Here is a 55,747-nt window from a genome sequence, read left to right as displayed (position 1 = left end):
GCCGGTCAGCGCGGTGGGCCGGGCGCCCCAGCGGTCGGCCAACCGACCGCCGACCCGCCCGGCCAGCACCATGCCGAGCGGGAAGGCCAGCATGGTCAGCGCGGTCGAGGTGGCGCTCTCGCCGTGCGGGCCGCGCAGGAACTGGACGAGCAGGTACTGGCAGGCGGCGAACCCGGCGGCGAGCGCCAGCACCGAGGCGTTCACCCCGGCGGTACCGGCCGCCCGCAACACCTCGCCCACCGGCCGACCGCCCGGGCGACGCAGCCAGAGCAGCACCAGCGGCGCGGCGGGCAGTGCGAGCAGCAGCCACTGCGGGCCCTTCGGTGCCAGGGTGAGTCCGAGCAGGATGCCGCCGACCGCCGAGCCGATCAGCGCGGCGTCGCCGAGCGAGGCCCGGTCGGGCAGGCGCAGCCCACCGCGCCGCGGGGCGTACCGGCGCACGATCAGTACGGCGGCCAGGCAGACCGGAAGCTTGACCAGGAAGATCGCCCGCCAGCCGAGGTGGTCCAGCAGCAGGCCGCCCAGCACCGGGCCGGTGACGGCGCCGAGCGGCCCCAGCGTCGCGGGCACGCTCATCGCCCGCCCGCGCAGCTCGGGCCGGACGGAGGTCGCGGCCAGCACCGGCATCAGGACGAACAGCACGGCGCCGAAGGCACCTTGCAGCAGTCGGGCGGCGATCAGCCAACTCGCCCACGGGGCAAGGGCGGCGAGCACGCTGCAGGTCGCGAAGCAGCTGACCGCGAGCAGCAGCGCGGACCGGGTGCCGACCTGGTCGAGCCACCGACCGGCGGGCAAGAGCAGGGCGACGAGCGGGAGTTGGTAGCCGAGGACGGCCCACTGGGCGACTCCGGCGGAGACGTGCAGGCCGGCGGATATGTCGGTGAGTGCCAGGTTGACCACGTTCATGTCGAGCATCGCGACGAACGAGAGCAGTCCGGCGGCCACCACCAGGCTCCACCGGTCCGCCGGTTCGACCTGATGGTCCGTCAGGTCGCCTGTGGTGGTTTGATGGTGCGCTCGCATGAAGGTCCTCCGTTCCCCCGTAGCCGTACCGGCACCGCCTCGGCGGCGGTGTCCGGTACAGCAGTCGGGGGCGGGCGGGCTCCAGTTCCGAACACTTGGGGGAATTTTTCCGGGCGGGCGACAGGGAGCGGCTGACAGGTGTCAGGTGACAGCGAGCGGATAACAGATAACGGATGACAGATGATGAAATCTGTCATCCGTTATCTGTTGGCTGTTCTTCGTCAGCCGTCGCCCGCTCGCTGTCCGCCCGCGGGCCGCTCAGCAGGCCGCCGCGAGCTCCCCGGCCTCGGCCGCCCGCAGGCGCGCTATCAGCTCCTCGCGGGCCCGGGCGACCCGGGACCGCACGGTGCCGACCGGGCATCCGGCGACCTCGGCCGCCTCGGCGTAGCTCAGGCCGACCACCTGGGTCAGGACGAAGGCCTCGCGCCGTTGCACGGGGACGCGTTCGAGTAGGTCCCCGAGCGCGATCCCGTCCTCGAAGCCGGCGGCCGGGATCCCGCCCTGTCGTTCCGCCGCCTCCTGCCAGTCCGGCAGTGCCGCGCAACGCGGCCGCGCGGCGGCCATCCGGTACCGGTCGATCACGGTGCGCCGGGCGATCGACAGCAGCCAGGTGCGGGCCGAGGAGCGTCCGGCGAAGGAGGGGAGGCCGCGCAGTGCCCGGAGAAAGGTCTCCTGGGCGAGGTCGTCGGCGGACTGCACGTCGGTGAGGTGGGCGACGAAGCGCCAGACGTCCCGCTGGGTCGCCCGGACGAAGGCCTCGACGTCCGCCGCCCGGCCCGAGCGGGCGGTCAGCGCGAGCGCGGTGAGCTGGTCGTCATCCACGACGGCCCCCGATCCGGCCGGTTCCGGCCGTGCCGATCGCGACTGCGTTGATCCCGGCCGTGCTGATCCCGATGTCGCCGGTCCTGCCCCGGTCGGTCCCGGCTCGGCGGCCGTGCGGGACGATGGTGCTATGAGATGCGCGCAGTTCCGTACCGCTCTGTCCGCCCGGCTCGACGGCGAACCGAGCGGTCTGCCCGGCACCCGGGTGGACCGACACCTGGCGCGCTGCGCCGGCTGCCGGGACTGGCTGGAACGGGCCGAGCGGCTGCGCGCCCGTACGCGGGCGACCGCCGCCGACGGCCCGTCGCCGGAGTGGGCGGCCGGGCTGTGGGCCCGGCTGGGGGCGGACGGCCCGGACGGTCGCGCACCGGAGGGTCCGCGGACCGCAGAGCAGTAGGGCGCCGGCGCCGGCGCACACCGGTGCGCCGTCGTGATGAGGCATGGAAAGGTCCCGAGGGTAAGGCGGGGAGCGGCACCGCGCGCAGCGGCGCCGCAGTCGTCCATGGGCCGGCCGCACGGCGCACCGCACCTCCCGAGGGGGTGTCGGCGGGCACGGCTCCGGACCCGGGCCCCGACGGCACGGCGGCCCGGAGCGCGACGACACGGGACGTGACGGCGCGGGGCGCGGCGGTGCGGCAGGGCGACCTGCCCGACGCGGGGACCCCGAAGGCGGCCGGGTCAGGGCCGGAGGGGGACGGGCGCGGCGGGCGCGTCAGGAAGCGAGGGCGAACGCCGGCGGCCCGCGCCGGACGACGGCATGGGTCAGCAGGACCGACCGGGGCAGCCGGGCCGGCTGGTCGGCGCGGCGGGGCGCGGCCGGCGGCCGGTACCCGAAGGGCCGCACGAACAGTGTCAGCAGCGGGAGCAGCAGCGCCCCGGCGACCACCGTCCCGAGCGCGGCGAGCAGTTCGAAGACCCGGACCAGCGCGGCGTCACCGCGCCAGAGCAGCAGCGCACAGGCGAGTGCCGCCAGCACGTGGGCGAGGGCCATTCCCGCCGACATGCCGTGCGACATGCCGTGGGACATCTGGTGCGACATGCCGTGCGACATCCCCGGTACCGCCGATGCCCCCGACATCCCAGGCATCCCAGGCATGCCCGTCATTCCGGTCAGGCCCGTGTCCACGGCCGTTCCGTCGACCGCCCCCGCTGCCCCGTGGTGGATCCCCGTCATCGGGCGCAGGTGGCCGGTGGCCGGTGGTGCGTCCGGGTCGATGCCCGCCATCCGGGCCAGCTCGACCGGCGAGAGCCCGCCGGGCATCCGGTCCGGGTTGCAGAGCAGCAGGCCGGCCCAGTCCGTGGTGGCGAGCCGGCCGAGACCGCCGCCCCCGCGGCCGAGCGTCCCGGCCTGTTCGAACAGCAGGTGCAGCGCGCTCTGCGCCGCGACCATCCAGACGCTGATCACACCGAGCCCCCGCCGCTTTCCGGCCAGCAGCCAGGTCAGTCCGAGGACCGCCCCGAACGCGCCGAGCAGCACCGGCGGAGAGACTCCGGGCCCGGCCATGGCGACGTGCGCCGTGGCGGCCATCGCCACGCACAGCGCGGCGAAGACCGCGGCGCGCAGCAGGCGGATCCGGTCGGTCATCACGATGGCACTCATCGTCGCACCCGCCATGCCCCGCCCGTACCGCACCCTCCGGTGATGGCCGGTTCCGGTCCGTGAGACCATGCCCGGCTCGTCGGGTCGACCGATCAACGGCTTTTAGCACGGTTTCACGTGGTCGTCGAACCGGCTTGACACCCGCACCTGCCGATCACTAGAAGTGCACACTCAAGCACGGATCGTACGCACCGGAACGAACCCGACCGGAAGCAGGAAGCACGGCCATGGACATTCCGACCGACGTCTCCGCCCCCACGACCTCCCGCCCCACAATCCCGGTCCCCACGACCCCGGTCCCCACGGCCCCGGCCGGCACCACCGCCGTCCCCGACCTGGCCGCCCCCCGGTTCTGGCAGCTGCCCGCCGCCGCCCGCGCCGCCGCCTTCGCCGACCTGCGCCGCCGCCCCGCCCCGGTCTACTTCGGCGACCGCGCGACCGGTCGTGGATTCCACGCCCTGGTCCGGTACGCCGACGTGGTCGAGGCCAGCCGCACCCCGGCGGTCTTCCGGTCCGCCCCCGGCGTGACCACCCCCGAACCGGCCCGCTGGGTCCGGCTGCTGTTCGGCGACTCGATGGTCAACCTCGACGACCCCCGGCACGCCCAGCTGCGCCGGGTCGTCTCCCGGGCCTTCACCCCGCGCCTGCTCGGCCGGGTCGAGGAGGACGTCCGGCGGATCGCCGCCGCCCTGGTGGACGAGGTCGAACGCGGGCGCCCCGGGGACTTCGTCGGCCCGGTCGCCGCCCAGCTCCCGTTCCAGGTGATCTGCACCCTGATGGGCATCCCGGAGGAGCCCCGCCGCAGGATCCTCGACCTGGTCGACCGCAATTCCGCGGACGTCGGCGTGGCCCGGCCGCTGCGCCGCCGGTTCCGGATCCCCGGGCGGGGACTGGCCGCGCTGGCGCGGATGCAGGGCATCGTCGCCGCGATCGGTCGCGAGCGCCGCCGCCGGCCCGCCGAGGACCTCATCTCCGCGCTGGTCACCGCCGACGTGGCCGGTCGCCGGCTGACCGGTCGCGAGCTGGGCGCCTTCTTCAGCCTGCTGCTGGTCGCCGGGGTCGAGACCACCCGCAACGCGCTCGCCCACGGTCTGCACCTGCTGACCGTGCACCCCGAGCAGCGCGCCCTGCTCCTCGCCGACCTGGACGGGCGGCTCGACGGGGCGGTGGACGAGATCCTCCGGCACGCCACACCGATCGTCCAGTTCCGTCGCACCGTCGCCGTCGACCACGAGCTCGGCGGCCCGGGCGGGCCGCTGCTGAGGGCGGGGGAGAAGGTCGCGCTGTACTACGGCTCGGCGAACCGGGACGAGTCCGTCTTCCCCGATCCGGAGGCCTTCGACATCACCCGCGACCCCAACCCCCACCTCGGCTACGGCGGGGGTGGGCCGCACTACTGCCTCGGCGCGCACCTGGCCCGGCAGGAGATGACGGCACTGTTCCGCGAGCTGTTCACCCGGCTGCCCGAGGCCCGGTCGGTCGGCGAGCCGGTGCTCGTCCCGTCCAGCTTCGACCACCGCGTCCGCTCGCTGGGCTTCGCCTTCTGAATCCCCGGACCCGGCGGCGCTAGACGGACGGCGTCCACACCGCGTGGTCGTGGGCGAACACCACCTGGTGCGGCCCGAGCTCCGCGACCCGGTCCAGCCAGGCCCGGTAGCCGGGCAGCGGCGCCGCGACCCCGTCGCGCACCGCCCGCCGGGCCAGCACGGCCTGCCCGTACTCGGAGGCGAAGTCGTACGCCTGCCCGGCCAGCAGCACGGTGTGGCCGTCGCTGCGTTCGACCAGCAGGGACTGGTGGCCGGCGGTGTGTCCGGGGGTGGGGAGCACCCGGAGGCCGGGCCAGATCGCCGTCTCGCCGTCGAGCTCTCGGTGGACGGCGCCGGGGAAGTCGACCAAGGCGTCGATGGTGTAGTCGCCGCGCCGGGCGGTGGCCAGTTCGGTCGACTGGACGAGGACCGGCGTCCCGGCGAACAGCGGATTGCCGCCGCAGTGGTCGAAGTGCAGGTGGCAGTTGACCACCAGGTCGATGTCGGAGACCGCGACCCCGGCCGCGGCGAGCGCCTCCGGCAGCGGGCGGCGCACCGGGCGGTAGTGCGCCTCGGTCTCCGGTGAGCCCGCACCGATCCCGGTGTCGAACAGCAGCAGCCCCTCCGAGCCCCGGACCAGGTACGCGAGCACCGGTTCCACCCGCGGCTCGGGCCCGCCCACCTCCTCGGCCGGCCGGACGATGTAGCCCAGGTCGAGACGGCGGATCGTGTGCATGCGTCCCCCTTGTCACTCAGCCCCCGTGCGTCGGCCGGGACGGCCGCCGTTCGCACCCTACCCGCCGCCCGGAGGGCCCTGCGGGGGCCCGGTCGCGCCCCATCTGCCGCCCGGTCGCGGGCCGGTGACGCACCGTCCGGTCAGAGGCCCGTCGTAGACCTACCGCCGTGCGGCGGGCGGTGGCGTGCGTCACGGCGGACGGACCGGATGCGGAGCACAATGCCCGGCATGATCGATCGTCCGACACCGCCCGAGCACGGGCCCGCCGACCGCCCCACCGCCGACGTCTGGTCCGCCCTCGGCGGAGCGGCCGAACTCCTCGACCGGGTGGCGTTCCACGGCGCCCAGGAGGGCCTGCCCTCCGGCCTGCCGGTGCGGCGGCTGGCCCGGGCCACCGTGGCCGCCTGTTCGTTGGCCGCCGCCGAGCTCGCCGCGCACCGCGGCGGCGGCCCCGTCCCCGCCGTCCGGGTGGACGAGGGCGCGGTCGCCACCTCCTTCGTCAGCGAGCGGCACCTGGAGATCGACGGCCGCAAGCCGGTCGGCTTCGCCCCGCTCTCCGGCTTCTGGCGCACCGCCGACGGCTGGATCCGCACCCACGCCAACTACCCGCACCACCGCGACCGGCTGCTGGACGTCCTCGGCCTCGCCCCCGACGCCGGGCCGGAGCAACTCGCCGAGACGCTGGGCGCGTTGCCGGGGGAGGAGGTGCAGGAGCGCGCGTACGCGGCGGGGGCGCTCGCCGTGGCGGTCGCGCCGGTGAGTGAGGCCGTGCACCCCCTGGTGGAGTGCCGGGAGGTCGGCGACGCGCCGGTCCGCCCGCTCGCAGCGGTCCCGGTGGACCGGCCCGCCGCCGGGATCAGGGTCCTCGACCTCAGCCGGGTGATCTCCGGACCGGTCGCCACCCGTACCCTCGCCCTGCTCGGCGTCGACGTGCTGCGGATCGACTCGCCCCGGCTGCCCGAGGCCGACGACGCCCACACCGACACCGGCTTCGGCAAGCGCTCCACCCGCCTCGACCTCGCCGACCCGGCCGACCGGGCCGTCTTCGAGGGCCTGCTCGACACCGCCGACGTGGTGGTCTCCGCCTACCGCCCCGGCTCCCTCGACGCCTACGGCCTGGCCCCCGAGGCGCTGTTCGCCCGGCGGCCCGACCTGATCCTCGCCCAGATCTCCGCCTGGGGCTGGACCGGTCCGTGGTCCGGCCGCCGGGGCTTCGACAGCCTGGTCCAGGCCGGCGTCGGCATCGCCGCCCACGAGGCCGGGCCCGACGGCCGCCCCGGTGCGCTGCCCGCCCAGGCCCTCGACCACGGCACCGGCTACCTGCTCGCCGCCGCCGTCCTGCGCGCCCTCACCGACCAGCGCACCCGCCGCCCCGGCGGCCGCCACCTGCGCTTCTCCTTCGTCGGTACGGCCTCCTGGCTGCTGCACGGCATCCCGTCCGAGCCGGGCACCGAACCGGGCACCGAGCCGGGCGCCTCGTCGCACTCCGGCACCGAGCCGTACGACCCGGCGCGCCACCTCACCGAGACCGACTCGGCGTACGGACGGCTGCGGCACGCCCTGCCGCCGATCGGCTACGCCGGTGCACCGACCGACTGGGCCCGTCCGCCCGGGCGTTGGGGGACGGACGCCCCGGTCTGGCTCTGAGCGGCCGGTGTCCGAGCGGCTGGTCCGGGACACAGCTCCGGGCACCCGCTCCGGACACCCGGCGGGCGGCATTGTCAGCGCTCCCTGGCACCATCACCACATGACCGCCGCACACGCCACCGACTACACCTGGTTCGAACAGCGCTACCCCGTCCTGGGCGAGGCCTACTGCCTCACCCAGGTCGAGGGCGTCTCCGCCGAGGAACTGCTGCGCCGCTTCGACGCCCTGACCGGCCGGGAGGTGACCGGGCTGGACGCGGTGGTCGCCGCCTGGGAGACCTTCGACGACGGGGAGGACACCGAGGCCGAGGCGCTGCTCGACCCGGACGAGGATCGACTGCTGGTCGCCGTCACCGAGTTGGACGGCTGGGCCCTCGCGGTCGAGCCCTACGGCTACCTCGGCAGCCTGGCCGAGGTCATAACGGGGCTCGGCGAAGGCACCCGGCTGGTCTCGCACTTCCGGAACGTCAACGCGGTGGACCACTTCAACTGGTGGGAGCGGGGCGCCTGCCGCCTGCAGTTCGAACCGCTCTTCGTCGACCAGCGGGACGGTACGGACGCCGATGCCCCCGGCATCCCCGAACTGCTGGCGGCCTGCGGCTTCCAGCTGGACGGGGAGCGCCACGAGCTGCACACCGAGGCCGCGTTCGCGCTCGCCGAGCGGCTGACGGACGTCCGGCTCGGCCCGGAACGACTGGAGGCCGCCACCTTCCGGCTCGGCTACGCGCCCCGGCCGTAGCGGCGGGTCAGACCCCGGACGGGATCCGCTTGGCCCGGCCGCGCACCTGGACGGCGGTCGCGATCTCGACCACGCCCAGGATCACCAGCCAGCACCCGGCCAGTACGGTCAGCGCGGCGATCGAGCCGACCGGCCAGACCATCAGCAGTACGCCGGCCAGGGTGTTGGCCACTCCCGCGAAGGCCTGCCAGCCGCGGGCGGGCATCAGCGGGTCGGAGATCGCGGCGGCGAGCTGGGTGATCCCGCGGAACAGCCAGCCGATCCCGATCCAGAGGGCGAGCAGCAACAGGGACTGGACCGCGCTGCGGAAGCAGAGCAGCCCGAGCAGCACGCTGATCGCACCGCTGATGAAGGCCAGGACCCGCAGTGCGGTGGTGGCGTGGGTGCCGAACGCGGCGACCAGCTGGACGACGCCGATGACCAGCAGGTAGAGGCCGAACAGCACGCCCACCACCAGCAGCGTCTCCCGGGGCCAGACGAAGACGACGATGCCCAGGGCGAGCGAGGCGACCCCGGCGGCCAGCAGGACCTGCCAGGCGGCCTTGGCGAGTGCGCCGAGCGGGCCCTGGACCGGGGTTCCGTCGGGGGTGATGATCGGAGGGGCCACGGCGGCGTACTCCTCGGGTCGGGGGCGGAGGACGAACCCCAGCCTCCGCGCGCCGCCGCCGGACCGCCTGCCGGGTACGTCCGTTCGAGTGATGCTCCGCAGTCTTCGGAACGACACCCTCCGGTCACCCGCCGTCGATATCATCCGTCGGTATGACTTCTGAAGGGTGGGGGACCCCTCCGGTCGAGCCGATCAGCCAGCACTACATCGTCTGCGGGGGAAACGCACTGGCCCACCGGCTGGTCCTGGAACTCGTCGAGCACTACGAAGTCCCGGTCGTCGTCCTGGTCGCCGACCGCACCCGCGACCACGCGCCGCGGATCGAACGGATCACCGGCGTCGCCGCCGTCGTCGAGTACCCGAACATCACCGAGGAAGCACTGCGCGCGGTGTCCATCGACACCGCCCGCGGCCTCGCCCTGGTCGAGGGCAGCGACCAGGAGAACATCCACGCCGCGCTCAGCGCCCAGGGCCACAACCCGAGCATCCGGATCGTCTTCCGGATGTTCAACCAGCGTCTCGGCGAGAACATCGAACGGCTGCTCAGGAACGGTGCCGCGCTCTCCGGCTCCGCCACCGCCGCCCCGGCCTTCGCCGCCGCCGCGCTCGGCCGGCCCAACTCGGTGGAGGTCGGCGGCCGTTACCTGCACATCGCGTTCGACGACGCGATCACCTCGGACCGGCTCTGCGTGGTCGCCGACCGGATCGACCGGCAGGACCTCAGCACGATCCGCCTGCTGCCGGAACAGGAGGGCGACTCGGCCCAGTTCGTCCGGCTCGCGCAGGAGTTCGGCGACGACGGGCCGGTCCGTCCGGGCGGGGTGCGGCGCGAACCCGGTCCCGGAGCGGGACCGGACGCGGACGCGGATGCGGCACCGGCAGCGGAAGTGGAAGTGGAAGCGGAGTCGAGACCCGGGCCCGGGGCCGCGAAGCCGCCGGGCGGGACCGCCGCGCTCCAGGCGATGCGGATGGAGCCCCGGGAGCCGACCAACTGGACCAGGCGCCTGCGCTGGCGGGTGCTCGACGCCATGCGCTTCTTCACCAGCGCCCGGATGCGGCTGGTGCTGCTCACCGCGCTCGCCGCGGTGCTGCTCGCCTTCGCGGTGCTCTGGTACCTCAGCCGGGACTTCGGCTGGACCGTCTACATCTCCCTGCTCGACCTGGCCGGCGCGGCCCAGCCCGACCAGCAGGCCGACATCGCCGCCGGGACCGGGACGGGCGGGGGCTGGCAGCGGGCCGCCCAGGTGGTGATCACCCTCTGCGGGATCACCTTCGCGCCGGTCGCCACCGCCATCGTGGTCGAGGTGCTCGGCTCCGGGCGGCGCGGGCTGCCGCGCAACCCGAGTGCCGGCACCCGGGACCACGTGATCGTGGTCGGACTCGGCAACGTCGGCACCCGGGTCGCCATCCAGCTGCACGAGATGGGGGTGCCGGTGGTCTGCATGGAGCGCGACCCGCAGGCCCGCGGCATCGCGACGGCCCGGGCACTCGGGATCCCGGTGGTCCTGGGCGACGGGCCGTTCGAGGAGCAGCTACGCCGGGCCCGGCTGAAGCATGCCCGGTCCCTGGTCGCGGTCAGTGGGGACGACGCCACCAACCTGGAGGCGGCCCTGGAGGCGCGCCACGGCAACCCGGACGTCCGGGTGACGGTCCGGCTGTTCGACGACAACTTCGCCGGCCACTTCTACAAGACGCTGGACAACGCGGCCTCCCGCTCGGTCTCCTACCTGGCCGCGCCCGCCTTCGCCGCCGCCCTGATGGGCAGTGAGGTGCGCGGGACGCTGTCGGTGTTCCGGCACGTGCTGCTGATCGCCGAGTTGACGGTGGAGGACGGCAGCGGGCTGATCGGGCTCAACCGGCACGACCTGGAGGACCCGGGCGGGGTCCGGGTGATCGCCGTCCGCTTCGCCCGCAGCAACCAGCTGCACTGGGGATTCGCGGACCGCACCCGGCGACTGGCCCCGGGCGACCGCATCGTGGTCGCCGCCACCCGCAGTGGGCTGGCGCGGCTGAACACGGTGCTGGTGGAGGAGGGGTGACGGGGAACAGGTGACGGCGGACGGATGACAGCGAACAGATTTCATCAGCTGAAATCCGTTCGCTGTCATCTGTTGCCTGAAACCTGTTCGCGCGTCGCCGGCCGCCGTCCGCCGCCGTCCGGCCGCAGTCCGCCGTCGTCAGCGGTTCTCGAACTTCGCCGCCCGCTTCTCGGCGAAGGCGGACATGCCCTCCTTCTGGTCCGCGGTGGCGAACACCGAGTGGAACAGGCGGCGTTCGAAGCGGACGCCCTCGGCGAGGGTGGTCTCGAAGGCCCGGTTGACGCTCTCCTTGAGCATGATCGCGGCCGGGGCGGACATCGCCGCGACGGTCTCGGCGGTGGCCAGCGCCTCGGTGAGCAGCTGGTCGGCCGGGACGATCCGGGCGACCAGGCCGGCCCGCTCGGCCTCCTCGGCGCCCATCATCCGGCCGGTCAGGCACAGGTCCATGGCCTTGGCCTTGCCGATGGCCCGGGTCAGCCGCTGCGAGCCGCCGATGCCGGGGAGCACCCCGAGCTTGATCTCCGGCTGCCCGAACTTCGCGGTGTCCGCGGCCAGCAGGATGTCGCACATCATCGCCAGCTCGCAGCCGCCGCCCAGCGCGAAGCCGGCCACCGCGGCGACCACCGGCTTGCGCAGCGCGGCGAAGCGGTCCCACGGGCCCAGCCAGTCGTCCAGGTAGACGTCCGGGAACCGGTTGGTCTGCATCTCCTTGATGTCGGCGCCGGCCGCGAAGGCCTTCTCCGAACCGGTGATCACCAGACAGCCGATCTCCGGGTCCCGGTCGAAGGCGGTGGCGGCCGCCACCACCTCGTTCATCAGCTGGGTGTTCAGCGCGTTGAGCGCCTTGGGCCGGTTGAGCGTGATCAGCCCGACCCGGCCCTTGCGCTCGACCAGGATCGTCTCGTAGGCCTCGGTCTCGACCATCGCCGTCACTCCCATTCCACTGCTCGGCACCGCGCGGGCGCGCCCTGACCACCCAACGATCTACGACGCGCCCGGTCCCGCGCCAGTCTTGGTATGCGAGACGCCGGTCACCAGTCCGACGGTGGCCGGAGCAGCGGAAAGATCAGAACCGGACGCCGTGGCGTTCCGCCGCCCGCCGGACGGTCTCGGCCTTGATCTCGCCCCGGCGGGCCAGTGCGGCCAGCGCGGCGACCGTCACCGACTCGGCGTCCACTCCGAAGTGCCGTCGGGTCGCCGCCCGGCTGTCCGAGAGGCCGAAGCCGTCGGTGCCCAGGGAGGTCCAGTCCTGTTCCACCCAGGGCCGGATCTGGTCCGGCACCGCGCGCATCCAGTCGCTGACCGCCAGCACCGGTCCGGGGGCCCCGGCGAGCGCCCGGGTCACGTACGGGACGCGGGCCGCCGCGCCGGTACCGGCGGCCGCCTCGGCCAGGTTGGCGGCGTCGCAGTCCAGCGCCTCCCGGCGCAGCTCCGTCCAGGACGGCGCCGACCAGACGTCGGCCGCCACGCCCCACTCCTCGCCGAGCAGCCGCTGTGCGGCCAGTGCCCAGTGCACGGCGGTGCCGGAGGCGAGCAGCTGGATCCGCGGGGCGTCGGCGGCGAGCGCGGTGGCGTCGGCCGCGCGGTAACGGTAGAGCCCGTGCAGGATGCCGTCGACGATCCGGTCCCCGGCGGGCAGGGCGGGCTGCGGCAGCGGCTCGTTGTAGACGGTGAGGTAGTAGAACACGTCCTCGCCGTCCGGGTGTTGCGGACTGCTGCCGTACATCCGGCGCAGTCCCTCGCGGACGATCACGGCGACCTCGTAGCCGAAGGCCGGGTCGTAGGAGAGCGCGGCCGGATTGGTCGATGCGATCAACTGCGAGTGGCCGTCGGCGTGTTGCAGTCCCTCGCCGGTCATGGTGGTGCGTCCGGCGGTGGCACCGATCAGGAAGCCGCGGCCCAACTGGTCGGCCATGGCCCACATCTGGTCGGCGGTGCGCTGCCAGCCGAACATCGAGTAGAAGATGTAGAACGGGATGACCGGCTCGCCGTGGGTGGCGTACGCGGTGGCGGCGGCGGTCAGCGAGGCCATCGAACCGGCCTCGGTGATGCCTTCGTTGAGGATCTGTCCGCTCACCGACTCCTTGTAGTGGAGGAGTTGGTCGCGGTCCACCGGGTCGTAGGTCTGGCCGAGCGGGGAGTAGATCCCGGCGGTGGGGAAGAGCGACTCCATGCCGAAGGTGCGCGCCTCGTCCGGGACGATCGGCACCCAGCGGTGGCCGGTGGCCTTGTCCCGGATCAGGTCCTTGACCAGTCGGACGAAGGCCATCGTGGTGGCGATCTCCTGCGTGCCGGAGCCCTTGAGCAGCGTCTCGAAGGGCTTGGCGGGCAGGTCGGGCAGCGGCGTGAAGCGCACCCGGCGGGCCGGGGCGGGGCCGCCCAGCGCGGCCCGGCGCTCGCGCAGGTAGCGGACCTCGGGCGAGTCCGGGCCAGGGTGGGCGTAGGGGACCAGGTCGGCGTCCAGGGCGCTGTCGGGGATGGGGAGTTCGAGCAGGTCGCGCATCGCGCGGAACTCCGCCCCGGAGAGCTTCTTCATCTGGTGGTTGGCGTTGCGGGCCTCGAAGCCGGGGCCGAGGGTCCAGCCCTTGACGGTCTGCACCAGTACCACCGTGGGTGCGCCCCGGTGCTCCAGGGCCGCCCGGTAGGCGGCGTACACCTTGCGCGGTTCGTGGCCGCCGCGGGAGGTGGCGACGATCTCGGACAGTCGCCGGTCGTCCAACCCGTCCGCGAGCGCGCGCAGTTCGGGATCGGCGTGGAACAGGTGGGCGCGGATGTACGCGGCGTCGGAGGCGGCGTAGGTCTGGAACTGTCCGTCCGGCACCTCGCCGAGGCGGCGGACCAGGGCGCCGGTGGTGTCCCGGGCCAGCAGCTCGTCCCAGGCCTCGCCCCACAGCGACTTGACGACGTTCCAGCCGGCCGCGCGGAACTGCCGCTCCAGCTCCTGCACGATCTTGCCGTTGCCGCGCACCGGTCCGTCCAGGCGCTGGAGGTTGCAGTTGATCACGAAGGTCAGGTTGTCCAGGCCCTCGCGGGCGGCCAGGGCGAGGGCCGCGGTGGACTCCGGCTCGTCCATCTCGCCGTCGCCGAGGAAGGCCCAGACGTGCGAGCCGGAGGTGTCCTTGATCCCGCGTGCCGTCAAGTACCGGTTGAACCGGGCCTGGTGGATCGCCGAGAGCGGTCCGAGGCCCATCGAGACGGTGGGGAACTCCCAGAACCAGGGCAGTCGGCGCGGGTGCGGGTAGGAGGGCAGTCCGTCGCCGCCGGCCTCCTGCCGGAACCGGTCCAACTGGGCTTCGGTGAGGCGGCCTTCGAGGAACGCGCGGGCGTAGACGCCGGGGGCGGCGTGGCCCTGGACGTACAGCTGGTCGCCGGAGCCGTCGGCCTCCTTGCCGCGGAAGAAGTGCTGGAAGCCGACCTCGTACAGCCAGGCGGCGGAGGCGTAGGTGGCCATGTGCCCGCCGAGGCCGCCGCGGTGGTTGCCCCTGGTCACCATGGCGGCGGCGTTCCAGCGGTTCCAGGCGGTGATCCGCCGCTCCATCTCCTCGTCGCCCGGGAACGCGGGCTCCGCGGCGGTGGGGATGGTGTTGACGTACGGGGTGTCCAGCAGCGGGGGGACGTCGAGCCGCAGCCGTTGGGCGTGTTCGACGAGGCGTCGCAGCAGGTGGGCGGCGCGGTGGGGCCCGCCGAAGTCGCGGGCGGCGTCGAGCGAGTCGCGCCACTCCGCGATCTCCTCGGGGTCCTGGTCGTGAAGCTGGTCGAGCTGGGACACGGGCGGTTCCCCTTTACCGGTGCGCTTCCAGCACTGATTCCGCGATACGGAATAGTGTTTCTCTTCATGGAACTACTTGGACCGTAAGGACGCGTGGGGTGGCGAGTCAACTCCTACTGGCGAGTAGTTTGAGCGATGATCGATCATCTTTGTGCGAACAAAAGGGGGGGGCGGGTCGGCGACGGGCGAGCCGTGGCGGAGGGAGATCAGGCGGAGCGGTCGGCGTACTCCAGGACGTGCTCCGCGAGCAGTCGCCCGACCTCGGGGTCCCGCCGCCGGAACGCCTCGATCAGCGGACGGTGGTCGGCGGCGTTCTCGTGCAGCTCCGGCCGGACCAGGTGCAGCGACAGCACCGTCCACACCTCGACGCCCAGGCCCTCCCAGGTCCGCAGCAGCGTCCCGTTGCCGGAGGCGGCGACGATCTCCCGGTGGAACGCGACCCCGTGCCGGGCCTGGCCGAGCGTGTCACCGGCCTCGGCGGCCGCCGCCATCGCCTCGGCGTGCCGCTCCAGCGCGCCGGTGTCCCCGGCCAGTCGGACCACGGCCGCCTCGGCGGCCGGCCGCTCCAGCGCCGCCCGCACCTGGTAGACCTCGCGCAGCTCCGCCGGGCCGATCTGGCGCACCCGGACGCCCCGGTTGGGCTCGGTGACCAGCAGTCCCAGGGTCTGCAGGGAGCGCAGCGCCTCGCGCACCGGCGCCTGGCTGACGTTCAACTCGGCTGCCAGGCGCCGCTCGACGATCCGGTCCCCGGGCTGCCAGCGGCCACCGAGCAGGCCCTCCAGCAGCAGCCCGCGCACCTGCTCGCCCAGCGGCACCCGGGACAGCGGGTCGGCCGATCCGCCCGCCGTCAGGGGCGTCGGCGCCGGCGTCGGGTGGTTCATGGCGGTCTCCAGGCTTTCCGGGGGCGGGAGTTCGACGGACGGCCGAGGGCCGGTCAGGCCAGGCCCAGCTCGTCGCCCGGGCGCGGGGCGAGGAAGCGGGCGACCTCGGCCTCTGTCACTCCGGCGAGCGTACCCGGCGACCACTGCGGCCTGCGGTCCTTGTCGATCACCTGGGCGCGGATGCCCTCGGGCAGGTCGGGGCCGTCCAGCGCGGCGCAGGAGACGCGGTACTCCTGGTCGAGCACGGCCTCCAGGGAGGGCAGGGTACGGGCCCGGCGCAGGGCGGCCAGGGCGACCTTGACGGCGGTGGGGGAGTTCCCGAGGATCAGCTCGGCGGTCTCCTTCGCCGCCGGAACGCCGGAGTCGAGCAGCCGCTCGACGATCTCCTCGACGGTGTCGGCCCGGTAGCAGGCGTCGATCCAGGCGCGCTGCCCGTCGAGCTCCGCGGGCGGTGCGGGCTCGGCGTGGGCGGCGACGGTCGCCGCCGGGTCGGTGCCGTGGGCGAGGGCGTCGAGCAGTCCGGGCAGGCGGGCGGACGGGACGTAGTGGTCCGCGAAGCCGCACAGCAGTGCGTCGCCGGGGCCCGTCGAGGCGGAGGTGAGCCCGAGGTGGAGGCCCAACTCGCCCGGCGCGCGGGCCAGTAGGCGACTGCCGCCGACGTCCGGGACCAGTCCGATCCGGGTCTCGGGCATCGCGATCACGGTGTGCTCGGTGACGATCCGCAGTGCGGCGTGCGCGGACAGGCCGATGCCGCCGCCCATGGTGATGCCGTCCATCACCGCGACGAACGGCTTGGGGTAGCGGGCGATCAGCGCGTTCACCCGGTACTCGTCGCGGAAGAAGGCGCGGGTGCCGGCTCCGCCGGCCGTGACGTCGGCGTGCATCGCGCGCAGGTCCGCGCCCGCGCACAGGCCCCGCTCGCCGGCTCCGGTCAGGACGACGGCGCGCACCCGGTCGTCCGCGGCCCAGTCGTCCAGCGTGGCGCGGATGGTGGTGATCATGCTGTGGGTCAGTGAGTTGAGCGCTCGCGGGCGGTTCAGCACGATCCGTCCGAGGCCGCTGCCGCCGGTGTCCAGGACCGTCCGGACCTCCGCCGCCTCTGCGCTCATCGCAACCGCTCCGTCCCCTCGGTGATCCGGCCTTCCGCGATCCACCGTACCGGGGCGGGTGGGACGTTGTGATCACGAGGCCGGGCCGTCGGCCATCGGCCAGTGCGACGCCGACGAACCGCCCGACGGGGGCGGTGGGGCGCGAACGGGGTCGGGCAAACGGATAACAGCCGACAGATTTCAGATGATGAAATCTGTCGGCTGTTATCCGTTATCCGTTACTTGTCAGCTGTCAGCCGTCAGCCGTCAGCCCCGCACCCGACCCGAGACCTCGCCGAACCCGACCACCGCGCCGTCCGGCCCCGGGGCCGTCGCCGTGATGACGACCTCGTCGCCGTCCTCCAGGAAGGTCCGGGTGCTCCCGTCCGGCAGCTTGAGCGGCTCCTCGCCGTTCCAGGTCAGCTCGATCAGCGCGCCCCGGGTGTCCCGCTCCGGCCCGCTGACCGTCCCCGAGGCGAACAGGTCGCCGGTGCGCAGCGAGGCGCCGTTGACGGTCATGTGGGTCAGCTGCTGCTGCGCCGTCCAGTACATGGAGGCGAACGGCGGGCGCGAGACCGGGTGCCCGTTCAGCCGGACCTCCATCGCCAGGTCCAGCCCCCACGGCTCGTTGCCGCGGTCGTCCAGGTAGGGGAGCGGCTCGACGTCGCGCTCCGGCGGGCTGACCCGGGCGTGCTGCAGGGCGTCCAGCGGCACGATCCACGGCGAGATCGACGTCGCGAAGGACTTGCCGAGGAACGGTCCGAGCGGCACGTACTCCCAGGCCTGGATGTCGCGCGCCGACCAGTCGTTGAGCAGGCAGACGCCGAACACGTGCTCGCGGAAGTCGTCCAGCACGACCGGTCGGCCCAGTTCGGACGGCGTGCCGACGACGAAGCCGACCTCGGCCTCGATGTCCAGCCGCCGGGACGGCCCGAAGCTCGGCACCGCGTCGGCGGGCGCCTTGCGCTGCCCGTGCGGACGCACCACCGGCGTGCCGGAGACGACGACCGTGCCCGCCCGCCCGTGGTAACCGATGGGCAGGTGCTTCCAGTTGGGGGTGAGCGGCTCCGAGCCCGGGCGGAAGATCCGGCCCAGGTTGGTGGCGTGGTGCTCGGAGGCGTAGAAGTCGACGTAGTCCGCGACCTCGAACGGCAGGTGCAGCTCGACCTCGTCGGCCGGCAGCAGGGCCGGCGACAGCGCCTCGCGGAACGACTCGTCGGTCAGCCAGCGGGTGAGGTCGGCGCGCACCCGGGTCCAGACCGAACGCCCGGCTGCCATCAGCGGGTTGAGCGAGTCCGCGTCGAGCAGCTCGGACGGCGCGCCGGCCGCGCGGGCGGCGGCCCCGGCGTCCAGCACGAAGGCCCCGACGCGCACGCCGATCCGGCGCCGCCCGGGCCGGTCGGCCGCGGTGAAGACGCCGTACGGCAGGTTGTGCACGCCGAACGGCGAGTCCTGCGCGCTGGTGAGCCAGCTGCGGGGGCTGCTGGGGGTGGTGCTCAACGGTCCTCCCGGACGAGTGGACTGGGCGACAGCAGGCCGAGCGCGGCCAGGTCGTCCAGGGGTTCGGTGATGCTGCAGGTGCCGAACGCGGTGAACGAGTTGCGGATCACCGTAACCTGGTGCCCGCTCAGGGCGTGCGCGGCCTTGGCCAGCACCTGGCCGTCGCGTTCGGCCAACACCTCGGCCGCTGCGGCGGGTTCGGTCTCCTGGGCGGCCAGCAGCACGTTGAGGAAGCCGTGGTGCTCGAAGCCGGTCCCCGGGTCGGTGTGCCGGACGGCGTTGTGCAGTCCGGCCGTGCACTTGTACGGCAGGCCGCGCCGGGCGCAGCCGGTGAGGAAGGCGGCCAGCTCGTCCTCGCCGGGGAACGCCTCGGCGACCACTCCGCCGGTGCGGAACTTCGCCCGGTAGGCGCTGTCGACGAGGGCGTCCAGCACCGCGTCCAGCCCGTCCCCGCGCAGGAGTTCGCGCGGCAGCTCGACGGCGGCGGGCACGTCCGGCGGCAGCAGCCGGTCCAGCTCGGTCACGGCCTCCTGGACGTTTCGGGTGGCGAGCTCGACGCCCGCGAGCTCGAAGGGTGCGGCGGCGGCGAGCGCCGGCCCGAGCTCGGCGCTGCCCCCCGGCAGCACCAGCCCGACCCTGAGCGGCCCGGTGCCCGCCACCGCCGCGGCCAGTTCGCCCAACCGGCCCGCCCCGCACAGGAACGGGCCGACGGCGTCGGCGTACCAGGCCGTGCGGTGGGCGCGGTGCGCGGGCACCGCGTCGACGACCGGCAGGTTCCCCGGGGGGAACACCGCCGCGTCGTCGAAGAGCCCACGGAACAGCTCCGGAATCACCGGGGCCGGGCCCGGGGCAGCGCCGGCGCTCATCGCCCAGGCCCCCGACCCGCCCAGGTCCAGGCGTAGCCGGTGTCCTCGGTGGCCCGCCCACCCTCGCCGAGCTCCAGCGGGCGGAAGGTGTCCACCATGACCGCCAGCTCGTCGAAGAATTCCACGCCGATGCTGCGCTCGTACGCGCCCGGCTGCGGTCCGTGGGTGTGCCCGCCGGGGTGCAGCGAGATCGAGCCCTGGGCGATGCCGGAACCCTTGCGGGCCGCGTAGTCGCCGCCGCAGTAGAACATCACCTCGTCGCTGTCCACGTTGGCGTGGTAGTACGGCACCGGAACCGACAGCGGGTGGTAATCCACCTTGCGGGGAACGAAGTTGCAGATCACGAAGTTGTTGCCCTCGAACACCTGGTGGGCCGGCGGCGGCTGGTGGACCCGCCCGGTGATCGGCTCGAAGTCGCTGATGTTGAAGGCGTACGGGTACAGGCAGCCGTCCCAGCCGACCACGTCGAAGGGGTGGTGCGGCACGGTGTAGCGGGTGCCCGAAACCCCGTTCGGGCCACGGTGCTTGACCAGCACGTCGACGTCCCCGGGGGCGTCGACCACCAGCGGCCCGACCGGCCCGCGGAAGTCCCGCTCGCAGTACGGCGCGTGCTCCAGCAGCTGCCCGTACTTGGAGAGGTAGCGCTTGGCCGGGGTGATGTGGCTGTTCGCCTCGATGCAGTACGCGCGCAGCGGCTCGTCGCCGGTGGGCACCCAGCGGTGGGTGGTTGCGCGCGGGATGATCACGTAGTCGCCCTGGCCGACCTCGATCGAGCCGAAGACCGTCTCGACCGCGCCCGCGCCGGACTCCACGTACACGCACTCGTCGCCGAGCCCGTTGCGGTACAGCTCACTGGGGGCCCCGGCGGCGACGTACGAGATCCGCACGTCGCCGTTGCCGAGGACCAGGCGCCGGCTGTTCACGACGTCCGCGGACTTCCACTCCTGGTCGGCGAACAGCTCGTGCAGCTTGAGGTGGCGGGGGAGCAGGGGATGGTTGGGCACCGTGGACTGGTCGGGCAGCTCCCAGGGCGCCGCGTCGACCACCGCCGAGGGGATGCCCCGGTGGTAGAGCAGCGACGAGTCGGAGGAGAAGCCCTCCTCGCCCATCAACTCCTCGTAGTACAGCCCGCCTTCGGGTGTGCGGTGCTGGGTGTGCCGCTTGGGCGGGATGTTGCCCAGCTGCCGGTAGTACGCCATCTCCGTGCTCCTCCTCGACCGTCCGTCAGGGTGTCCTGTGCAAAGGATCCCTGAGGCTCACAGGTTGCCGCGACGGTCCTGCTCGCGCTCGATGGACTCGAACAGCGCCTTGAAGTTGCCCTTGCCGAAGCCCAGCGAACCGTGCCGCTCGATGAACTCGTAGAAGACGGTGGGGCGGTCGCCGATCGGCTTGGTGAAGATCTGCAGCAGGTAGCCGTCCTCGTCGCGGTCGACCAGGATGCCGCGCTTCTTCAGCTCCTCGATCGGCACCCGGACCTTGCCGATCCGCTCGCGCAGCTCCGGGTCGTCGTAGTACGCGTCGGGGGTGTTGAGGAACTCCACGCCGCGCGCACGCAGCACGTCCACGGTGGTGAGGATGTCGTTGGTGGCGAGCGCCATGTGCTGGCAGCCGGGGCCGGTGTAGAACTCCAGGTACTCGTCGATCTGCGACTTCTTCTTGGCGATGGCCGGCTCGTTGAGCGGGAACTTCACCCGGTGGTTGCCGCTGGCGACGACCTTGGACATCAGCGCGGAGTACTCGGTGGCGATGTCGTCGCCGACGAACTCGGCCATGTTCACGAAGCCCATGACCCGGTTGTAGAACTGGACCCACTCGTCCATCCGGCCGAGCTCGACGTTGCCCACGGCGTGGTCCAGGGCCTGGAACAGGCGCTTGGGCGAGCCCTCCGGGTGGGTGACGGAGCTCTTGGCGACGACGTAGCCCGGCAGGTACGGGCCGTTGTAGCGGGAGCGGTCGATCAGGGTGTGGCGGGTCTCGCCGTAGGTGGCGATGGCCGCGCGGCGCACGGTGCCGTTCTCGTCCGAGACGTCGTTCGGCTCCTCCAGGACGGTGGCGCCGCTGGCGCGGGCGTGCTCGATGCACTTGTCGACGTCCGGGACCTCCAGGGCGAGGTCGACCACGCCGTCGCCGTGGCGGCGGTGGTGGTCCAGCAGCGCGCTGTCGGGCTGGACGCCGCCCTGGATCACGAAGCGGCAGGAGCCGGAGCGCAGCACGTAGGCCTTGCGGTCGCGGCGGCCGGTCTCCGGGCCGGAGTAGGCGACCAGCTCCATGCCGAACACGACCTGGTAGAACTGGGCCGTCTGGGTGGCGTTGCCGACCACGAACACGACCGCGTCCTGGGCGGTGACCGGGAACGGGTCGGAGGCCTGGTCGTGCTCGACGAGGCCGACGAGGCGGCGCAGCTGGTCGGCGTCGAGGCCGGCCTCGCGCTCCTCGGGGGTCAGCTCAAGGGCCTGGGACTGCGGGGTCATCGCTCGTTCCTCCACTCAGGGCCTCGGCGTTGAGGCGTCCGGGGGTGTCCGGGGTTTCCGGGGGCGTGCGGGGGCTCACGGGGGCGTGCGGGCCCTCCGGTCGCGGATCGCGTGGATCGCGGCCGCCGCGCCGCACGGCGAACGGGTGGGCGGTGCGGTTGCGCAGAGCTTGCTCCTGTCGTGAGGGTTGGGCAACAGGTCGATTTTTCACTGCTCAATGTGTACAAGCTGATCAGGAAATCCCGCCTTCGGCTGTGCAGAATGTGCTGCCATCGGGCGGTCCTCGCACGAAATCTGCGCAACCCACCGCTACGGGCCGTCGGCCGCCGCCGGGAGGTGCCGCAGGAACCAGCTCCCGGCCAGCTCAGCGGCCTGGTCGAGGGTGCCGGGCTCCTCGAACAGATGGCTCGCGCGCGGCACCACCGCCAGCTCGCTCTCGCCGCCCAGTGCGGTCCGGGCCCGCCGGTTGAGGTCGAGCACCGTGGCGTCCAGCGCACCCACCACGAGCAGCGTCGGCGCGCCCACCCGGCCCAGCACCGCCGGCCCGGCGAGGTCCGGGCGCCCGCCCCGGGAGACCACGGCGCGCACCGTCGCGCCCAGCTCGGCCGCCGTGTACAACGCGGCCGCGGCGCCGGTACTGGCCCCGAACAGGCCGAGCGGCAGTCCGCGCGCCCCCTCGGTGCGGCCCAGCTCCCGGGCGACGGCGGTCAGCCGCGAGCCGAGCAGGGCGACGTCGAACACCTTGCGCCGGTCCGGCTCCTCGGCCTCGGTGAGCAGGTCGAACAGCAGGGTGCCCAGCCCGGACCGGTTCAGGTGGCAGGCGACCTGCCGGTTGCGCGGGCTGTGCCGGCCGCTGCCGCTGCCGTGCGCGAACACCACCACCCCGCGCGCGCCGGGCGGGACGGTCAGCCGGCCGGCCAGCCGGACCCCGGCGACGGGCAGCAGCAGCTCCCGGTCGGTGCCGACGGCCCCGGACTCCGGCGGCGGTTCGCCCCGGGCCTCGGCCAGCAGCCGCAGCACCTCCGCGTCGCCGGTCTGCGCGAAGTCGTCGTAGAACTCGCCGATCGCGAAGAACGGCGACGGCGTGTCGACGCAGACCAGTTCGTCGGCGACCTCGGACAGCCGGTCCGTCCAGTCCGGGGGCGCCACCGGGACGGCCAGCACCACCCTGGCCGCGCCGCGCGCCCGGACGATCCGGCACGCGGCCTTGGCGGTGGAACCGGTGGCGATGCCGTCGTCCACCACGACCACCGTGCGCCCCCGCAGGTCGGCGGCCGGACGGTCGCCCCGGTACCGGCCCGCCCGGCGCTCCAACTCGGTCCGCTCGCGCCGCTCCACCCGCGCCATCTGCTCCTCGCCCACCCCGGCGAGCCGGATCACCTGCTCGTTCAGCACCCGGACGCCGTCCTCGCCGATCGCCCCCATCCCCAGCTCGGGCTGGTACGGCACGCCGAGCTTGCGGATCACGCAGATGTCCAGCGGCGCGCCGAGCGCGGCCGCCACCTCGGCGGCCACCGGCACCCCGCCGCGGGGCAGGGCGACCACCACGGTGTCGGGGCCGCCGAGGTGGCCGAGCCGGGCGGCCAGCCGACGGCCGGCGTCGGTACGGTCGGTGAAGTGGGCTCCGGTGACGTGCATTTCACGGCCTCCGGCTTCCACCGTACGCCGGTCGCGGCGGGGTGGTGCCGGGCGGCTTTCCGGCTGCACGGTGGGGCCTTCCCGCGGCTGGTGGGAGCTTTCCGGGGGGCCGGGCGGCGCCGAGGTGGCGGCCGCGGGCAGCGCGGTGTTCGGCGGCGAGGTGGCCGGGCGGATCACCGCCCTGCTGGCCGGGGCGAAGATGCGCGAGGCCGGGCAGCTCTTCCCCGACCTCACCGCCCGCGAGGCCGAGGTGCTGGACCTGGTCGCGCGCGGCCACGACAACCGGCGGATCGCCCGGGAACTGGTGGTCGCGGAGAAGACCGTCCGCAACCACGTCACCCACATCTTCGAGAAGCTGCACGTGGCCACCTGGGCCGAAGCGGTCGCCCGGGCCCGCGACATGGGCCTCGGCGACGGCTGAGCCGGCCGCCCGCCCGAGGGTGATCCGGGGGTGCCGGTCCGCCGACCGGCACCCCCGGGGTCCTGCTTGCCGTCCCCGGTCCCTACGGCTGCATCTCGTACGAGCCCGAGAGCGCCTCGACCCGGGCCCACAGCTTCGCGGCGCGCTCGGCGTCCGCCACCGGGCGGCGCACGTTGGCCAGCGCCCAGGCGGCCTGCTCCTCGGTGGCGGAGGCCTTGCCGTGCAGCTCGGTCGCGTGGGCGGAGAAGTCGCGGACCAGCGCGTCGAAGATCTGGTCCAGGACGTCCGCGTCCAGACCGGTCAACTCGGCCTGCTCCAGCACCAGCTGGCCGTAGACGATCAGCGCGAACAGCTGGCCGATCTCCAGCAGGAAGTCCAGGTCCGCCTGCTGCTCCTTGCTCGGCGCGTTCTTGAGCAGCAACTCGCAGAAGCCGTCGGCCTGTTCGCGGAAGCGGGCGACGTTCGGCAGCTGCGCGTGCCGGTCGTAGGCGGTGCGCCAGTCGTGGAAGCGGATCGCGCCGAGGCCGCGGGCCGGGCCCTGGCGGAACAGGAAGGCGTCGTCGGCGGCGTCCAGCCGGGTCGGCACCGGCGCGTAATCGGCGGGCGCGAACAGGTAGTTGCCCATGAACTTGAGGATCAGCGCCAGGTTGACGTGGACGGTGCCCTCCAGCTTCGGCAGGCCGCAGATGTCCTTGGCGGCCTTGTCGAAGTAGGTGTCCGCCTCGAAGCCCTTGGCCGCGATGACGTCCCACATCAGGTCGATGACCTTCTCGCCCTCGGTGGTGACCTTCATCTTGGTCATCGGGTTGAACAGCAGGTAGCGGCGGTCCTCGGGGGAAGCGGTGCGGAAGTAGTCCACGGCCCGCGCGCTGAACAGCTTCATCGCCACCAGGCGGGCGTAGGCGTCGGTCAACTCCCGTCGCACGTGCGGGAAGTCGGTGACCTTCCGACCGTAGAGCACCCGGTTCTGGGCGTGCGTGACGGCCTCGTACATCGCGTGCTCGCAGATGCCGACCGAGGCGGTGCACAGGTTGAACTTGCCGACGTTGACGGTGTTCAGCGCGGCGTCGAAGGCGGCCTGCCCGGTGTGCAGCACGTCCTCGGCCCGCACCGGGTAGTCCTCCAGGCGGAACTCGCTGACGTACATCTGGGCGTTCACCACGTTCTTGACCAGGTGGTACGCCTCGTGGCGGCTGTCGGCGGCGAAGAAGACGTAGCCCTCGGGGCCCTCGACGTCGGAGCGGCGGCCGAAGACCGAGACCAGGCCGGCCACGTTGCCGTTGCCGATGTAGTACTTGGGGCCGGTCGCGGTGAAGCCGCCCTCGCCGTCCGGAGTGAGGATCATGTCGGTGGAGTAGATGTCGGCGCCGTGGGTGCGCTCGGACAGGCCGAAGGCCATCACGTGGCCCTCGGCGAGCAGCTTGGCGGCGCGGGCCCGGACGGCCTCGTTCTCGCTCTGCCAGACCGGGCCGAGACCCAGGATGGTGACCTGCCAGGTGTACCAGTAGCCGAGGCCGTAGAAGCCGAGGATCTCGTTCAGCTCGGCGATCCGTGCGGTGTCCCAGCGCTTGTCGGGGTCGGCCGCGGAGGGGGTCAGGAACTCCGCGAACAGGCCCTCCCGGGCGGCGAATTCGAGGAAGTCGCCGTACCAGGCGCGGTCGATGTAGGTGTCGATGAGCGCCTTCTTGCCGCGGGACTCGAACCAGTCGACGGTCGCGCGCAGCAGCCGGCGGGTCGGCTCGTCGAACTGCGCGGGGTCGTAGGTGCGCGGGTTGAAGAGCATCGGGGGCTCCCAGGGGGTCGAGGGTGTGAGGACTCGGCGGTGCGTGGCGTGACGGAGTCCGGCGAGACGGCGAGACGGCGAGGCAGAGAGATGGCGAGGAGGCAGAACGAAGATCGGCGAACAGCTGTCAGGCGACAGCTTTCAGCTAACAGATGTTGAAATCTGTCGGCTGAAATCTGTTCGCCGTCATCCGTTCTCCGTTCCGTCCCGTCTGCCGTCCCCGTCCCCGTCGCCGCCCCCGTGCCGTCCGTCGTCCGCGAGTCGGCGCAGGGTGGCGAGCACGTCGTCCAGCCAGGCGAGGGTCATCCGCTCGAACTCGATCCCGCCGCGCAGCACCACGTGCTGGAGCTCCTGCCGGGTGTCCAGCGCGGCGAGGTCGGGGAAGTCCCGCTGCTCGCCGTGCAGGTAGCGGGTGAGCAGGGCGGCGTGGCTCTCGCGGTGCCGTTCGACCTCGGAGATCAGCGCGGCCGGGTCGTCGAAGGCGGCGGCCCGGATCTTGACCGCGAGCTCGTGCCGTACGGTCTCCGGCTCGACGGGTTCGCGCAGCCATGCGGCCAGTGCGGCCCGCCCCGGGTCGGCGGCCGAGTACACCTTCTTGTCCGGCCGGCCGTCCTGCGCGACCTCCTCGGCGGCGACCCAGCCGTCCGCCTCCATCCGCCGCAGCACCCGGTAGATCTGCTGGTGGGTGGCGGTCCAGAAGCGTCCGATGGAGCGGTCGAAGCGCCGGGCCAGTTCGTACCCGGAGCCCGGTTGCTCCAGCAGCGAGACGAGGATCGCGTGCTCCAGTGCCATGCCCGCATCCTGCTATGCAACGAGTTGCATAGGCAATGGGCCGTCGGAGTGGTGAGACACAGGTCACCGACGTGATCGGATGGTTATCGGTCATTTCGGATGATCAGGTGCAAAACCATGGAGAAGCGCCAGAATGGGTACGGGGCACGCCCCTTCCATGGTCCGAACCACAGGAGGTGGTATCGGTGGCAACACATCTGCCAACGGGCATGGAGCACCACCCGGACATCGTCGAACTCCGGGAACACTACGAGCGGGTCACCTCGACCCCCCGCGCCCAGGGCGTCGAAGCCCTGGCCATTCTGGCCGGCCTCTTCCTGGCGGCATCGCCCTGGATCGTCGGCTTCACCGCGTTCAGCACCCTGACCGTGACCTGCCTGATCGTGGGTCTGGCCTACACCGCCCTGATGGCCGGCTACGGATCGGCCTACGAGCGCACCCACGCCCGGGCCTGGGCCGCAGCCGCGCTCGGCATCTGGACGATCATCTCCCCCTGGGCCGTCTCCGGGTCCGTCGCACAAGGCAAGAACATCGTCACCTGCGTCATCGTCGGTGCCGTGATGTTCCTGCTCGGACTCGCGGCGATCTCGATGGCCACGATCACGGCGAACGGAGCATCGATGAGGCTCGGCCGGGCCGGCCGCGCCAAGGGCTGACCTTCCCCGCAGCCCGCGTCCGGGGCACGGAGGGCACGCGAGTGTCCGCCGCGCCCCGGCGCACATCCGGGTCTCCCCGGACCGGGGCGCGCGCTACGGGTGCGTCATCCGCAGCACGTCCAGCGCCCGGTCCAACTCCTCCTCGGTGAGCGCGCCCCGCTCGACGTACCCGCGCTCCAGCACCACCTGACGGATGGTCTTCCGCTCGGCCAGCGCCTGCTTGGCGACCTTCGCCGCCTCCTCGTACCCGATGTACCGGTTCAGCGGCGTCACCACCGAGGGCGAGGACTCCGCGTACTCGCGGGCCCGTTCGACGTTCGCGGTGATGCCGTCCACCGTCCGGTCCGCCAGCAGCCGGGCGCTGTTGGCGAGCAGCCGCACCGACTCCAGCACGTTCCGGGCGATCACCGGGAGCATCACGTTCAGCTCGAAGTTGCCGCTCGCGCCGGCCAGTGTCACCGTCGCGTCGTTGCCCACCACCTGGGCGGCGACCATCAGCACCACCTCGGGCAGCACCGGGTTCACCTTACCCGGCATGATGGACGAACCCGGCTGCAGGTCCGGCAGGTTGATCTCGCCCAGGCCGGTGCGCGGGCCCGATCCCATCCACCGCAGGTCGTTCGCGATCTTGGTGAACCCGACCGCCACCGTGCGCAGTTGGCCGCTCAGCTCGACCAGCGCGTCCCGCGCGCCCTGCGCCTCGAAGTGGTCACGGGCCTCGGTCAGCGGCAGCCCGGTGGACCGGGCCACCTCCTCGATCACGGCCGCCGGGAAACCGGGCGGGGTGTTGATGCCGGTGCCCACCGCCGTTCCACCGAGAGGCAGTTCGGCCACCCGCGGGAGCGTGGCCAGCAGCCGCTCCCGGCCGTGCCGCACCTGCGCCGCGTAGCCGCCGAACTCCTGGCCGAGGGTGACGGGCGTGGCGTCCATCAGGTGGGTGCGGCCCGACTTGACCACCTGGGCGAACTCGACCGACTTGCGCTCCAGCGCCTCCGCCAGGTGCTCCAGCGCCGGGATCAGGTCGTGGGTGACGGCGGCGGTGGCGGCGATGTGGATCGAGGACGGGAACACGTCGTTGGACGACTGGCTCGCGTTGACCTGGTCGTTCGGGTGGACCGGCCGCCCCAGCCGCTCGCCGGCCAGGGTGGCGATCACCTCGTTGGCGTTCATGTTGGACGAGGTGCCCGAACCGGTCTGGAAGACGTCCACCGGGAACTGTCCGTCCCAGCGGCCCTCCGCGACCTCCTCGGCCGCCGCCGCGATCGCCTCGGCGGTCTCCTCGTCCAGCACCCCGAGGCGGGCGTTCACCCGCGCCGCCGCCGCCTTGACCCGGGCCAGCGCGGCGATGTGCGCGCGCTCCAGCCGCTGGCCGGACACCGGGAAGTTCTCCACCGCCCGCTGTGTCTGCGCCTGCCACTTCGCGTCGGCCGGCACCCGGACCTCGCCCATCGAGTCGTGCTCGATCCGGTACTCCTGCGGCTTCTCCCGCTCGTCACCCATCGTGCGCTGCACCTCCTGTACGGGCCTGATCCGCACCGGCCCGAGCCGGGTACCGGACCGATCGGTCCGGCACCGGCCCGTGCGGTCCCGTTCGGCCCGGTCACGGTTCTTCCGATCACGACAGCTTCGCGCGGGCCCCGGGTATTTCCGCCCGCGGCCGGAGAGCCTGCCGTCAGGGCGTGTCCGACCCGCCCCGACGCGCCGAGGGGGCCGGTCGGGGCAGGTCGAAGCGCAGCAGGGTGCCCGGTTCGGGTCCGAGCTGGGCGACCACCGTGCCGTCCGGTGCCCAGATGCCGGAGCGGCCCGAGGTCTCCGCGAACTCGCCGCTGGCCCCGGCGCTGGTGGACAGCACGCCCCAGACCCGGTGCGCGGTGGCCCGCTCCCGCAGGTGGCCGTCCAGCCGCTCGGCCTGGGCCTCGCCCGGGCCGTACAGGGTGGAGGCGACGTAGGCGTCGATGCCGAGCGCGGCGGTCTCCGCGGCGTGCGTCGGATCGGCGGCGTCGGCGCAGACCGCCAGGCCGAGCCGCAGGCCGTCCAGTTCCAGCACGAAGGGCTTCTCGCCCGGGGCGAAGCGGTCGGACTCGGCGCCGTGCAGGCGCATCTTCCGGTAGACCACGGTGGCGCCCTCGCCGGTGACCGCCAGGGTGGCGACGGACTCGCGCCCGTCGGCCTCCGCGACCGGTGCGCCGACCAGTGCCAGGGCGCCGGTGGCGGCGCAGGCCTCGACCAGCGGGGCGAGCCGGGGGTCCGCGGGGTCGACGGCGGGGGCGGTCAGGTCGTAGCCGGTCAGGGACAGCTCGGGGAACACCACCAGGCGGGTCCCCGCCTCCCGGACGGCCTCGGCGTGCCGTCCGACGTTGACGGCCACGGTGTCCGGACGGCCGGGGGCGGCGCAGACGGGCTGGGCGATGGCGACGGCGACCGTCGACGGCGCGGACGCGGACGCGAGTACGGACGGGGAAGCGGGCGTGGGCGCCGGCGTGGACGGCGGCATGGCGGGGCCTCCGGGCAGGTGGGGGCGGTGGGCAAGATCAACCTATGCATCGGCCGAGGCGCCGGGCAACACTCCCGGAACCCCGGTCCGGCCGGACCGGGGACAGGGCTGGACGGTCATCGGCTGTTCGCGCCATGATCACTCGAACGAGTGAGATCCCGGCCGGATCGCTTCAAACGGTCGTACGGCACTTCGTACGCTCCTGACCGGGTCGGGCGGAACACCGACCGCCCCGGAGCGCCGCGACCGGCCCGGGGAACCGACGCAGGGGGCGGACCGGATGACCACACCACACCACGGCGATCACGCGACCGACGCCGTGACCGACGATATGACAAGCCGCGGCCTGACCAGGCGGCAACTGCTGGGCGCCTCGGCGGCCCTCGGCGGCGCGGCCTGGCTGCTGCGCGGCACCGTCGGCCCGGACAGCGCCGAGGCCGCCACGCCCGCGCCGCCCGGCCTGCCCGCCGGCACCGAGCTCTACCAGCGGGTCTTCCAGAACTGGTCCGGCGAGATCCGCACCGACCAGCTGTGGACCTGCGCCCCGCGTACCCCCGAGGAGGTCCCGGCCCTCGCCGACTGGGCGCACGCCAACGGCTGGCGGCTGCGCGCCACCGGCTACCGGCACACCTGGGCGCCGCTCACCGTCGCCAACGGGACGCCGGACAGCGCCCGCGTCCTGCTGGTGGACACCAACCGCCACCTCACCGCGATCACCGCCGACTCGCCCGGCACCGTCCGGGTGCAGACCGGCGCCAGCATGGAGGCGCTGCTCGCCCACCTGGCCGACCGGGGCCTCGGCCTGACGGCCTGCCCGGCACCGGGCGACCTCACCGTCGGCGGCGTGCTCGCGATCGGCGGCCACGGCACGGCCGCGCCCGCCGCCGGCGAACTGCGCCCGGACGGGCACGGCTACGGCTCGGTCAGCAACCAGGTGGTCCGGCTGACGGCCGTGGTCCTCGACCCGGCCACCGGCCGCTACACCCTGCGCACCTTCGACCGTGCCGAGGCCGACAGCGCCGCCTTCCTGGTGCACCTGGGCCGCGCCTTCCTTACCGAGGTCGTCCTGCGCGCGGGCGCCGACCTCCCGCTGCGCTGTGTCAGCCGGCTGGACATCCCGGCGAGCGACCTGTTCGCCCGCCCCGGGACCGCCACCGGCGGTGGCGGACTGCTCGGCGGACTGCTGGGTGGCGGCGGTGGCCCGCGCACCCTCGCCGACTTCGTCGAGCGGGACGGCCGGGTCGAGGCGATCTGGTTCGCCTACACGGAGTTCCCGTGGCTCAAGACCTGGACCGTCGCCCCGACCAAGCCGCTCGCCTCCAAGGCCGTCGACCAGCCCTACAACTACCCCTTCTCCGACAACATTCCGGAACCGGTCGCCCGGCTGGCCGGCCAAATCGTCTCCGGCGCCTGGGGATCGGCCCCACTGTTCGGCCAACTCCAGTACCTAGTGGCCAAGTTGGGCCTCACCGGTGACCTCACCGACGTCCTGCTCTCCGGCGGACTGCTGCGCGATCTGCTCACCGGCGACCTGATCACCCACCTGCTGGCCGGCGGCCTGCGCTCCGACCTCTGGGGCCCGTCGCGCGCCCTGCTGCAGTACGTCCGGCCCACCACGTTGCGGGTCACCGCCAACGGCTACGCGATCCTCACCAAGCGCGCCGACCTGCAGTGGGTGGTCAGCGAATTCGCCGCCTACTACCGGCAGTTGCTCGCCGACTACCAGGCCCGGGGCGAGTTCCCGGTGAACGGCGCGGTGGAGATCCGGGTCACCGGCCTGGACGACCCGTCCTACTCCGGCGTCCCCGGCGCCCGGCCCCCGCTGCTGTCCGCGCTGCGGCCGCGGGCGGACCGGCCGGAGTGGGACACCGCGGTCTGGCTCGACGTCCTCGCCTTCCCCGGCACGCCCGGACTGGAGCGCTTCGCCCGGGACCTGGAGCAGTGGCTGCTGCGCACCTTCGACGGCACCCGGGCCGGTATGCGGGTCGAGTGGTCCAAGGGCTGGGCCTACACCACCGCCGCGGCGTGGTCCGACCAGGACCTGATCGGCCGGGCCATCCCGGACAGCCTGCGCGCCGGGGGCGGACCGGGCTGGGACGAGGCGGTCGCCGTCCTGGACCGGTACGACCCGCACCGGGTGTTCGGGAACCCCTTCCTGGACGGGCTGTTGAAGTAGCCCGGGCTGGGCGGGGGTGGCGAACAGGTGCCGACTGACAGGCGACAGCTGACAGTCGACGGATAACAGATAACAGCTGACGGCTGACAGATGATGAAATCTGTCAGCCGTCAGCTGTCTGTCGCCGCTCCGTGGTGGCCGTGGTGGCCGTCGCGGCTGCGGTGCGTCAGATGTACTCCATTACGAGCAGGGCGAGGGTCTTGGGGGCGAGGGCCCGGAACACGTGCGGGGCGTCGGCCGGGTAGGTGATGTAGTCGCCCGGGCCGAGCTCCACCGGGGCCTCGGTCGGGCCGACCAGAGCCCGGCCGGAGCCGATCACGACGTGCTCGACGGTCCCGGGCATGTGCGGGTCCGAGGCCCTGGCCTCGCCGGGCTCGGCCTCGATCCGGTAGATGTCGCGCCGCGCGTTCGGCGGGCAGGAGGCGAGCACGGTGGCCGCGTAGTCGGCCTGCTCGGAGTGGGTCACCGGGCCCTCCCCGGCGCGAAGCACCTTGACGGTCGGGCGCGGTGGGTCGACCAGCCGGCTGAAGGGCACGTTCAGCGCGACTCCGAGGGCCCAGAGCGTCTCCACACTGGGGTTGCCCGCGCCCGACTCCAGCTGCGAGAGCGTGGACTTGGCGATGCCCGCGCGCCGGGCCAGCTCGGTCATCGACAGTCCGCTGCGCTCGCGTTCGCGCCGGATGGACGCGGAGATCTGCCCGATCAGCTCCGTGCCGGTGCCGTTCGCGCCCTCGGTCCGAGGAGTCCCGTCACTCATGCTCGCCACTCACGTTTTCTCCAGGCTCCTTCGGTCGACTTCCCGCTGGTGGTGCCGTTCATGCTGCCACGGCCGCCTCGGGGGGAGTCCGGATGCCGGTCGGTGGTGTTCGGTATACCGGTCTTCCTGTTCGCCTTGACGAACCCCGGGTGCCGGGTTCACTCTGATGGACATGCGTTCGCTACTCCGAACACTCGAACATGCCACCCTTCGCGACATCGCCCTGGTCTCCCTCGCCGACGCGCTGGTCGGCGCCTCCTTCGGCGCGATCAGCGTCTCCGGCGGTCTGCCGCTCTGGGTGCCGACGGCCCTCTCCGTCCTGGTCTTCGCCGGCGGCTCGCAGTTCGCGGCCGTCGGTGTGGTGCTGTCCGGCGGCGGCGCGCTCGCGGCCGTCGCCACCGGACTGGTGCTCAACGCCCGCCTGCTGCCGTTCGGCTTCGCCGTCGCCGACGTGCTCCAAGGCCCCTGGTGGAAAAGGCTGTTCGGGGCGCAGCTGCTCACCGACGAGAGCGCGGCCTTCGTGCTGCGGCAGCACGAACCGCGGCGGCGCCGGGCGGCGTTCTGGGTCTGCGGGATCTCGCTGTTCGTGGTGTGGAACATGGCGGTGCTGCTCGGGGGTCTCGCGGGCGGGCTGATCGGGAATACCGATGCGCTCGGCCTGGACGCGGCCTTCCCCGCCGTCCTGCTGGCGCTGGTCCTGCCGTCGCTCGCGGACCGCGGGACCCGTACGGCGGCGGTGGTGGGTGCGGTGGTGGCCGTCGCGGCCACGCCGTTCGTGCCGGCCGGGCTGCCGGTGCTGCTCGCCCTGGTTGGGCTGCTGTTCGCCGGGCGGCCGGGGGTGCGGGCCGACGCGGAGGCCGCACCGGGGGAGCCGGAGCTCGCCGCAGCGGCCGTGAAGGAGGACGTCCGATGATGCCGCTCTACGCCGTCCTGCTGCTGGCCGCCGGGACGTACGCCTATCGGGTGGTCGGCCCGCTGCTCGGGCACCGGCTCGTGCTCTCGGAGCGGCTGCGGCACCTGCTGGCCGTCGCGGCGGCGGTGCTGCTGGTCGCACTGGTGGCGACCGGTGCGCTGACCCAGGGGCACGGTTTCGCCGGGTGGGCCCGTCCGGCGGGTGTGCTGGTCGCGGGCGTGCTCGCCTGGCGCCGTGCACCGTTCCCGGTGGTGGTCGTGGCCGGCGCGGCAACGGCGGCGGTGCTGCGGCTGTGCGGAGTCGGGTGAGGGTGGGCGGCTGACCGCGGGAGGCGGGCGGTGAGCAGGGGGCGGCGAACGGCGGGCGGCGAACAGCGAACAACAAACAGCGAACAACAAACAGCGAACAACGTTCAGCGAACAGATAACAGATGTCGACAGCTGTTATCTGTTCGCTGAACGTTGTCAGCCGTCAGCCGTCAGCCGTCACCAGCCGGCCCGCTCTCCTCGGCCGTCAACCGCTCCGCCTGCACCTCCGGCCGCTTGCTGTCCCACAGCATCTCCCACACCTTGAACACGCAGTGGTAGTCGCGCATGCTCCCCTGCGAGATCAGCAGGAAGCTGTCGCCGTCCCGCAGCAGCGTCTGCCGCCGGCTGCCCATCGGGTGCTCCGGGGTGTACGTCGGCACGATCCGCCGCAGCTCCTCGACCGCCTCCTCCCGGGTGCCCTCGACCTCGCCGAGCACCTTGCTGCCCCAGGTCCGGTCCCGCCCGATGCCCACCGTCTCCTCGACGACCAGCGCCCAACGCGCCATGCTCCGCCTCCCGTTCCCCGTTTCCCGTTCGCCGTGTCCCGTCCGGGCCGCACCCGACGGTCCCAGCCGTCCCGTCAACGCACCAGCGACTTGAAGAAGATCGTGGTCGGGTGCGCCCGGCCGTGCGGGTCGGTCGCGTAGTCCGGCACCGAGCCGACCCTGCTCCACCCGGCCGCCTGGTACATCCGCTCGGCCGGGCTGTCCGTCTCGGTGTCCAGCACCAGCAGCCGGATCCCCGACTCCGCCGCCCGCTCCTCCAGCGCCGCCAACAGCCGCCCGGCCAGCCGGTGTCCGCGGTCCGCCGGGTGCACCATCAGCTTGGCCACCTCGCCGCGGTGCCGGCCGTTGGCCGTCGTCGCCGGTCGCAGCTGCACCGTCCCGGCGAGCCGCCCGTCGGCCGCCGCCCGGGCGGTCCACAGCACCAGCCGTCCGGCCGCGACCTCGGGCACGAGCGCCCGCCACCACGCCGTGGACTCGCCCGGCTCCAGCGGGGCGAGGAACCCGATCGAGGCGCCACCGTTGACGGTCTCCGACAGCAGTCCGGCGAAGTCCTCGACCGAGCCGTCCAACTCCTCGGCCGTCACCTGCTCGACCACGTACATCGCGCTGGACATGTCGTCTTCCTCACTCGCTCCCGTCGGCCCGAGGCCGGGCGGGTTGCGGAATACTCGCCGGTGTCCCGCCGAGACTACAAGGAGCCTCCATGTCGAAGCCGACCCGGATCGATCCGTCCGACCTGCTCGCGGTCGGCGATCTGCTCTCCGACGAGGAGCGGCTGATCCGCGACACCGTCCGCCGGTTCACCGAGGAGCGGATCCGCCCGCACATCGGCGACTGGTTCGAGCGCGGGGTCTTCCCGGTCCGTGAACTCGCCCCCGAACTCGGTGCCCTCGGCGTGCTCGGCATGCACCTCGACGGTTACGGCTGCGCGGGCGCCGACGCGGTGGCGTACGGGGTCGCCTGCATGGAGCTGGAGGCGGCCGACTCCGGGCTGCGCAGCTTCGTCTCGGTCCAGGGCTCGCTGGCGATGCGCTCGATCCACGCCTTCGGCTCCGAGGAGCAGAAGCAGCGTTGGCTGCCCGGCATGGCGGCCGGTGAGCTGATCGGCTGCTTCGGCCTGACCGAGCCCGACTTCGGCTCGGACCCGGCGAACATGCGCACCCGCGCCGTGCGGAAGGGCGGTGAGGGCGGTGACTGGGTGCTGTCCGGCAGCAAGATGTGGATCACCAACGGCAGCATCTCGGACGTCGCCGTGGTGTGGGCGCAGACCGAGGAGGGCGTGCGCGGCTTCCTGGTCGAGCGCGGCACCCGCGGCCTGACCGCGACCGACGTGCACGGCAAGCTCTCCCTGCGGGCCTCCGTCACCAGCGAGTTGGCCTTCGACGAGGTGGTGCTGCCGGCCGACGCCGTACTGCCCGGCGTGACCGGCCTGCGCGGGCCGCTCTCCTCCCTCAACGAGGCGCGCTACGGCATCCTCTGGGGCACCGTCGGAGCCGCCCGCGACTGCTACACCGCCGCCCTCGACTACGCGAAGAGCCGGATCCAGTTCGACCGCCCGATCGCCGGATTCCAGCTCACCCAGCAGAAGTTGGTCGAGATGATGCTGGAGGTCGAGAAGGCCTACCTGGTGGCCCTGCGGATCGGCCGACTCAAGGAGGAGGGCGCGGCCCGCCCGCCGCACATCAGTTTCGGCAAGCTCAACAACGTCCGCACCGCGCTGGAGATCGCCCGCAGTGCCCGGACCGTGCTGGGCGCCAACGGCATCACCACCGAGTACCCGGTGCTGCGGCACGCCAACAACCTGGAGTCGGTGCTGACCTACGAGGGCACCAGTGAGATCCACACCCTGGTCCTCGGCGAGGCCATCACCGGCGAGTCAGCCTACCGCTGACGGGGGGCTCCGGCTCCCTCCCGGCCCGCGAAATCGGTGGCCGGGCCCGTCCCGGCCCGGCTACCGTCCCCGCCATGACCAGTCAGTCCGTCCAGTCCGTTCGCAGTCCCTCGACCACCACCCTCTGGCGCCCCACCGGCCCGCAGGAGTTGGCCCTGGTCGAGGCCGCCGACTGGCGCGCCTGGCCGCCCCGACTGCCGGAGCAGCCGATCTTCTACCCCGTCCTGAACGAGGACTACGCGATCCGGATCGCCCGGGACTGGAACGTGCCCGCCTCCGGCGTCGGCTACGTCACCCGCTTCGAGGTCGGGACGGACTTCCTCGCCCGCTACCCGGTGCAGCAGGCGGGTGGCCGGACGATCCTGGAACTGTGGGTCCCCGCTGAGGAGTTGGCCGAGTTCAACCGGCACATCGTCGGCCGCATCGAGGTCGTCCACGAGTTCCGGCCGCAGCCGTGACGGCCCGCCCCGCGCCCGTCCTGCTCACCTCCGCCCAGGCGACCAGCACCACCGCCCTGCTCACCGCCGCCGCTGCCCGTCGGTGCCTGGCCACCGCCGTCCTGGACGGCCCGGATCCGGTCGAGCGGTTCGCCGGGCGCCCCGTCCACTGGTACGGCGGGCCGCTCGTCGCCGCCCGGATCGCGGCGCCGCTCGGGCTGGCCCTGCTCGAACCCGAGGACGACTGGCTGGCCCGCCTCCCCGAGGAGTTCACCCGTCGCCGGATCGAACTGACCACCCTCGCCGAGGCCTGGACGCTGCGCCGTCCGGCCTTCGTCAAGCCGCCCGCCGACAAGTCCGTGCCGCCCGCGGTCTACCCGGACGGCTCCCGGCTGCCCCGCACCGGCGAGCGGATCGGCCCGGACACCCCGGTCCTGGTGAGCGAGCCGGTGACCTTCAGCACCGAGTACCGGCTGTTCGTGCGCGACGGCGAGGTGCTCACCGGCAGCCGCTACGCCCGTTTCGGCCGGCTCGATCCGGGGCCGCTCACCGACGGGGCCACCGCCTTCGCCCGCCGACTCCTGGATGCGGTCGGGGAGACCCTGCCCAGCGCCGTCGCCCTGGACGTCGGCCCGATCTCGGACCCGTACGACCCGGTCGAGCACTGGGCCGTGGTCGAGGCCAACCTGCCCTGGTTCGCCCACTGCTACGCCGCCGACCCGGACCGGGTGCTGGACGTCGTGCTGCGCGCGGCCGGGCCGGTCGCCGACCTGGCCGGGTCCGACCGCCGCTTCGTCCGGCGCTTCGTCCGGCCGCCCGGCTGACGACGGCCGCCCTGCGGGTGCCCGGCCGCCGCCCGCGTAGGGTCGGCTGCCCGACACCTCACGGACACCCGCCGTTCGGCGTCCCGACGCCGCGCGGTCCGGCGGGCCGTGAAGCATGGCGCGGTCGGCGGCGCCCTCGGCGGGCGCGGCCGGGTGTGCACGACCGAAAGGAAGCTCCACCATGTCCGCAGCCCAGTGGCCCCGCCCCCGCGTCCTCGTGGTCGGGATCGACGGAGTCCGCCACGACTACCTCGCGCAGGTGCCGATGCCGCGCCTCCAGGAGGTCGCCGAGGCCGGGTTCCTGGTGCCGGTCACCGTCGCGGACTCCACGCCCACCATGTCCGGACCGTGCTGGGCCACCATCGTGACCGGCGTCGAGCCCGCCAAGCACGGTGTCTGGGGCAACCACCTGGGCGGCAACCGGCTGGACGTCTTCCCCGACTTCGCCACCCGCCTCAACCGCGGCGACCGCCGCCGCACCTTCGTCGCGGCCGGCTGGGACCCGCTGATGATCAACGAGGCCGGCGGCCCGCTGTTCCGCGCCCCCGGCCGGCTCTCCTACATCGCCCCGGCCGAGGACACCCCCGAGGCCTGGGAGACCGTCGACGAGGAGGTTACCCGGGAGGCCGTCCACGTCCTCGCCACGGCCGACCCCGAGGCCTCCTTCGTCTACCTCGGCGCGGTGGACGAGACCGCCCACTTCCTCGGCTGCGGCGAGGAGTACCGCGCCGCCATGCGGACCGCGGACGAGCGCCTCGGCCGCCTGCTCGACGCCGTCCGCGGCCGGGCCATGTACGCCGAGGAGCAGTGGACCGTCATCGTGGTGACCGACCACGGGCACGTCGACGCCGGCGGCCACGGCGGCCGTACGGTCGAGGAGCGGACCGCCTGGGTCGCCTGCGCCGGGCACGACATCCCGGCCGGCCCGCCCACCGGGGAGATCCGCCACCCCGACGTCGCCGCCCAGGTGTACGCCTCGCTGCTGCGCCCGATCGACCCGCACTGGACCCTGGACGGCCGCCCCTTCCCGGTCGCCCGGCCGGTCCCCGCCGCCGTCTGAGTCGCGCAGCCGTCCGAACCCCGTACGCGGCCACGGGCGTGCCACCCCGCACCGCCCGTTCCGGCCGCGGCCGGGTCCGGGCCGGTGCCCCGGGTGCAGCAGGCCGGGCTGCGGTGGAGTCCCGCGTGAGTCAGGCTCGATCGGGGCCCGGGATGCATCCGGACCCGGACCCGGACCCGGATCGGGCCCGGCAGCCCGAGCGTCGGAACGGCCCGTACTCGGGGGTCGGGCCCACGGACATACGCCTGAAGGTGGAGACGGTACCCCGTGGGTTGGATGCAAGATCGCGACCTCGTGGTGACGCTCCGGCAGGTCGGCCCGGGCCACCATGGATACACCCGGCCGGCGGAGTGCTCAGCCCGGACGGGTGACGGACGGCCCGGCGACGGTGCCGTCCGGACCGGACGCATCGGATCCACCGGACGCCCCGGACGCACCGGGCACAGCGGCAACGGACACGGAGAGGGCAGCCAGGCATGAAGGGCATCGTGAGCAAGGTCGCGCTGGGAGTCGCGGGCACCGGCATGGCCGTCGCCGTGGGCGCCGTGGCCATCGGCCCCCGGGTGTCCGAGTGGTACGACGGGCGCCACCAGGAGCAGGTCTCGTACGAGAGCGGTACCCAGGCCAAGGCCGACCGCCGCTCGATGCCCACCTGGCTGCCCGACAACGCCTCCTCGGTCAAGTACCTGATGTCCACCACGGGCGACGACCGACTGCTGCGGGCGACGCTGCCCGAGGGTCGGCTGCCCGTCGGCTGCAGCACCGGGCTGCCGGGCAAGGGCCCGCACCCGGTGCCGGTCTCGCTCAAGGCGGGCTGGTTCCCGGAGGGCATCGCGGCCAAGGCCGTCGGCACCTGTGGGCACTACAATGTGACGCTCACCGGCAACCAGCTCTACGCGTGGCAGGACGGCGCGACGATGCAGGCGGCCCTCCGGGCCGAGCACGTCGCCAAGCACTGAGGGTGCTGACCGGGCGCTGATCCCGGATCAGCCGTCCTGACCAGGGAACGAACGGCCCGCCGGGCACCGGAAGGTGCGGGCGGGCCGTCGTCGTGCGCGTGCTGTGGATCGGCCGGTGGGCGGATCCGTCCCGGGAGCACCCCTGGTGTCCAGGCACCTGCCGGGCTGCGATAGGACGGATTGCGAACGAACACCTGTCACCGCGTCCGTTAGGAGAGCCATGCCCGGCCCGACCGTCGGTCCCACCGACGACACGTCGACCGCTCCCGTCCCCGCCCAAGCCTCCGCCCCGGTGACTGCTGCCCCAGCGACCGGTTCCCCAGCGACCGGTGCTGCGGAGGCCGCCGGCCCGACCGGCCCCGGCCGGGCCACGATCGCCGTTCTCGGCGGCCTCACCGCGCTCGGCCCGCTCACCACCGACCTCTACCTCCCCGGCCTGCCGGCGATCGCCCAGGACCTGGCGGCCGAGCCGGCCGCCGTCCAGCTCACCCTGACCTTCTCGATGTTCGGGGTCGCGGCCGGGCAGCTGCTGTTCGGGCCGCTCAGCGACCGCTTCGGGCGCCGCCCGCCGCTGCTCGCCGGGCTGGTCGTCTACACCCTCTCCAGCGTGGTGTGCGTGGTCGCGCCGAACCTGACGGTGCTCATCGCGGCCCGCTTCGTCCAGGGCGTGGCCGGGTCGGCGGGACTGGTCATCGGTCGGGCCGTCGCCCGGGACCGCTTCCAGGGCGTGGCGATGCTGCGCTTCCTCGCCTCGATCGCGCTGATATCCGGGCTGGCGCCGATCCTCGCGCCGATCATCGGGGCACAGCTGATGCGGTTCACCTCCTGGCGCGGCACCTTCGGGGCGCTCACGGCGCTCGGACTGCTGCTCGCGCTGGCCGCGTTCGGGGCGCTGCGCGAGAGCCTGCCGCCGCAGGCCCGGAACGGCGGCGGGGTGGGTACGGCGCTGCGCACGATGGGCCGGCTACTGCGGCACCTGCCGTTCCTGGGGCTGGCGCTCACCAGTTCGCTGGCCTTCGGCTCGCTGTTCGGGTACATCAGCGGGTCGTCGACGGTGCTCCAGCACGTGTACCAGGTGTCGCCGCAGACCTACAGCCTGCTGTTCGGGCTGAACTCGCTGTCGATCGTGGTGATGACCCAGTTGAACGGGCGGGTGCTGGCGCCGCGTTTCGCGGCGCGGTCGCTGATGCTGGCCGGGCTCGTGGCGGCGGTCGTGGCGGGAGTGGCGCTGGTGCTGCTGACGACGGTGTGGGACTTCGGGCTGGCCGGGTTCTGTCCGCCGCTGTTCGTGCTGATGGGCAGCCTGGGGGTGGTGCTGCCGAACACGGCGGCGCAGGCGCTGAGCCTGGTCGAGCCCCAGCAGGCGGGGACCGCCTCGGCACTGCTGGGGACGGGAAACTTCCTGTGCGGCGCGGTGGTCGCACCGCTGAGCAGCCTCGGCGGACGGCCGTCGGCCACGCTGTTGGCGGTGGTGGTCCTGGGGTGCGGGCTGCTGGCGCTGGCGGCGTACGTGACGCTGTGTCGGCCGGGGCGGCTGCGCGAGGCGGCGGCCGGCAGCTGACGACTGACAGCTGACAGCTGACAGCTGACAAGCGACGGCAAACAGATAACAGCTGACAGATGATGAAATCTGTCAGCTGTTATCTGTTGTCTGACTTCTGTTACCTGTTACCTGTCACTTGTTACCTGCTACCCGTCGCCTGTCAGGCGATCGAGAAGTCGTCCCCGTACACGCTGCCCTGCCCGTACCAGCCGTGCAGGTACACCGTGACGGTGCCGGAGGCGCCGGTGGTGAAGGGGACGGACAGCTTGGTCCAGCCCGAGGAGTTGGTCCAGGTGCTGGCGGTGGCGCCGCCGCTGACACCCAGGTAGGCGTAGTTGCCCTGCACCCAACCGCTCAGCGTGTAGCTGGTGTTGGGCTTCAGCGTCACGGTCTGCGTGCAGTCGCCGGTCTGGCTCGCGGAGGCCGCGGCCTGCAGTGCGTACGAGCCGGAGTGGACCGGCGTGGTGACGATGCCGCCGCCGCTCTGGCAGGTCCACGGGGCCAGGTTGCCGGTCTCCAGGTCGCCGTTGACCAGGCCGGTCGACGGGGCGGAGCCGGTGACGGTCAGTGCGTAGGTCGCGGTGTGGGTGCCGGACGGCGCGGTGGCGGTCACGGTCAACGGGTAGGTGCCCGCAGCGGCGGCCGCGTTGGTGGTGATGTTCAGGGTGGCGCCGTTGCCGGCGGTGACGCTGCCGGGGGTGACGGTGGCGGTGACGCCGGTCGGGGCGCCGCTGACGCTGAGGTTGACGCTCTGGGCCGAGCCGGCCGTGACCGCCGTGGCGACGGCCGCCGAGGCGGACGAACCGGCCGCCACGGTGCCCGAGTTCGGGTTCACCGCGACCGAGAAGTCATTGCCCGGCTGGTTGCCCGTGACGTTCAGGGTGAAGACCCCGGTGTGGCTGCCGGAGGCCGCGCTGCCGGTGACCGTGAGCGGGTAACTCCCGGGCGCCACCGAGGAGGTGGTGCTGATGTTCAGGGTGGCGCCGTTGCCGGCGGTGACGCTGCCGGGGGTGACGGTGGCGGTGACGCCGGTCGGGGCGCCGCTGACGCTGAGGTTGACGCTCTGCGCCGAGCCGGCCGTGACCGCCGTGGCGACGGCCGCCGAGGTCGACGAACCGGCCGCCACGGTGGCCGAGTTGGGGTTCACCGCGACCGAGAAGTCGTTGGTCACCGTCGAGCCGCTGGTGAACGGGGCGAAGACGTGGGTGAAGTCCCAGGTGTTCTGCGCGATGCCGGAGCAGGAGTCGTCCCCGCCCTTGCCCACGCAGCCGCCGTTGTCGCGCTGGAGCGCCCAGAAGGACAGCGTGCTGATGCCCTTCGACACCGCCCAGTTGTAGACGGTGGTGGCGTTGGCGACGGTGAAGGTCTCGGCCGCGCCGTAGTCGTCGATGCCGGGCATCTCGATGATCCCGATCGAACCCCACAGCTGCGCCGGGGACTTGCCCGGGTAGAGCCCGGCGAGCTGGTTGTACAGGCCCTGCGCCGAGGTCTGGGTGTCGGCCGCCATGTCGTGGGTGGCGCCGTCGTAGTAGTCGAAGGTCATCATGTTGACGACGTCGACCCGCGCGTTGTTGCTGACCGCGTTCCGCAGCACCGCGAGGCCGCTGTCGGCCAGCCCGCTGGTGGTCGTCGGCAGGGTGTAGGAGAACTGGACGTTGCGCCCGTTGCCGGCCGCCCAGTCCTGCACGACCTTGATCGCCTTGTTGCGGCGGTCGATGCCGGCCGTGTTGGTCAGCGAGTTGTCCTCGATGTCGAGGTCGATCCGGCTGATGTCGTAGGTGGTGATCAGGTTCTCGTAGGCGGCCGCGATCTGGTTGACGTCGGTGCAGCTGTCGGCCAGTTCGGTGCCGGTGTTGTCGGCGGTGTAGCCGCCGAAGGAGGGGATCACGTCCCCGCCGTTGGCGCGGATGGTGGTGATGTCGGAGCCGAAGGTCGAGGAGGAGACCGGCTTCGAGGTGTCGCCGTTCCAGTACGGGGTGCAGGACCCCTTGGTGGCGGCCTGGAGGAAGGCCATCGTCAGGTACTTGGCGCCGGACTGCGCGGCCAGGGTGGCGGGGCTCTGGCCGGTCCAGGACTCGAAGTAGGGCGCGAAGACCCGGCTGGGGAGCGGGGTGGCGGCCTGGGCGGAGCCCGTCCCGGCGGCGACCAGTCCGGCCGAGGCGGCCAGCGTGGCGCAGGCCGTCAAAGCGGCCTGGACGGTTCTGCGAAGACGCATGGATTCTTCTCCAACAGACGTGGTGGGGCAGGACGTTGGGGAGGAGCAGGGCCGGGGCGCCGAGGGCCGTGTGGGGTCGGCCGCGTGGGCACCCGGTCCGGAGTGTGCGGTGCGGACGCCTTCCGTGCGGACACGTTCGGCGGGAGCACCTTCGGTGCCGACGCGTTCCGTGCGGACACGTTCGGTGCGGACACAGGGGCGTGCGGAACCCACCGACTCCCGCGTGGAGGCGGGTGACGGTGCGAACGTGCGCACGCCGAACGGAGCGGGGGTGGAGCGGGACAGGGCAGGGCAGTGCCTCAGCCGCCGGTGGTCACACCCCCACAGTGCATCCCGGTCGGATCGACATGCTTATGTTTGGACTAGACCACTGGTCTGTCAAGACGCCTAACAGTTCGTCAGCGGACGGCCCTGGCCGCTACCGGGCCGGGGACGCCGATGGCCGCGCACCCGGCGGGCGGGGCGCGGCCACGGCTGCCCGGAGCTCAGGACACCGGGCGGTTCTGGGGGCGGGGCGGTTCCGGGGACGGGACGGAACGGCCGTCAGTGCGGCGGCGGGCAGAGGGTGGCGCGCAGCGCGTCGTCGATCTTCGCCACGGTGTCCGGGTCGAGGCTCTGGGGGTGCTCGGACGAGGTGAAGTTCTGCTTGGCCAGCTCGGCCAACTTGTCCTTGTCCTTGGGGAACTGGTACATCGCCTGGCACTGCTTGCGGGCCTGGTCCACCACCTGGTCGGGCTTGCCGCCGACGATCGCCGGGTCGATCGCGTTCAGCGCGGCGACCGTCTTGCCGGTGAGGTCGGCGTCCGGCTTGGCGGGCAGTCCGGCGTCGGTGGGCGGCGTGGGCTTGGCCGGGGCCGAGCCGGGCGCTTCGGGCGTGCCGGGTGCGTCGGGCGTGGCGGGTACGGAGGCCGGCGGTGCGGGCGGCGCCGGCGCGTCGGAGCCCGAGGCGGTGGTGGCGCTGGACGGGGTGGCAACGGCGACGGTGGCCTTGTTCGAGCCGGAGGCCGAGGTGGAACCCGAGCTGGAGCAGGCAGCGAGGCTCACCGCGGCGAGTGCCGTGAGGGAGGCGGCGAGGAGACGAGTACGCATGGGCGTCACACTGTCATGTTCGCGGCGCCGAAGGGAAGGTCCCGTCCGGCCGACGAACCGGCCCCGGCACGCCGAACGGCGGCCCCGGGGAAGACCCCCCGTGCCGCCGTCCGTCGTCCGTCGTACCCGGGCCGGGTGTCAGCCGAGCCCGTTGGCCTTCAGCCAGTCCTTGGCCACCGCCGACGGGTCCTCCTTGTCGACCGAGACGCGCTTCATCAGCCCGGTCAGCCCGGCGGTGTCGAGCTTGGCCGACACCGCGTTGAGCGCCGCCGTCGCATTGGCGTCCACGCCCGCCTTGTTGATCAGCGGGGTGATGTTCTGGGCGCCGAAGACGTTCTTCGGGTCGCTCAGCGCGACGAGCTTGTACTGGACGATCTTCGGGTCGGTGGTGAACACGTTGCCGACCTGGATGCTGCCGTCCTTGAGCGCGTTGGCGGTGGTGTCGGCGGTGGGCTTCCACTCCTTGAAGGTCAGCCCGTAGACGTCCTTGAACTGCTGCTCGCGCCGGGACTTGAACTCCGGCGGGCCGCCGATGGTGAACTCGCCCGCCTTGGCGGTCAGGTCGGAGATGCTCTTGAGGCCGTACTTGTCGGCGGTGTCCTGGGTGACGCTGAGCGAGTCCTTGTCCTCGGCGGGCGAGGAGTCCAGGATCCCGAGCGAGGCGGGCAGCGCCTTGGTCAGCGCCGCGTTCACGTCTTGGGTGGTGACGGCGGTGTTCTTGGCGTCCAGGTAGGCGAGCAGTGCGCCGTTGTACTCGGGCAGCACGGTCAGGTTGCCGCTCTGCAGCTGCCCGTAGAGCACCTCGCGGCTGCCGATGTTGAACTTCTCCTGGACCTTGACGCCCTTGGCCTTGAGCGCCTGCGAGTAGATCGACCCGAGCAGGACGTTCTCCGGGAAGTTCGCCGAACCGACGACCACCGTGCCACCGGAACCACCGGAACCACCGGAACCACCGGAACCACCGGAGCCGCCGGTGCCCCCGGACGCCGCGCTGCCGGAGGAGGCGGTGGACCCGCCGCCGAGCGGGTTGCTGCTGCTCCCCGAGGAGCCGCACGCGGTGGCGCCCAGGGCGAGCGCGGCGAGCGTGCCGAGGAGGACGGCGCGCCTGCTTCTCTTCAATGTCGACATGGTGACAGTAGTCCTTCCGGAGCGGATGGGAGAGGAGAGCCTCAGCGGGCCCGGCGCTGGGCGCGCACCCCGGGCGGGAGCGCGAACCGGGCGAGCAGGGAGAAGAACAGCTGGGCGCCGACCGCGAGCAGCACCACCAGCAGCGCACCGCCCACGGTCACCGCGTACTGCCGGGTGGCCAGCCCGTCGATGACGTAGCGGCCCAGGCCGCCGAGCCCGACGTAGGCGGCCACCGTGGCGGTCGCGATCACCTGGACGGTCGCGGTGCGGAAGCCTGCCAGCAGGGTCGGCGCGGCGGAGGGCAGGCAGACCTGGAACAGCACCTGCGGGTGGGTCAGCCCGATCCCGCGCGCGGCGTCCCGGACGTCCGGGTCGGTGCCGCGCACCCCCTCGACGGCCGCCACCAGCAGCGGCGGCGCGGCCAGTGCGACCAGTGGGATCAGCACGGCGGTGTCGCCGACACCGGCCAGCAGCACCGCGAGGGTCACCAGGCCGAGGGTCGGCAGGGCACGGGCGGCCCCGGCGAGTGCGGTGACCGCGGTGACGCCGCGGCCCGTGTAGCCGATCAGCAGTCCGAGCGGGACGGCGAGCAGCGCCGCGTAGAGCAGCGCCTCGCCGGAGAACAGCAGGTGCTCGGAGACCCGGTGCACGATCGAGTCCGGACCGCTGCGGCGGTCCGGGTCGGAGAAGAAGTCGCTCAGCCAGTTGAGCCAGTTCACGAACCCGCCCCCTGCTCCCGGACGGCCCACGGCGCGAGCAGCCGGCGGGCGACCACCAACAGCAGGTCGACGGCCAGCGCCAGGACGGCGATCAGCACGATGCCTGCCACGATCGGGGTCGGGAAGGTGCGCTGGAAGCCGTCGATGAACAGGTAGCCCAGCCCGCCGCGGCCGATCAGCGCGCCCACGCTGGCCAGCGAGATGCTGGACACCGCGGCGACCCGCAGCCCGGCGATCAGGTAGGGCACGGCGGCGGGTAGTTCGACGGCGGTCAGCCGGTGCCACGGCCCGTACCCCATCGCGGTGGCGGCCTGCCGGACGGAGTCCGGGACGGCGCGCAGCCCGTCCACCGTGGTCGGCAGCAGGACGGCGAGGGCGTAGAAGGTGAGCGGGATCATCACGGTCGCCTGGGTGGCGAGCCCGGTGTACGGGATCAGCACCACGAAGACGGCCAGCGAGGGCAGCGCGTAGACGATGTTGAAGACCGCCGACAGCGGTTGGTACAGCCGGGGGAAGCGGGCGCAGGCCAGGCCGAGCGGAACGGCCAGCAGCAGTCCGATGAGCACCGGGACCAGGGCGATCACGGCGTGGTCGGCGAGCAGGTTGCCGAGGTAGCCGAGGTGGTCGCCGATCCAGTACCAGCGGACGATCGGTTCATCGTCCACCGTCGGCTCCGTCCGCCGGGGGCGTCCTGTCGGCGTCGACGGCCTCTTCGGCGTCGACGGCCCTCGCCGGGCCCGCCGTCCCCTCCGGGCCAACGGTCTTCGCCAGGCCCACGGTCTTCGCCGGGTCCGCCGTCCGGCCGAGGCCGACCGCCGTGCCGTCGGCGGGTGTGAGCGCGGCCAGGACGGCCTCCCGGCTCGCGGTGCCGATCGCCCGCCCGTCGGCGTCCAGGACGACCGCGACCCCGGCGGGGGAGAGCACGGCGGCGTCCAGGGCGGCGCGTAGGGTGTCGGTGTCCCGGCGGTAGCCGGCCGCGGGCTGGAGCTCGGCGCCGGCGCCGCTGCGGTCGATCCAGCCGATCGGGCGGCGCTCGTCGTCCAGGGCCAACTCCCAGTCGCCGTAGCGGAGTCCGTCGCCGACCGGACGGTGTGCCACGGCCGTCGCGGGCCGCAGAGCGAGGCCGCGCAGGCCCCGGTCGCGGCCGAGGAAGGCGGCCACGCCGTCGTCGGCGGGGGAGGTCAGCAGGGTGTGCGGGTCGGCCAGCTGGGCGATCCGGCCGTGCTCGCGCAGCACCACGACCTGGTCGCCGAGCCGGACGGCCTCCTCGATGTCGTGGGTGACGAACAGCACCGTCTTGTGCAGCTCGGACTGCAGTCGCAGCAGCTCCTCCTGGAGCCCGGCCCGCACCACCGGGTCGACGGCGCTGAACGGTTCGTCCATCAGCAGCACCGGCGGGTCGGCGGCCAGCGCCCGGGCCACGCCGACCCGCTGCTGTTGGCCGCCGGACAGCTGGAAGGGGTAGCGCTTGGCGGTGTCGGGGGCGAGCCCGACCAGTTCGAGCAGTTCGGCGGCCCGGGCACGGGCCTTCTTGCGGTCCCAGCCGAGCAGGTAGGGCACGGTGGCGATGTTGTCGATCACCTTGCGGTGCGGGAACAGCCCGGCCTGCTGGATCACGTAGCCGATGCCGCGGCGCAGCTTGGCGGGTTCCAGGGTGGCGACGTCGGCGTCGTCCAGCAGCACCCGGCCCGAGGTGGGCTCGACCATCCGGTTGACCATGCGCAGCAGGGTGGTCTTGCCACAGCCGGACGGTCCGACCAGGACGGTTATCCGACCGGTCGGGACCTCAAGGTCCAGTCCTTCGACCGCGATGGTGCCGTCGGGGTGGCGCTTGCCGGCGCCCTCGAATCTGATCACGGAGTGTTTCCTCGTCAGGGCGTCCCGGGGAGGCGGCGCCTGTGTCGGTCGGTCTTGCGGGTCGTTCGGTTGACGGTGGTTTCACCCGTTCGGGCGTTCTTCCGCCCGCGTGGCTGCCCAGGTTCGGACCGGCGGAAACTCTGATCAGACTATGACCTGCATCATCCCCTGTCCCTGATTTACGACCCGGCACGTGGCGTGACCCCGGCTCGGCGGCCGGGGAACACACCGCGTGACCACTGGTTTCAGCCGTCGGCGGCCACGGGGTGTGACCCTGACTCACCGGCCGGGGCCACGCGGGGTGATCCCCGGCTCAGTCGCCCGGGCGGGTGGGCAGACCGTCGGCCGCCCAGCCGACGAACCCGCCGTCCAGATCGGTCGCCCGGTGCAGCCCGAGCTCGCGCAGCGAGGCCGCGGCCAGGCTGGAGGCGTAGCCCTCGGAGCAGATCACGATCACCTCGACGTCGTAGCCCGAGGCCTCCGGGATGCGGTGGCTGCCGGTGGGGTCCAGCCGCCACTCCAGGACGTTGCGCTCGATGATCAGCGAGCCGGGGATCCCGCCCTCGGCCGCCCGCTGCGCTGCCGGGCGGATGTCCACCAGCAGCGCGCCCTCCAGATGGGCCTGGTAGGCCTCCCGGGCGCGCGGGCGGTGCACGCCCTCGCGTGCTCGCTCCACCAGGTCGTCGATCGTGGTCACCACTGTTCCGGTCCTTCCTCGGAGGTGCGGACGAGCCCGCCGGCCCGCAGGTCGTAGTGCGCCATCGAGCTGAGCGGGGGCGAGTAGGCGTGCAGGGTGACGGCCGGGCCGGAGGCGGTGTTGCGCACGTCGTGCACGTACTCCGGGCCGAAGGCGCGGGCGGTGCCGGCCGGGACCCGGCGGATCAGCAGGCCCTGGTCCGGGCCGCCGAGCGACAGTTCCTCCAGCTCGCCGAGCGCGACGGTGAAGGCGCCGCGCGAGCCGCCGTGGTCGTGGAAGCCGGTGGACTGGCCGGGCAGCCAGCTGATCAGCCAGACCTCGTGGTCGTCGTCGGCCGCCAGACGCTGGTACCAGCGCTCCTCGGTGGAGAGCCGGACCAGGTGGATCCACCGCTCGGGCTGCTCGGCCAGCTCGCGGACGAGGGTCCGCAGGGTGCGCGGGCTGAGCGGGGCGCGGGCCGGTCCGGCGGAGGGCGGCGACGAGTCCGGGGTTCGGGTCGGGGGCTCGGAGATCAGGTCAAGGCTCATGGGGCGTCCTCGGGTGCGGCGGGGAACGTCGTCAGGGTGTGCGCCCCGGGCCGGCGATCGTGGTGGCGGCGGGCGGGGACCGGGGGAGCGGCCCGGCCCGGCACGCACGGGTGCGCCGAGTGGGAGCGGGGTTCAGGACTGCGGGTGCGGGTGCGCGGTACGGGCCCTGGCGGAGGTCACAGGGCGGCACCGGCGGAGCGGAGCAAGGTCAGCGGGCACAGATGGAACTCGCCTGGCGTCGCAGATCGACGTGCAGGCGGCAGACCAGAAGGGTGCCGGAGTCCATGCACCGGATCTTTTCCGAGCCGGTCGGACGAAGTCAAGCCGGGGCGCCCGCTTGTTGCGGCCTGTTAACAGGACCTCCTCGACGAGCCCACCGTCCCCGGCCCGACCTCGGGCTCGGCCGTCGGGCTCGGGGATCAGCGTCAGTCCTCGGGCTCAGTCCTCCACGGGGGCGCGCGGGGCCGGCGGGGCGGCGGCCGGCGCGGCGGCGGGTGAGGCGGCGGGTGCGGGCACGGACGCCGGGCCGCCGGAGGACCCGGCGGCTCCGGCCGCGAGGGCCTGCTCGATCACCGGCCCGGCCTGCTCGCCCAGGTAGCGACCGAGCGTCTGGTAGGCGTCGAACTGCTGGTGGTTGAACCACTGGTCGCTGGTGCCGTCGTTCGGGAAGGCCCGGTTGGCGACCGCGTAGGACTGCAGCTCGTACGGCATGTCGGCGGTCAGCACCGCCTGGAGGACGATCAGCGTGCCGGGCGGTCCGGCATCGGGCTCGCCGTCGACGGCCGGGTAGTGGATGTCCCCGGTGATCACGCCGCGGGTCGAGAGCCGGTCGGACAGCTGGGCGGCCAGTCCGCGCAGCGGCACCCCGCCGCCCTCGCGGACGGTGGGCGCGCCGCCCGGGATCAGCAGCTCCGGCTGGTGCAGCGTGATGACGATGCCGAGCTCCTCGCGGGCCAGGGTGATCGCGGCGGCCAGGTTGGCGGCGTAGCCGGAGTCCCCGCTGGCGTCGATGCTCACCGCCGTCCGCACCCGGTGGCGCAGCAGCTCGACCAGCCCGAGGTTCTCGTAGTGCCCGCCGTCGGTGGTGAGCAGGAAGCGGTCGTCCACGGGGAACCGGCCGGTCAGCTCCCGCAGTTGGTAGGGGAGCCGACGGACGAAGGGCTGCCCGGCGCGGCGCCAGTCCGGTGTGCCGGACCAGGCCGGGCCGAGTTCCGCCGGGTTGGGCAGCCACGTTCCGAGTCGGGCGTTGGTCACCGCGAACAGCCCCTGGTAGACCCGGGATTGGCGGCCCATCGCGGAGGAGAAGGCGGCGCCGGAGACGGCCATCGCGGACTGCACGGTGAGGTCCCGGGCGATGTGCCGACGGGTGCGCCGTTCCAGCAGGTCGGTGCGCGCGTACCCGACGTCCGGGCCGCCCACGTAGTCGTGCGAGAGCGTGAAGGAGACCGCTCGACGGCCCGGTGGCGTACGGGAGTTGCCGGAGAGGTTGGCCGCCGCCGAGAAGATCACCTGCGGGAAGTCGGGGTGCCGGGCGGCGTAGTGGCTCAGCCAGGTCTGCTCCCGGTAGAAGTCGTACCGGCGGGCGGTGGCGCGGCCGCCCTCGGTGACCCGGCGGACCGCGAACGCCGAGGCCAGCCGCAGCCGGTAGAACGGGTGCAGGCTCATCCAGGTCTGGTCGAGGTTGAGCCCGACCGCGCCGAGCACCAGCGGCAGCAGCACCTGGACGGCCGTCGGCCAGGCGTACCCGGTGGCGACCGCCCAGCCGAGGGCCAGCAGCGCGCCCGCCGTGAGCGTGCCGAGCGCGGCCCACACCACCAGGTACTGCGGGAGGTTGGCGGTCAGCCCGCCGCCGATCCGGCCCGCGCCGCGCAGTGCTCCGGCGGCCGCGCGCACGCCCCGGCCGATCGTCCGGCGGTCGCGCCAGAGTATGCCGAGCAGCAGGGCGAGGTAGCTGAGCACGACGGTCAGGCTCAGCCCGGCGCCGGTCAGTTGCGGACCGGCCGCGAGCGCCTGTTGGAGCCGGACCGCGCCCCAGGCCAGGCCCGGCACCGCCAGCACCCCGAGGGCCAGCAGCCCGGCCAGTGACAGCGCGACGTAGTTGAGCCGGCGCAGCGCGCGCGGCAGCGACGCGTGCCAGCCGAGCGGCGGGAAGACCAGCAGCCACAGCAGCCAGCACCCGGCCGCCGTGGCCAGCAGGGCGCCGAGGGCGGCCAGCGCGGGCGGGCGGAACTCCAGGACGCCCGGTACGGCGCCCCGGTGGCGCAGGCCGGCGGCCGCCAGGGCGTGCAGGTCGGTGACCGGGACGGCGTGGTAGAAGCGGCTGAGGCCGAGGCCGAGCACCAGGACGGCGGCCAGCAGCAGGAACAGCGCCGACAGCACGCCGCGCAGCAGCGTCCCGAGGGCGACCAGCCACTCGCCGGCGCCGTCGGCGATGTACTTGCTGTGCCGGCGGAGGTGGTCCTCCTCCGGGGAGCCGGGCTCCAGCACGGTGTCCGCCGTCAGGCCCGAGACGGCGTGCACCGGGCTGCCGGGCGCCGAGTCGCTGAGCGCGAGCTGCAGCGCGCCCACGGTGTAGCCGCCGCCGGAGACGGAGACCAGGTAGCGGGCCCGCTTCAGCCACGGGCGCAGCGCCTGGAGCGCGCCGAGCGTCACGCAGGCCGAGCGGATGCCGCCGCCCGAGGCGCAGAAGCCCAGTTCGGCGGGCTCGCGGCCGGGCGGCACCCGGCCGGCGTCCCGCCAGTGGCTGTGGGCGCCGGGGGCGTCGGCCGCCGACGGCTCCGCGGACCGGTCCGTCGGCCCGTCCGTCGGCCCGTCCTTCGGCCGGCCCACCGACCGGTCCGAGTGCGGCTCCCGGTGGCGGTGCCGGAGACGACCGGACCGGTCGGCCACCGGCCAGGGCGGTATCAGCGCCGGGCGTTGCGGGTCGGTGTCGTCCGGGCCGATTCCGTCGGCGGTGGCGGTGGCGGTGGCGGTGGCGGTGGCGGTGGCGGTGGCGGTGGCGGGGGAGGCCGAGGGCCGCAGGCCGCGCACCGCCCGGGCGGCCGTCACCGCCAGCAGGCCCGCCGCCGTCACCCCCGCGGGCAGGAGCAGCAGCCGGCCGACCGTGGTGAGCGCCGCCGCGACCGCGAAGGGGGTGTCGGAGCCGCCGTGATCGAGCCCCAGGTGCAGCAGGACGTTCGCGCCCAGGTCGCAGCCCGCGGCGAGCAGCCCGGCCAGCCCGACCACCAGCGCCGGGACGGCCCGGCGTCGCCGCCCGAGCACGTACCCGCCCAGCAGTGCCGCGGCCGACAGCGTCAGGCCGTAGCCGCCGATCAGCCAGAACTCGGCACGCAGGGCCGCTCGGTACGCCGTGGTGCGCTCGCCGACCACCGCCTCGGCGGCCGCCCGGGAACCGGCCAGCTGCAGGGCGGTCAGGCGCGCCCCGGGCGACTGCCCGCGGGCCAGTGACAGCCCGAGGGCGAGCGGCAGCAGGGCCCCGAGGGCGAGCAGCAGCCCAGCCCAGGCGGGCAGGGCCGGCGGCCGCCCGTCCGGTGCCGACGCACCCGCCGTACGCTCCTCGATCCCGCTCACCGCTGCCATCCGTACCGCCCCCGTTCGGCCCCCTGTCGACCGTCGCTCCCCGCCGCGGACCCCGGTGCGCCCCCTGAACGCTCCCCGAGGATCCGCGGACGATCTCCGTACGGTCTCCGAAGTCGCCTTGTATCACCAGCAGATGACGATCGCTCGCACATCCATGCGGGTCTTACCCCGGCATGGCTGATTCCGCACCCCCGGTGTCCGCTTTCACTCGAATGAGTAAGGAGTTGCCTTCCGGGGTAGATGAGCCTTTCATCCCACCCACGGCCGACCGCGTGTCCGTGCACCAAGATCGCCCCGGACGCGTTGCCACCGACGTATTGTCAGGCCACCGAGGCCCGGCCTACCGTCTACAGACCACGTTCTACGCACGTAGACCCATCGCGTGGACCGACACGTAGACCCCTGTGGTTCCCTGACCGGACCCGCAGGCGAGACCCTCCCCGTCAACCCTCAGACCGCGGGCCCGACCGCACGGCCGGGCCGCGGAGTTGCGGAGGTACCCATGTCGCAGATCGTCCGTGCCGCGCTCGTCCAGACCCGCTGGACCGGCGACCAGGAGAGCATGATCGCGCTCCACGAGCGGTACGCCCGCGAGGCCGCCGCGCAGGGCGCGAGGATCATCGGCTTCCAGGAGGTGTTCAACGCCCCGTACTTCTGTCAGGTCCAGGAGCCCGAGCACTACCGCTGGGCCGAAGCCGTCCCGGACGGTCCGACCGTGCGCCGGATGCAGGACCTCGCCCGCGAACTCGGCCTGGTGATGGTCGTGCCGGTCTACGAGGAGGAGCAGACCGGCGTGTACTACAACACCGCCGCGGTCATCGACGCGGACGGCAGCTACCTCGGCAAGTACCGCAAGCACCACATCCCGCAGGTCAAGGGCTTCTGGGAGAAGTACTACTTCAAGCCCGGCAACCTCGGTTGGCCCGTCTTCGACACCGCCGTCGGCAAGGTCGGCGTCTACATCTGCTACGACCGCCACTTCCCCGAGGGCTGGCGGGCCCTGGGCCTGGCCGGCGCGCAGATCGTCTACAACCCCTCCGCCACCAGCCGCGGCCTGTCCGGCTACCTGTGGCAGCTCGAACAGCCCGCCGCCGCCGTGGCCAACGAGTACTTCGTCGCGGCCATCAACCGGGTCGGCACCGAGGAGTACGGCGACAACGACTTCTACGGCACCTCCTACTTCGTCGACCCGCGCGGTCAGTTCGTCGGCGAGGTCGCCTCCGACAAGGAGGAGGAACTCGTCGTCCGCGACCTCGACCTCGGCCTGATCGAACAGGTCCGCCAGCAGTGGGCGTTCTATCGCGACCGCCGACCGGACGCCTACGGACCGCTCGCCGAGGCCTGAGGAGCACCGAGATGACCACCCGCGACCCACAGCAGCGCACCCTCGTCCGCGGCGGCCTCGTCATCACCGCCACCGACGAACTCCACGCCGACGTCCTGATCGAGGGCGAGCGCATCGCCGCCCTGGCCGCCACCGGCAGCACCGCCGCCGAGGCCTGGACCGCCGACACCGTCATCGACGCCACCGGCCACTACGTCATCCCGGGCGGCGTCGACGTCCACACCCACATGGAGCTGCCGTTCGGCGGCACCGCGGCCTCCGACACCTTCGAGACCGGCACCCGCGCCGCCGCCTGGGGCGGCACCACCACCGTCGTCGACTTCGCCGTCCAGCCCGTCGGCGGGGCGCTGCGCGAGGGCCTGGACGCCTGGCACGCCAAGGCCGAGGGCAACTGCGCGATCGACTACGCCTTCCACACCATCGTCTCGGACGTCAACGAGGCCGTCCTCAAGGAGATGGACGGGCTGGTCGACTCCGGCGAGTCCACCTCCTTCAAGCTCTTCATGGCCTACCCCGGCGTCTTCTACAGCGACGACGGCCGCATCCTGCGCGCCATGCAGCGCGGTGCGGCCAACGGCGGGCTGATCATGATGCACGCCGAGAACGGCATCGCCATCGACGTCCTGGTCGAACAGGCCCTGGCCGCCGGGCGCACCGCCCCGCGCCACCACGGCGAGGTCCGGCGCGAACTGCTGGAGGCCGAGGCCACCCACCGGGCGATCAGACTCGCCCAGGTGGCGGGCAGCCCGCTCTACGTGGTGCACGTCTCCGCGGCCTCGGCGCTGGCCGAACTCGCCCGGGCCCGCGACACCGGGCTCAACGTCTTCGGCGAGACCTGCCCGCAGTACCTCTTCCTCTCCACCGACAACCTCGCGGAGGAGGGCGCGGACGGCTTCGAGGGCGCCAAGTACGTGTGCAGCACGCCGCTGCGGCCGCGCGAGCACCAGGAGGCGCTCTGGCAGGGCCTGCGCACCAACGACCTCCAAGTGGTGTCCACCGACCACTGCCCGTTCTGCTACGTCGGGCAGAAGGAACTCGGCCGCGGCGACTTCTCGAAGATCCCCAACGGCCTTCCGGGGGTGGAGAACCGGATGGACCTGCTGCACCAGGCCGTGGTGGACGGGCGGATCAGCCGGCGGCGCTGGGTCGAGATCGCCTGCACCACCCCGGCCCGGATGTTCGGGCTGCACCCGCGCAAGGGCACCGTCGCACCGGGTGCGGACGCCGACCTGGTGGTCTACGACCCCACCGCCGTGCAGACCGTCTCCGCCGCCACCCACCACATGAACGTGGACTACTCGGCCTACGAGGGCCGCCGACTCACCGGCCGGGCCCGGACGGTGCTCTCCCGCGGCACCGTGGTGCTGGACGACGGGCGCTGGCTCGGCCGGGCCGGGCACGGCACCTTCCTGCGCCGCGACACCTGCCAGTACCTGACCTGATCCCCCCTGCCGTCCGGGGCCGCGGCGTGCGCGCCTCGGCCCCGGGCCGCCCTCCCGACCCCTCTCCCGGAGCTCCCCATGGACATCGGCCTCGTCCTGCAGACCGACCCGCCAGCCCGCCTGCTCATCGACCGGATGATCCGTGCCGAACGGGCCGGGTTCAGTCACGGCTGGACCTTCGACTCCTGCGTGCTGTGGCAGGAACCCTTCGTCATCTACAGCCGCATCCTCGCCGAGACCGAGCGGCTGACCGTCGGCCCGATGGTCACCAACCCCTCCACCCGCACCTGGGAGGTCACCGCCTCCCTGTTCGCCACCCTCAACGACATGTACGGCAACCGCACCGTGTGCGGCATCGGCCGCGGCGACTCCGCCATGCGGGTGGCCGGCCGCCGGCCCGCCACGCTCGACCGACTGTCCCAAGCCATGCACGCCATCAAGGAGTTGGCCGAGGGACGCACCGTCGAGGTGGACGGCACCGAGATGCACCTGGCGTGGGTCGGCCCCGACGCCGGGCTGCCGATCTGGATGGGCGCGTACGGCCCGAAGGCGCTCGCCCTGACCGGACGCCAAGCCGACGGCTTCATCCTGCAGTTGGCGGACCCGTACCTCACCGAGTACATGGTCAAGGCGGTCCGCGCCGCGGCCGCCGAAGCCGGCCGGGACCCGGCCTCGGT

At 73.2% G+C, this 55,747-nt stretch carries 50 protein-coding genes (2 of these 50 only partly in view); 19 read left to right on the top strand and 31 right to left on the bottom strand.

Translation table 11 applies throughout. The features are described 5' to 3' along the window. Together ACIP4P_RS17720 and ACIP4P_RS17715 are read right to left on the bottom strand one after the other, a co-directional pair. A protein-coding gene (locus ACIP4P_RS17720; protein ID WP_400919369.1) for an MFS transporter crosses the window boundary here: on the bottom strand, positions 1–1,023 show its 5' portion. It extends 354 nt beyond the left edge of the window; 1,023 of the gene's 1,377 nt are visible here — the first part of the coding sequence; it begins with the start codon at positions 1,021–1,023; the stop codon falls past the left edge of the window. Between the two features lie 258 nt (positions 1,024–1,281). Beyond that, positions 1,282–1,845 (bottom strand): sigma-70 family RNA polymerase sigma factor, encoded by a 564-nt coding sequence (locus ACIP4P_RS17715; protein WP_350514411.1) that lies wholly within the window; start codon positions 1,843–1,845, stop codon positions 1,282–1,284. 130 nt (positions 1,846–1,975) lie between these two features. Here ACIP4P_RS17715 and ACIP4P_RS17710 point away from each other — a divergent pair, with 130 nt between their 5' ends. Beyond that, the gene (locus ACIP4P_RS17710) at positions 1,976–2,242 is read left to right on the top strand and encodes a zf-HC2 domain-containing protein (RefSeq protein ID WP_400919366.1); all 267 of its coding nucleotides are present in this window, start codon (positions 1,976–1,978) and stop codon (positions 2,240–2,242) included. Between the two features lie 315 nt (positions 2,243–2,557). On the opposite strand, the gene ACIP4P_RS17705 is transcribed toward ACIP4P_RS17710, so the two are convergent. Then, positions 2,558–3,445, bottom strand: coding sequence for a hypothetical protein (locus tag ACIP4P_RS17705; RefSeq protein ID WP_400919364.1), 888 nt, complete (start codon positions 3,443–3,445; stop codon positions 2,558–2,560). A 227-nt stretch (positions 3,446–3,672) separates the two neighbouring features. Here ACIP4P_RS17705 and ACIP4P_RS17700 point away from each other — a divergent pair, with 227 nt between their 5' ends. Continuing rightward, positions 3,673–4,992, top strand: coding sequence for a cytochrome P450 (locus ACIP4P_RS17700; RefSeq protein WP_400919361.1), 1,320 nt, complete (start codon positions 3,673–3,675; stop codon positions 4,990–4,992). A 19-nt stretch (positions 4,993–5,011) separates the two neighbouring features. On the opposite strand, the gene ACIP4P_RS17695 is transcribed toward ACIP4P_RS17700, so the two are convergent. Next, positions 5,012–5,707: an N-acyl homoserine lactonase family protein gene (locus tag ACIP4P_RS17695; RefSeq protein ID WP_400919358.1), complete on the bottom strand. Its 696-nt coding sequence runs from the start codon at positions 5,705–5,707 to the stop codon at positions 5,012–5,014. 228 nt (positions 5,708–5,935) lie between these two features. On the opposite strand from ACIP4P_RS17695, the gene ACIP4P_RS17690 reads away from it, so the two are divergent. Then, complete coding sequence (locus ACIP4P_RS17690) at positions 5,936–7,354, top strand: CoA transferase (RefSeq protein WP_400919356.1); 1,419 nt, start codon at positions 5,936–5,938, stop codon at positions 7,352–7,354. Between the two features lie 100 nt (positions 7,355–7,454). Then, positions 7,455–8,093 (top strand): DUF6461 domain-containing protein, encoded by a 639-nt coding sequence (locus ACIP4P_RS17685; protein WP_350514405.1) that lies wholly within the window; start codon positions 7,455–7,457, stop codon positions 8,091–8,093. A gap of 7 nt (positions 8,094–8,100) precedes the next feature. On the opposite strand, the gene ACIP4P_RS17680 is transcribed toward ACIP4P_RS17685, so the two are convergent. Next, positions 8,101–8,700, bottom strand: a complete 600-nt coding sequence (locus ACIP4P_RS17680; RefSeq protein ID WP_350514404.1) for an HdeD family acid-resistance protein — start codon at positions 8,698–8,700, stop codon at positions 8,101–8,103. Between the two features lie 152 nt (positions 8,701–8,852). Between ACIP4P_RS17680 and ACIP4P_RS17675 the strand changes: the two genes are divergently transcribed. After that, complete coding sequence (locus tag ACIP4P_RS17675; protein WP_400919352.1) at positions 8,853–10,739, top strand: NAD-binding protein; 1,887 nt, start codon at positions 8,853–8,855, stop codon at positions 10,737–10,739. A gap of 138 nt (positions 10,740–10,877) precedes the next feature. On the opposite strand, the gene ACIP4P_RS17670 is transcribed toward ACIP4P_RS17675, so the two are convergent. The 9 genes from ACIP4P_RS17670 to ACIP4P_RS17630 all read right to left on the bottom strand — a co-directional run bounded on the left by ACIP4P_RS17670 (position 10,878) and on the right by ACIP4P_RS17630 (position 22,952). Beyond that, a complete protein-coding gene (locus ACIP4P_RS17670) occupies positions 10,878–11,663 on the bottom strand; it encodes an enoyl-CoA hydratase (protein ID WP_400919349.1) in 786 nt (261 codons plus the stop codon). Between the two features lie 142 nt (positions 11,664–11,805). Beyond that, complete coding sequence (aceE, locus tag ACIP4P_RS17665) at positions 11,806–14,508, bottom strand: pyruvate dehydrogenase (acetyl-transferring), homodimeric type (protein WP_400919347.1); 2,703 nt, start codon at positions 14,506–14,508, stop codon at positions 11,806–11,808. Positions 14,509–14,714: 206 nt separating this feature from the next. After that, positions 14,715–15,389, bottom strand: coding sequence for a GntR family transcriptional regulator (locus tag ACIP4P_RS17660; RefSeq protein ID WP_400919344.1), 675 nt, complete (start codon positions 15,387–15,389; stop codon positions 14,715–14,717). A 53-nt stretch (positions 15,390–15,442) separates the two neighbouring features. Next, a complete protein-coding gene (locus ACIP4P_RS17655) occupies positions 15,443–16,498 on the bottom strand; it encodes an enoyl-CoA hydratase/isomerase family protein (RefSeq protein ID WP_400919341.1) in 1,056 nt (351 codons plus the stop codon). 246 nt (positions 16,499–16,744) lie between these two features. Next, positions 16,745–17,977, bottom strand: a complete 1,233-nt coding sequence (fahA, locus tag ACIP4P_RS17650; RefSeq protein ID WP_400919339.1) for a fumarylacetoacetase — start codon at positions 17,975–17,977, stop codon at positions 16,745–16,747. Next, the gene (locus ACIP4P_RS17645) at positions 17,974–18,843 is read right to left on the bottom strand and encodes a hypothetical protein (protein WP_400919336.1); all 870 of its coding nucleotides are present in this window, start codon (positions 18,841–18,843) and stop codon (positions 17,974–17,976) included. Before ACIP4P_RS17645 ends, fahA begins: the two co-directional genes overlap by 4 nt. After that, positions 18,840–20,042 carry a homogentisate 1,2-dioxygenase gene (locus tag ACIP4P_RS17640; RefSeq protein WP_400919333.1) on the bottom strand — a complete coding sequence of 401 codons (1,203 nt, stop codon included), beginning with the start codon at positions 20,040–20,042 and terminating at the stop codon, positions 18,840–18,842. Before ACIP4P_RS17640 ends, ACIP4P_RS17645 begins: the two co-directional genes overlap by 4 nt. A 57-nt stretch (positions 20,043–20,099) precedes the next feature. Beyond that, positions 20,100–21,314 carry a 4-hydroxyphenylpyruvate dioxygenase gene (gene hppD, locus ACIP4P_RS17635; protein WP_400919330.1) on the bottom strand — a complete coding sequence of 405 codons (1,215 nt, stop codon included), beginning with the start codon at positions 21,312–21,314 and terminating at the stop codon, positions 20,100–20,102. 309 nt (positions 21,315–21,623) lie between these two features. Then, positions 21,624–22,952 carry a phosphoribosyltransferase family protein gene (locus tag ACIP4P_RS17630; protein WP_400919327.1) on the bottom strand — a complete coding sequence of 443 codons (1,329 nt, stop codon included), beginning with the start codon at positions 22,950–22,952 and terminating at the stop codon, positions 21,624–21,626. Between the two features lie 70 nt (positions 22,953–23,022). Here ACIP4P_RS17630 and ACIP4P_RS17625 point away from each other — a divergent pair, with 70 nt between their 5' ends. Next, the gene (locus tag ACIP4P_RS17625; RefSeq protein WP_400919325.1) at positions 23,023–23,373 is read left to right on the top strand and encodes a response regulator transcription factor; all 351 of its coding nucleotides are present in this window, start codon (positions 23,023–23,025) and stop codon (positions 23,371–23,373) included. Positions 23,374–23,455: 82 nt separating this feature from the next. Here the strand turns inward: ACIP4P_RS17625 and ACIP4P_RS17620 are convergent, their stop codons facing one another. Then, a complete protein-coding gene (locus tag ACIP4P_RS17620; protein ID WP_400919322.1) occupies positions 23,456–25,156 on the bottom strand; it encodes an acyl-CoA dehydrogenase family protein in 1,701 nt (566 codons plus the stop codon). Positions 25,157–25,342: 186 nt separating this feature from the next. Next, positions 25,343–25,948: a PadR family transcriptional regulator gene (locus ACIP4P_RS17615; protein ID WP_400919319.1), complete on the bottom strand. Its 606-nt coding sequence runs from the start codon at positions 25,946–25,948 to the stop codon at positions 25,343–25,345. 185 nt (positions 25,949–26,133) lie between these two features. Here ACIP4P_RS17615 and ACIP4P_RS17610 point away from each other — a divergent pair, with 185 nt between their 5' ends. Then, the gene (locus tag ACIP4P_RS17610) at positions 26,134–26,604 is read left to right on the top strand and encodes an SPW repeat protein (RefSeq protein WP_400919316.1); all 471 of its coding nucleotides are present in this window, start codon (positions 26,134–26,136) and stop codon (positions 26,602–26,604) included. Between the two features lie 93 nt (positions 26,605–26,697). Here ACIP4P_RS17610 and ACIP4P_RS17605 read toward each other — a convergent pair whose 3' ends face one another. Both ACIP4P_RS17605 and ACIP4P_RS17600 read right to left on the bottom strand, forming a co-directional pair. Further along, the gene (locus ACIP4P_RS17605) at positions 26,698–28,104 is read right to left on the bottom strand and encodes a class II fumarate hydratase (protein ID WP_400919313.1); all 1,407 of its coding nucleotides are present in this window, start codon (positions 28,102–28,104) and stop codon (positions 26,698–26,700) included. A gap of 172 nt (positions 28,105–28,276) precedes the next feature. Next, positions 28,277–29,098, bottom strand: coding sequence for a carbon-nitrogen hydrolase family protein (locus ACIP4P_RS17600; protein ID WP_400919310.1), 822 nt, complete (start codon positions 29,096–29,098; stop codon positions 28,277–28,279). Between the two features lie 331 nt (positions 29,099–29,429). Between ACIP4P_RS17600 and ACIP4P_RS17595 the strand changes: the two genes are divergently transcribed. Further along, positions 29,430–31,274 (top strand): cholesterol oxidase substrate-binding domain-containing protein, encoded by a 1,845-nt coding sequence (locus ACIP4P_RS17595; RefSeq protein ID WP_400919307.1) that lies wholly within the window; start codon positions 29,430–29,432, stop codon positions 31,272–31,274. Positions 31,275–31,440: 166 nt separating this feature from the next. On the opposite strand, the gene ACIP4P_RS17590 is transcribed toward ACIP4P_RS17595, so the two are convergent. Next, on the bottom strand, positions 31,441–32,031 hold the full coding sequence (locus ACIP4P_RS17590; protein ID WP_400919793.1) for a helix-turn-helix domain-containing protein: 591 nt from the start codon (positions 32,029–32,031) through the stop codon (positions 31,441–31,443). A gap of 172 nt (positions 32,032–32,203) precedes the next feature. On the opposite strand from ACIP4P_RS17590, the gene ACIP4P_RS17585 reads away from it, so the two are divergent. Further along, the gene (locus ACIP4P_RS17585) at positions 32,204–32,944 is read left to right on the top strand and encodes an AzlC family ABC transporter permease (RefSeq protein ID WP_400919304.1); all 741 of its coding nucleotides are present in this window, start codon (positions 32,204–32,206) and stop codon (positions 32,942–32,944) included. Next, a complete protein-coding gene (locus ACIP4P_RS17580; RefSeq protein WP_400919791.1) occupies positions 32,944–33,252 on the top strand; it encodes an AzlD domain-containing protein in 309 nt (102 codons plus the stop codon). Before ACIP4P_RS17585 ends, ACIP4P_RS17580 begins: the two co-directional genes overlap by 1 nt. A 170-nt stretch (positions 33,253–33,422) precedes the next feature. Here the strand turns inward: ACIP4P_RS17580 and ACIP4P_RS17575 are convergent, their stop codons facing one another. Further along, a complete protein-coding gene (locus ACIP4P_RS17575; RefSeq protein ID WP_400919301.1) occupies positions 33,423–33,758 on the bottom strand; it encodes a hypothetical protein in 336 nt (111 codons plus the stop codon). Between the two features lie 74 nt (positions 33,759–33,832). Further along, positions 33,833–34,372 carry a GNAT family N-acetyltransferase gene (locus ACIP4P_RS17570; RefSeq protein ID WP_400919298.1) on the bottom strand — a complete coding sequence of 180 codons (540 nt, stop codon included), beginning with the start codon at positions 34,370–34,372 and terminating at the stop codon, positions 33,833–33,835. Positions 34,373–34,461: 89 nt separating this feature from the next. Here ACIP4P_RS17570 and ACIP4P_RS17565 point away from each other — a divergent pair, with 89 nt between their 5' ends. The 6 genes from ACIP4P_RS17565 to ACIP4P_RS17540 all read left to right on the top strand — a co-directional run bounded on the left by ACIP4P_RS17565 (position 34,462) and on the right by ACIP4P_RS17540 (position 40,490). After that, positions 34,462–35,649: an acyl-CoA dehydrogenase family protein gene (locus ACIP4P_RS17565; protein ID WP_400919295.1), complete on the top strand. Its 1,188-nt coding sequence runs from the start codon at positions 34,462–34,464 to the stop codon at positions 35,647–35,649. 74 nt (positions 35,650–35,723) lie between these two features. After that, positions 35,724–36,107 carry an ADP-ribosylation/crystallin J1 gene (locus tag ACIP4P_RS17560; RefSeq protein WP_400919292.1) on the top strand — a complete coding sequence of 128 codons (384 nt, stop codon included), beginning with the start codon at positions 35,724–35,726 and terminating at the stop codon, positions 36,105–36,107. Further along, a complete protein-coding gene (locus ACIP4P_RS17555; protein ID WP_400919289.1) occupies positions 36,104–36,910 on the top strand; it encodes an ATP-grasp domain-containing protein in 807 nt (268 codons plus the stop codon). The genes ACIP4P_RS17560 and ACIP4P_RS17555 overlap by 4 nt, the downstream gene beginning before the upstream one ends. A 181-nt stretch (positions 36,911–37,091) precedes the next feature. Continuing rightward, on the top strand, positions 37,092–37,970 hold the full coding sequence (locus tag ACIP4P_RS17550; protein ID WP_400919286.1) for an alkaline phosphatase family protein: 879 nt from the start codon (positions 37,092–37,094) through the stop codon (positions 37,968–37,970). 476 nt (positions 37,971–38,446) lie between these two features. Beyond that, positions 38,447–38,929 carry a hypothetical protein gene (locus ACIP4P_RS17545; protein ID WP_400919284.1) on the top strand — a complete coding sequence of 161 codons (483 nt, stop codon included), beginning with the start codon at positions 38,447–38,449 and terminating at the stop codon, positions 38,927–38,929. 292 nt (positions 38,930–39,221) lie between these two features. Then, complete coding sequence (locus tag ACIP4P_RS17540; protein WP_400919281.1) at positions 39,222–40,490, top strand: multidrug effflux MFS transporter; 1,269 nt, start codon at positions 39,222–39,224, stop codon at positions 40,488–40,490. A gap of 142 nt (positions 40,491–40,632) precedes the next feature. Here the strand turns inward: ACIP4P_RS17540 and ACIP4P_RS17535 are convergent, their stop codons facing one another. The 10 genes from ACIP4P_RS17535 to ACIP4P_RS17490 all read right to left on the bottom strand — a co-directional run bounded on the left by ACIP4P_RS17535 (position 40,633) and on the right by ACIP4P_RS17490 (position 52,274). Continuing rightward, positions 40,633–42,687: a glycosyl hydrolase family 18 protein gene (locus tag ACIP4P_RS17535; RefSeq protein WP_400919278.1), complete on the bottom strand. Its 2,055-nt coding sequence runs from the start codon at positions 42,685–42,687 to the stop codon at positions 40,633–40,635. A gap of 543 nt (positions 42,688–43,230) precedes the next feature. Further along, positions 43,231–43,776: a hypothetical protein gene (locus ACIP4P_RS17530; RefSeq protein ID WP_400919275.1), complete on the bottom strand. Its 546-nt coding sequence runs from the start codon at positions 43,774–43,776 to the stop codon at positions 43,231–43,233. A gap of 138 nt (positions 43,777–43,914) precedes the next feature. Next, on the bottom strand, positions 43,915–44,904 hold the full coding sequence (locus ACIP4P_RS17525; protein WP_400919272.1) for an ABC transporter substrate-binding protein: 990 nt from the start codon (positions 44,902–44,904) through the stop codon (positions 43,915–43,917). Between the two features lie 41 nt (positions 44,905–44,945). Continuing rightward, positions 44,946–45,623, bottom strand: coding sequence for an ABC transporter permease (locus tag ACIP4P_RS17520; RefSeq protein WP_400919269.1), 678 nt, complete (start codon positions 45,621–45,623; stop codon positions 44,946–44,948). Next, positions 45,620–46,288: an ABC transporter permease gene (locus ACIP4P_RS17515; protein ID WP_400919267.1), complete on the bottom strand. Its 669-nt coding sequence runs from the start codon at positions 46,286–46,288 to the stop codon at positions 45,620–45,622. Before ACIP4P_RS17515 ends, ACIP4P_RS17520 begins: the two co-directional genes overlap by 4 nt. Continuing rightward, on the bottom strand, positions 46,278–47,480 hold the full coding sequence (locus ACIP4P_RS17510) for an ABC transporter ATP-binding protein (RefSeq protein WP_400919264.1): 1,203 nt from the start codon (positions 47,478–47,480) through the stop codon (positions 46,278–46,280). The genes ACIP4P_RS17515 and ACIP4P_RS17510 overlap by 11 nt, the downstream gene beginning before the upstream one ends. A 313-nt stretch (positions 47,481–47,793) precedes the next feature. Then, a complete protein-coding gene (locus ACIP4P_RS17505; RefSeq protein WP_350513326.1) occupies positions 47,794–48,180 on the bottom strand; it encodes a rhodanese-like domain-containing protein in 387 nt (128 codons plus the stop codon). Next, on the bottom strand, positions 48,174–48,704 hold the full coding sequence (locus ACIP4P_RS17500; protein ID WP_400919260.1) for a cysteine dioxygenase: 531 nt from the start codon (positions 48,702–48,704) through the stop codon (positions 48,174–48,176). Before ACIP4P_RS17500 ends, ACIP4P_RS17505 begins: the two co-directional genes overlap by 7 nt. A 208-nt stretch (positions 48,705–48,912) precedes the next feature. Beyond that, a complete protein-coding gene (locus ACIP4P_RS17495) occupies positions 48,913–48,990 on the bottom strand; it encodes a putative leader peptide (RefSeq protein ID WP_350513447.1) in 78 nt (25 codons plus the stop codon). A 152-nt stretch (positions 48,991–49,142) separates the two neighbouring features. Beyond that, a complete protein-coding gene (locus tag ACIP4P_RS17490; RefSeq protein WP_400919258.1) occupies positions 49,143–52,274 on the bottom strand; it encodes a hypothetical protein in 3,132 nt (1,043 codons plus the stop codon). Positions 52,275–52,785: 511 nt separating this feature from the next. On the opposite strand from ACIP4P_RS17490, the gene ACIP4P_RS17485 reads away from it, so the two are divergent. The 3 genes from ACIP4P_RS17485 to ACIP4P_RS17475 all read left to right on the top strand — a co-directional run. Next, positions 52,786–53,628, top strand: a complete 843-nt coding sequence (locus tag ACIP4P_RS17485; RefSeq protein WP_400919255.1) for a nitrilase-related carbon-nitrogen hydrolase — start codon at positions 52,786–52,788, stop codon at positions 53,626–53,628. An 11-nt stretch (positions 53,629–53,639) separates the two neighbouring features. Then, positions 53,640–55,070: a dihydropyrimidinase gene (hydA, locus tag ACIP4P_RS17480; protein WP_400919253.1), complete on the top strand. Its 1,431-nt coding sequence runs from the start codon at positions 53,640–53,642 to the stop codon at positions 55,068–55,070. A 78-nt stretch (positions 55,071–55,148) separates the two neighbouring features. Then, positions 55,149–55,747: the 5' portion of a TIGR03842 family LLM class F420-dependent oxidoreductase gene (locus tag ACIP4P_RS17475; protein ID WP_400919250.1), read on the top strand. Its footprint extends 415 nt past the window's final position; the window shows 599 of its 1,014 coding nt (coding positions 1–599); the start codon lies at positions 55,149–55,151; the stop codon falls past the right edge of the window.

The organism is Kitasatospora sp. NPDC089509 (assembly GCF_044749365.1).
Taxonomy (GTDB): domain Bacteria; phylum Actinomycetota; class Actinomycetes; order Streptomycetales; family Streptomycetaceae; genus Kitasatospora.
Note: the sequence above shows the minus strand (reverse complement) of the source record. Positions and strands in the feature narration are given on the sequence as shown.

What these genes read in the sequence shown, in the direction of transcription:
- ACIP4P_RS17710 (WP_400919366.1), top strand. Translation starts at nt 1,976, where the DNA reads ATGAGATGCGCGCAGTTCCGTACCGCTCTGTCCGCCCGGCTCGACGGC.
- ACIP4P_RS17705 (WP_400919364.1), bottom strand. Translation starts at nt 3,445, where the DNA reads ATGAGTGCCATCGTGATGACCGACCGGATCCGCCTGCTGCGCGCCGCG.
- ACIP4P_RS17700 (WP_400919361.1), top strand. Translation starts at nt 3,673, where the DNA reads ATGGACATTCCGACCGACGTCTCCGCCCCCACGACCTCCCGCCCCACA.
- ACIP4P_RS17695 (WP_400919358.1), bottom strand. Translation starts at nt 5,707, where the DNA reads ATGCACACGATCCGCCGTCTCGACCTGGGCTACATCGTCCGGCCGGCC.
- ACIP4P_RS17690 (WP_400919356.1), top strand. Translation starts at nt 5,936, where the DNA reads ATGATCGATCGTCCGACACCGCCCGAGCACGGGCCCGCCGACCGCCCC.
- ACIP4P_RS17685 (WP_350514405.1), top strand. Translation starts at nt 7,455, where the DNA reads ATGACCGCCGCACACGCCACCGACTACACCTGGTTCGAACAGCGCTAC.
- ACIP4P_RS17675 (WP_400919352.1), top strand. Translation starts at nt 8,853, where the DNA reads ATGACTTCTGAAGGGTGGGGGACCCCTCCGGTCGAGCCGATCAGCCAG.
- ACIP4P_RS17670 (WP_400919349.1), bottom strand. Translation starts at nt 11,663, where the DNA reads ATGGTCGAGACCGAGGCCTACGAGACGATCCTGGTCGAGCGCAAGGGC.
- ACIP4P_RS17660 (WP_400919344.1), bottom strand. Translation starts at nt 15,389, where the DNA reads ATGAACCACCCGACGCCGGCGCCGACGCCCCTGACGGCGGGCGGATCG.
- ACIP4P_RS17655 (WP_400919341.1), bottom strand. Translation starts at nt 16,498, where the DNA reads ATGAGCGCAGAGGCGGCGGAGGTCCGGACGGTCCTGGACACCGGCGGC.
- ACIP4P_RS17645 (WP_400919336.1), bottom strand. Translation starts at nt 18,843, where the DNA reads ATGAGCGCCGGCGCTGCCCCGGGCCCGGCCCCGGTGATTCCGGAGCTG.
- ACIP4P_RS17640 (WP_400919333.1), bottom strand. Translation starts at nt 20,042, where the DNA reads ATGGCGTACTACCGGCAGCTGGGCAACATCCCGCCCAAGCGGCACACC.
- hppD (WP_400919330.1), bottom strand. Translation starts at nt 21,314, where the DNA reads ATGACCCCGCAGTCCCAGGCCCTTGAGCTGACCCCCGAGGAGCGCGAG.
- ACIP4P_RS17630 (WP_400919327.1), bottom strand. Translation starts at nt 22,952, where the DNA reads ATGCACGTCACCGGAGCCCACTTCACCGACCGTACCGACGCCGGCCGT.
- ACIP4P_RS17620 (WP_400919322.1), bottom strand. Translation starts at nt 25,156, where the DNA reads ATGCTCTTCAACCCGCGCACCTACGACCCCGCGCAGTTCGACGAGCCG.
- ACIP4P_RS17615 (WP_400919319.1), bottom strand. Translation starts at nt 25,948, where the DNA reads ATGGCACTGGAGCACGCGATCCTCGTCTCGCTGCTGGAGCAACCGGGC.
- ACIP4P_RS17605 (WP_400919313.1), bottom strand. Translation starts at nt 28,104, where the DNA reads ATGGGTGACGAGCGGGAGAAGCCGCAGGAGTACCGGATCGAGCACGAC.
- ACIP4P_RS17600 (WP_400919310.1), bottom strand. Translation starts at nt 29,098, where the DNA reads ATGCCGCCGTCCACGCCGGCGCCCACGCCCGCTTCCCCGTCCGTACTC.
- ACIP4P_RS17595 (WP_400919307.1), top strand. Translation starts at nt 29,430, where the DNA reads ATGACAAGCCGCGGCCTGACCAGGCGGCAACTGCTGGGCGCCTCGGCG.
- ACIP4P_RS17590 (WP_400919793.1), bottom strand. Translation starts at nt 32,031, where the DNA reads ATGAGTGACGGGACTCCTCGGACCGAGGGCGCGAACGGCACCGGCACG.
- ACIP4P_RS17585 (WP_400919304.1), top strand. Translation starts at nt 32,204, where the DNA reads ATGCGTTCGCTACTCCGAACACTCGAACATGCCACCCTTCGCGACATC.
- ACIP4P_RS17580 (WP_400919791.1), top strand. Translation starts at nt 32,944, where the DNA reads ATGCCGCTCTACGCCGTCCTGCTGCTGGCCGCCGGGACGTACGCCTAT.
- ACIP4P_RS17575 (WP_400919301.1), bottom strand. Translation starts at nt 33,758, where the DNA reads ATGGCGCGTTGGGCGCTGGTCGTCGAGGAGACGGTGGGCATCGGGCGG.
- ACIP4P_RS17570 (WP_400919298.1), bottom strand. Translation starts at nt 34,372, where the DNA reads ATGTCCAGCGCGATGTACGTGGTCGAGCAGGTGACGGCCGAGGAGTTG.
- ACIP4P_RS17565 (WP_400919295.1), top strand. Translation starts at nt 34,462, where the DNA reads ATGTCGAAGCCGACCCGGATCGATCCGTCCGACCTGCTCGCGGTCGGC.
- ACIP4P_RS17560 (WP_400919292.1), top strand. Translation starts at nt 35,724, where the DNA reads ATGACCAGTCAGTCCGTCCAGTCCGTTCGCAGTCCCTCGACCACCACC.
- ACIP4P_RS17550 (WP_400919286.1), top strand. Translation starts at nt 37,092, where the DNA reads ATGTCCGCAGCCCAGTGGCCCCGCCCCCGCGTCCTCGTGGTCGGGATC.
- ACIP4P_RS17545 (WP_400919284.1), top strand. Translation starts at nt 38,447, where the DNA reads ATGAAGGGCATCGTGAGCAAGGTCGCGCTGGGAGTCGCGGGCACCGGC.
- ACIP4P_RS17535 (WP_400919278.1), bottom strand. Translation starts at nt 42,687, where the DNA reads ATGCGTCTTCGCAGAACCGTCCAGGCCGCTTTGACGGCCTGCGCCACG.
- ACIP4P_RS17530 (WP_400919275.1), bottom strand. Translation starts at nt 43,776, where the DNA reads ATGCGTACTCGTCTCCTCGCCGCCTCCCTCACGGCACTCGCCGCGGTG.
- ACIP4P_RS17525 (WP_400919272.1), bottom strand. Translation starts at nt 44,904, where the DNA reads ATGTCGACATTGAAGAGAAGCAGGCGCGCCGTCCTCCTCGGCACGCTC.
- ACIP4P_RS17500 (WP_400919260.1), bottom strand. Translation starts at nt 48,704, where the DNA reads ATGAGCCTTGACCTGATCTCCGAGCCCCCGACCCGAACCCCGGACTCG.
- ACIP4P_RS17495 (WP_350513447.1), bottom strand. Translation starts at nt 48,990, where the DNA reads ATGGACTCCGGCACCCTTCTGGTCTGCCGCCTGCACGTCGATCTGCGA.
- ACIP4P_RS17485 (WP_400919255.1), top strand. Translation starts at nt 52,786, where the DNA reads ATGTCGCAGATCGTCCGTGCCGCGCTCGTCCAGACCCGCTGGACCGGC.
- hydA (WP_400919253.1), top strand. Translation starts at nt 53,640, where the DNA reads ATGACCACCCGCGACCCACAGCAGCGCACCCTCGTCCGCGGCGGCCTC.